General features: G+C 68.9%; 57 protein-coding genes and 1 pseudogene (1 of these 58 only partly in view). 33 read left to right on the top strand and 25 right to left on the bottom strand.

The features are described from left to right. Positions 1–131, top strand: the 3' end of a protein-coding gene (locus C471_RS00435) for a DUF2797 domain-containing protein (protein WP_004045762.1). The gene continues 622 nt to the left of window position 1, outside the view; only the last 131 of its 753 coding nucleotides appear in the window; its start codon lies beyond the left edge, outside the window; it ends in the stop codon at positions 129–131. 22 nt (positions 132–153) lie between these two features. Here the strand turns inward: C471_RS00435 and C471_RS00430 are convergent, their stop codons facing one another. Then, complete coding sequence (locus tag C471_RS00430; protein WP_004045760.1) at positions 154–495, bottom strand: ASCH domain-containing protein; 342 nt, start codon at positions 493–495, stop codon at positions 154–156. A 198-nt stretch (positions 496–693) separates the two neighbouring features. Between C471_RS00430 and pyrB the strand changes: the two genes are divergently transcribed. The 3 genes from pyrB (at position 694) to C471_RS00415 (ending at position 3213) form a co-directional block, all read left to right on the top strand. After that, complete coding sequence (gene pyrB / locus C471_RS00425; protein ID WP_004045758.1) at positions 694–1635, top strand: aspartate carbamoyltransferase; 942 nt, start codon at positions 694–696, stop codon at positions 1633–1635. Continuing rightward, positions 1632–2090 (top strand): aspartate carbamoyltransferase regulatory subunit, encoded by a 459-nt coding sequence (pyrI, locus tag C471_RS00420; RefSeq protein ID WP_004045756.1) that lies wholly within the window; start codon positions 1632–1634, stop codon positions 2088–2090. The genes pyrB and pyrI overlap by 4 nt, the downstream gene beginning before the upstream one ends. 262 nt (positions 2091–2352) lie before the next feature. Further along, complete coding sequence (locus C471_RS00415) at positions 2353–3213, top strand: hypothetical protein (protein ID WP_004045755.1); 861 nt, start codon at positions 2353–2355, stop codon at positions 3211–3213. Between the two features lie 262 nt (positions 3214–3475). Here the strand turns inward: C471_RS00415 and C471_RS00410 are convergent, their stop codons facing one another. Continuing rightward, positions 3476–4522 carry a threonine aldolase family protein gene (locus C471_RS00410; RefSeq protein WP_004045753.1) on the bottom strand — a complete coding sequence of 349 codons (1047 nt, stop codon included), beginning with the start codon at positions 4520–4522 and terminating at the stop codon, positions 3476–3478. Positions 4523–4672: 150 nt separating this feature from the next. Between C471_RS00410 and C471_RS00405 the strand changes: the two genes are divergently transcribed. Both C471_RS00405 and C471_RS00400 read left to right on the top strand, forming a co-directional pair. Then, positions 4673–6208, top strand: a complete 1536-nt coding sequence (locus C471_RS00405; RefSeq protein WP_004045751.1) for a carboxypeptidase M32 — start codon at positions 4673–4675, stop codon at positions 6206–6208. A gap of 181 nt (positions 6209–6389) precedes the next feature. Next, positions 6390–7304 (top strand): hypothetical protein, encoded by a 915-nt coding sequence (locus tag C471_RS00400; protein ID WP_193366101.1) that lies wholly within the window; start codon positions 6390–6392, stop codon positions 7302–7304. A gap of 82 nt (positions 7305–7386) precedes the next feature. On the opposite strand, the gene C471_RS00395 is transcribed toward C471_RS00400, so the two are convergent. Together C471_RS00395 and C471_RS00390 are read right to left on the bottom strand one after the other, a co-directional pair. Beyond that, on the bottom strand, positions 7387–8001 hold the full coding sequence (locus tag C471_RS00395; RefSeq protein WP_004045748.1) for a hypothetical protein: 615 nt from the start codon (positions 7999–8001) through the stop codon (positions 7387–7389). Positions 8002–8089: 88 nt separating this feature from the next. Next, on the bottom strand, positions 8090–8758 hold the full coding sequence (locus C471_RS00390) for a DUF7509 family protein (protein WP_004045746.1): 669 nt from the start codon (positions 8756–8758) through the stop codon (positions 8090–8092). 107 nt (positions 8759–8865) lie between these two features. On the opposite strand from C471_RS00390, the gene C471_RS00385 reads away from it, so the two are divergent. Beyond that, positions 8866–9258: a winged helix-turn-helix domain-containing protein gene (locus tag C471_RS00385; protein ID WP_004045744.1), complete on the top strand. Its 393-nt coding sequence runs from the start codon at positions 8866–8868 to the stop codon at positions 9256–9258. 135 nt (positions 9259–9393) lie between these two features. Here C471_RS00385 and C471_RS00380 read toward each other — a convergent pair. Continuing rightward, a pseudogene (locus tag C471_RS00380) lies at positions 9394–10577 on the bottom strand (3-dehydroquinate synthase II). Positions 10578–10698: 121 nt separating this feature from the next. Here C471_RS00380 and C471_RS00375 point away from each other — a divergent pair. Continuing rightward, positions 10699–12375: an HTTM domain-containing protein gene (locus tag C471_RS00375; RefSeq protein ID WP_049908891.1), complete on the top strand. Its 1677-nt coding sequence runs from the start codon at positions 10699–10701 to the stop codon at positions 12373–12375. Positions 12376–12399: 24 nt separating this feature from the next. Here the strand turns inward: C471_RS00375 and C471_RS00370 are convergent, their stop codons facing one another. The 4 genes from C471_RS00370 to trpC all read right to left on the bottom strand — a co-directional run bounded on the left by C471_RS00370 (position 12400) and on the right by trpC (position 16303). After that, positions 12400–13191, bottom strand: a complete 792-nt coding sequence (locus tag C471_RS00370) for a 2-amino-3,7-dideoxy-D-threo-hept-6-ulosonate synthase (RefSeq protein ID WP_004045740.1) — start codon at positions 13189–13191, stop codon at positions 12400–12402. Between the two features lie 83 nt (positions 13192–13274). Then, positions 13275–14150, bottom strand: coding sequence for a tryptophan synthase subunit alpha (trpA, locus tag C471_RS00365; protein WP_004045738.1), 876 nt, complete (start codon positions 14148–14150; stop codon positions 13275–13277). After that, positions 14151–15455 carry a tryptophan synthase subunit beta gene (trpB, locus tag C471_RS00360; protein ID WP_004045736.1) on the bottom strand — a complete coding sequence of 435 codons (1305 nt, stop codon included), beginning with the start codon at positions 15453–15455 and terminating at the stop codon, positions 14151–14153. It lies immediately after the preceding gene. Then, positions 15452–16303: an indole-3-glycerol phosphate synthase gene (trpC, locus tag C471_RS00355; protein WP_004045734.1), complete on the bottom strand. Its 852-nt coding sequence runs from the start codon at positions 16301–16303 to the stop codon at positions 15452–15454. Before trpC ends, trpB begins: the two co-directional genes overlap by 4 nt. A gap of 135 nt (positions 16304–16438) precedes the next feature. Here trpC and C471_RS00350 point away from each other — a divergent pair, with 135 nt between their 5' ends. Continuing rightward, positions 16439–16903 (top strand): MGMT family protein, encoded by a 465-nt coding sequence (locus C471_RS00350; protein WP_004045732.1) that lies wholly within the window; start codon positions 16439–16441, stop codon positions 16901–16903. Between the two features lie 108 nt (positions 16904–17011). On the opposite strand, the gene C471_RS00345 is transcribed toward C471_RS00350, so the two are convergent. After that, complete coding sequence (locus C471_RS00345) at positions 17012–17476, bottom strand: DUF302 domain-containing protein (protein ID WP_004045730.1); 465 nt, start codon at positions 17474–17476, stop codon at positions 17012–17014. 125 nt (positions 17477–17601) lie between these two features. Here C471_RS00345 and C471_RS00340 point away from each other — a divergent pair, with 125 nt between their 5' ends. Together C471_RS00340 and C471_RS16750 are read left to right on the top strand one after the other, a co-directional pair. Then, positions 17602–18030: a desampylase gene (locus tag C471_RS00340; protein WP_004045726.1), complete on the top strand. Its 429-nt coding sequence runs from the start codon at positions 17602–17604 to the stop codon at positions 18028–18030. An 89-nt stretch (positions 18031–18119) separates the two neighbouring features. Continuing rightward, a complete protein-coding gene (locus tag C471_RS16750) occupies positions 18120–18848 on the top strand; it encodes a hypothetical protein (RefSeq protein ID WP_152421787.1) in 729 nt (242 codons plus the stop codon). Positions 18849–18897: 49 nt separating this feature from the next. Here the strand turns inward: C471_RS16750 and ubaA are convergent, their stop codons facing one another. Beyond that, positions 18898–19761, bottom strand: coding sequence for an SAMP-activating enzyme E1 (ubaA, locus tag C471_RS00335; RefSeq protein WP_004045723.1), 864 nt, complete (start codon positions 19759–19761; stop codon positions 18898–18900). 250 nt (positions 19762–20011) lie between these two features. On the opposite strand from ubaA, the gene C471_RS00330 reads away from it, so the two are divergent. After that, positions 20012–20275: a MoaD/ThiS family protein gene (locus C471_RS00330; RefSeq protein ID WP_004045721.1), complete on the top strand. Its 264-nt coding sequence runs from the start codon at positions 20012–20014 to the stop codon at positions 20273–20275. Between the two features lie 106 nt (positions 20276–20381). Here the strand turns inward: C471_RS00330 and C471_RS00325 are convergent, their stop codons facing one another. Continuing rightward, a complete protein-coding gene (locus C471_RS00325) occupies positions 20382–21401 on the bottom strand; it encodes a PLP-dependent cysteine synthase family protein (protein ID WP_004045720.1) in 1020 nt (339 codons plus the stop codon). A 150-nt stretch (positions 21402–21551) separates the two neighbouring features. Here C471_RS00325 and C471_RS00320 point away from each other — a divergent pair, with 150 nt between their 5' ends. The 5 genes from C471_RS00320 (at position 21552) to C471_RS17320 (ending at position 23571) form a co-directional block, all read left to right on the top strand. Next, complete coding sequence (locus tag C471_RS00320) at positions 21552–21851, top strand: sulfurtransferase TusA family protein (RefSeq protein ID WP_004045718.1); 300 nt, start codon at positions 21552–21554, stop codon at positions 21849–21851. A 2-nt stretch (positions 21852–21853) separates the two neighbouring features. Continuing rightward, on the top strand, positions 21854–22189 hold the full coding sequence (locus tag C471_RS00315) for a rhodanese-like domain-containing protein (RefSeq protein ID WP_004045716.1): 336 nt from the start codon (positions 21854–21856) through the stop codon (positions 22187–22189). A gap of 149 nt (positions 22190–22338) precedes the next feature. After that, on the top strand, positions 22339–22614 hold the full coding sequence (locus C471_RS00310; RefSeq protein WP_004045714.1) for a DUF433 domain-containing protein: 276 nt from the start codon (positions 22339–22341) through the stop codon (positions 22612–22614). After that, on the top strand, positions 22611–22979 hold the full coding sequence (locus tag C471_RS00305) for a DUF5615 family PIN-like protein (protein WP_004045712.1): 369 nt from the start codon (positions 22611–22613) through the stop codon (positions 22977–22979). Before C471_RS00310 ends, C471_RS00305 begins: the two co-directional genes overlap by 4 nt. A gap of 292 nt (positions 22980–23271) precedes the next feature. Further along, complete coding sequence (locus C471_RS17320; protein ID WP_160163117.1) at positions 23272–23571, top strand: hypothetical protein; 300 nt, start codon at positions 23272–23274, stop codon at positions 23569–23571. A 54-nt stretch (positions 23572–23625) separates the two neighbouring features. On the opposite strand, the gene C471_RS00295 is transcribed toward C471_RS17320, so the two are convergent. Then, positions 23626–24834 carry a YeeE/YedE family protein gene (locus tag C471_RS00295; protein WP_004045708.1) on the bottom strand — a complete coding sequence of 403 codons (1209 nt, stop codon included), beginning with the start codon at positions 24832–24834 and terminating at the stop codon, positions 23626–23628. 154 nt (positions 24835–24988) lie between these two features. On the opposite strand from C471_RS00295, the gene C471_RS00290 reads away from it, so the two are divergent. The 4 genes from C471_RS00290 (at position 24989) to C471_RS00275 (ending at position 28923) form a co-directional block, all read left to right on the top strand. Beyond that, the gene (locus C471_RS00290; protein ID WP_004045706.1) at positions 24989–26344 is read left to right on the top strand and encodes a twin-arginine translocation signal domain-containing protein; all 1356 of its coding nucleotides are present in this window, start codon (positions 24989–24991) and stop codon (positions 26342–26344) included. After that, positions 26341–27441, top strand: a complete 1101-nt coding sequence (locus tag C471_RS00285) for a sulfurtransferase (RefSeq protein WP_004045704.1) — start codon at positions 26341–26343, stop codon at positions 27439–27441. Before C471_RS00290 ends, C471_RS00285 begins: the two co-directional genes overlap by 4 nt. A gap of 4 nt (positions 27442–27445) precedes the next feature. Then, positions 27446–28471 carry a YncE family protein gene (locus C471_RS00280; protein ID WP_004045702.1) on the top strand — a complete coding sequence of 342 codons (1026 nt, stop codon included), beginning with the start codon at positions 27446–27448 and terminating at the stop codon, positions 28469–28471. A 68-nt stretch (positions 28472–28539) separates the two neighbouring features. Beyond that, complete coding sequence (locus C471_RS00275; protein WP_004045700.1) at positions 28540–28923, top strand: SaoD/DsrE family protein; 384 nt, start codon at positions 28540–28542, stop codon at positions 28921–28923. Positions 28924–28946: 23 nt separating this feature from the next. On the opposite strand, the gene cmk is transcribed toward C471_RS00275, so the two are convergent. Further along, positions 28947–29561, bottom strand: coding sequence for a (d)CMP kinase (gene cmk / locus C471_RS00270; protein WP_004045698.1), 615 nt, complete (start codon positions 29559–29561; stop codon positions 28947–28949). 153 nt (positions 29562–29714) lie between these two features. On the opposite strand from cmk, the gene C471_RS00265 reads away from it, so the two are divergent. Then, entirely contained in the window at positions 29715–32606 is a 2892-nt protein-coding gene (locus C471_RS00265; RefSeq protein WP_004045696.1) for an ATP-dependent helicase, read from the top strand. Here the strand turns inward: C471_RS00265 and C471_RS00260 are convergent. Further along, complete coding sequence (locus tag C471_RS00260) at positions 32603–32800, bottom strand: hypothetical protein (protein WP_004045694.1); 198 nt, start codon at positions 32798–32800, stop codon at positions 32603–32605. The genes C471_RS00265 and C471_RS00260 overlap by 4 nt on opposite strands. 72 nt (positions 32801–32872) lie before the next feature. After that, complete coding sequence (locus tag C471_RS00255) at positions 32873–33856, bottom strand: formyltetrahydrofolate deformylase (protein ID WP_004045692.1); 984 nt, start codon at positions 33854–33856, stop codon at positions 32873–32875. Positions 33857–34036: 180 nt separating this feature from the next. On the opposite strand from C471_RS00255, the gene purS reads away from it, so the two are divergent. Continuing rightward, positions 34037–34288 (top strand): phosphoribosylformylglycinamidine synthase subunit PurS, encoded by a 252-nt coding sequence (purS, locus tag C471_RS00250; protein WP_004045690.1) that lies wholly within the window; start codon positions 34037–34039, stop codon positions 34286–34288. Between the two features lie 88 nt (positions 34289–34376). Beyond that, complete coding sequence (gene purQ / locus C471_RS00245) at positions 34377–35054, top strand: phosphoribosylformylglycinamidine synthase I (RefSeq protein WP_004045682.1); 678 nt, start codon at positions 34377–34379, stop codon at positions 35052–35054. Between the two features lie 25 nt (positions 35055–35079). Here purQ and C471_RS00240 read toward each other — a convergent pair whose 3' ends face one another. Beyond that, positions 35080–35520: an SHOCT domain-containing protein gene (locus C471_RS00240; protein ID WP_004045680.1), complete on the bottom strand. Its 441-nt coding sequence runs from the start codon at positions 35518–35520 to the stop codon at positions 35080–35082. Between the two features lie 97 nt (positions 35521–35617). Between C471_RS00240 and C471_RS00235 the strand changes: the two genes are divergently transcribed. The 3 genes from C471_RS00235 (at position 35618) to ilvD (ending at position 38251) form a co-directional block, all read left to right on the top strand. Further along, positions 35618–36010 carry a VOC family protein gene (locus C471_RS00235; RefSeq protein WP_004045678.1) on the top strand — a complete coding sequence of 131 codons (393 nt, stop codon included), beginning with the start codon at positions 35618–35620 and terminating at the stop codon, positions 36008–36010. 8 nt (positions 36011–36018) lie between these two features. Next, on the top strand, positions 36019–36327 hold the full coding sequence (locus C471_RS00230) for a hypothetical protein (RefSeq protein ID WP_049908889.1): 309 nt from the start codon (positions 36019–36021) through the stop codon (positions 36325–36327). Between the two features lie 136 nt (positions 36328–36463). After that, entirely contained in the window at positions 36464–38251 is a 1788-nt protein-coding gene (ilvD, locus tag C471_RS00225; protein WP_004045673.1) for a dihydroxy-acid dehydratase, read from the top strand. A 69-nt stretch (positions 38252–38320) separates the two neighbouring features. Here ilvD and C471_RS00220 read toward each other — a convergent pair whose 3' ends face one another. Beyond that, entirely contained in the window at positions 38321–38575 is a 255-nt protein-coding gene (locus C471_RS00220) for a hypothetical protein (protein WP_004045672.1), read from the bottom strand. 150 nt (positions 38576–38725) lie between these two features. Continuing rightward, positions 38726–39145: a universal stress protein gene (locus C471_RS00215; protein ID WP_004045670.1), complete on the bottom strand. Its 420-nt coding sequence runs from the start codon at positions 39143–39145 to the stop codon at positions 38726–38728. Between the two features lie 163 nt (positions 39146–39308). On the opposite strand from C471_RS00215, the gene C471_RS00210 reads away from it, so the two are divergent. Beyond that, on the top strand, positions 39309–39779 hold the full coding sequence (locus C471_RS00210) for an NYN domain-containing protein (protein WP_004045667.1): 471 nt from the start codon (positions 39309–39311) through the stop codon (positions 39777–39779). A 49-nt stretch (positions 39780–39828) separates the two neighbouring features. Here the strand turns inward: C471_RS00210 and C471_RS00205 are convergent, their stop codons facing one another. Next, on the bottom strand, positions 39829–40500 hold the full coding sequence (locus C471_RS00205) for a S26 family signal peptidase (RefSeq protein ID WP_004045665.1): 672 nt from the start codon (positions 40498–40500) through the stop codon (positions 39829–39831). A gap of 186 nt (positions 40501–40686) precedes the next feature. On the opposite strand from C471_RS00205, the gene gcvT reads away from it, so the two are divergent. Further along, positions 40687–41859 (top strand): glycine cleavage system aminomethyltransferase GcvT, encoded by a 1173-nt coding sequence (gene gcvT, locus C471_RS00200; protein WP_004045662.1) that lies wholly within the window; start codon positions 40687–40689, stop codon positions 41857–41859. 28 nt (positions 41860–41887) lie between these two features. On the opposite strand, the gene C471_RS00195 is transcribed toward gcvT, so the two are convergent. Next, on the bottom strand, positions 41888–42532 hold the full coding sequence (locus tag C471_RS00195) for a hypothetical protein (protein WP_004045661.1): 645 nt from the start codon (positions 42530–42532) through the stop codon (positions 41888–41890). A gap of 129 nt (positions 42533–42661) precedes the next feature. On the opposite strand from C471_RS00195, the gene fdhF reads away from it, so the two are divergent. Then, positions 42662–44827, top strand: a complete 2166-nt coding sequence (gene fdhF, locus C471_RS00190; protein WP_004045659.1) for a formate dehydrogenase subunit alpha — start codon at positions 42662–42664, stop codon at positions 44825–44827. 84 nt (positions 44828–44911) lie between these two features. Further along, positions 44912–46636, top strand: coding sequence for a formate--tetrahydrofolate ligase (locus tag C471_RS00185; protein ID WP_004045657.1), 1725 nt, complete (start codon positions 44912–44914; stop codon positions 46634–46636). A 60-nt stretch (positions 46637–46696) separates the two neighbouring features. Here C471_RS00185 and moaC read toward each other — a convergent pair whose 3' ends face one another. Further along, on the bottom strand, positions 46697–47233 hold the full coding sequence (moaC, locus tag C471_RS00180) for a cyclic pyranopterin monophosphate synthase MoaC (protein ID WP_004045655.1): 537 nt from the start codon (positions 47231–47233) through the stop codon (positions 46697–46699). Then, positions 47226–48698, bottom strand: a complete 1473-nt coding sequence (locus C471_RS00175) for a bifunctional ADP-dependent NAD(P)H-hydrate dehydratase/NAD(P)H-hydrate epimerase (protein ID WP_004045653.1) — start codon at positions 48696–48698, stop codon at positions 47226–47228. The genes moaC and C471_RS00175 overlap by 8 nt, the downstream gene beginning before the upstream one ends. Positions 48699–49039: 341 nt before the next feature. Between C471_RS00175 and C471_RS00170 the strand changes: the two genes are divergently transcribed. Then, positions 49040–50071 carry a glycosyltransferase gene (locus C471_RS00170; RefSeq protein ID WP_004045652.1) on the top strand — a complete coding sequence of 344 codons (1032 nt, stop codon included), beginning with the start codon at positions 49040–49042 and terminating at the stop codon, positions 50069–50071. Continuing rightward, the gene (locus C471_RS00165) at positions 50072–51727 is read left to right on the top strand and encodes a DUF2070 family protein (protein ID WP_004045650.1); all 1656 of its coding nucleotides are present in this window, start codon (positions 50072–50074) and stop codon (positions 51725–51727) included. A 508-nt stretch (positions 51728–52235) separates the two neighbouring features. Here C471_RS00165 and C471_RS00155 read toward each other — a convergent pair. Beyond that, positions 52236–53417, bottom strand: coding sequence for a GAF domain-containing sensor histidine kinase (locus C471_RS00155; protein WP_004045644.1), 1182 nt, complete (start codon positions 53415–53417; stop codon positions 52236–52238). A 128-nt stretch (positions 53418–53545) separates the two neighbouring features. Further along, a complete protein-coding gene (locus C471_RS00150; protein ID WP_004045642.1) occupies positions 53546–54559 on the bottom strand; it encodes a lysylphosphatidylglycerol synthase transmembrane domain-containing protein in 1014 nt (337 codons plus the stop codon). Between the last annotated feature and the right edge of the window lie 73 nt (positions 54560–54632).

The following is a 54632-nucleotide window of genomic DNA, read 5'->3' as shown; positions in this document are numbered from 1 at the left end:
GGCGCGTGCTCGTGCTCGACCGCGGCGGGTCGACGTACGCGGTCGACGCCCGCGATCTCGTCGGCTACGAACTCACCGAGGAGGTTCCGGACCGCGAGCTGCAGTCGAGCCTGGGCGCGTTCGGGGGCTGACTCTCGACGGGACGGCCGGTCCTCACTTCGTCCGCCGGAACCGGTGTCGAACCACGTCGGCGTCGTCGTCCCAGTCGAAGCTCCCGCCGTGCGCGCGCACCATCCGCTCTCTGTACGCCTCCAGCGACGGCGACCCCTCCCGCTTCGCGTCCTCGTCGGTCATGTCGCCGAGGGTGCGCTCGGTCACCTCGGTGAGTTCGAACGTCACGCCGTCGATCTCGAAGGTGTCGCCTTCCTTGCCGTACCGGTTCCCGCGGTGGAGCTGGGTCACGTCGCCGTCGAGCGCGCTCTGCTTCACGCGGTCGTTCGGAAGCAGGCCGGCCGGGTCGTTGACGGTTTCGTCCGCCGGGTCGTTCTCTGACATATCGATCCGTTAGGCCCGGATCGGGTTATAAGCGCGGCCGACATCGACCGCCGGTCCCCGCGGGCACGGACCGTGCTGACGCGCCCCGCACTCTGCGAATCTCGAAGCCGCCGATCGCGACCGTATCCACGGACGTGAACACCCTCGTCGAGGGCCGAGCCGAGGGATTCAAGATACTGCCGGTCCCCTTCTCCGACGATGCGTCAGGACCACCTCATCACCGCGACCCAGCTCTCGCGGGATGACATCGAGGCGGTGCTCGACCGGGCCCGCGAGGTCGCCGACGACCCCGCCGCCTACGCGGACCGGCACACCGGGCGCGTGCTCGCACTCTGTTTCTTCGAGCCGAGCACGCGCACCCGGATGAGCTTCGACAGCGCGGCAAAACGCCTCGGGATCGACACGATCGACATGGGCGACGTCGACTCGTCGTCGGTCTCGAAGGGGGAGTCGCTCTCTGACACCGTCCGCGTCATCGAGGGCTACGCGGACGCGCTCGTGCTCCGCCACCCGAGCGAGGGCGCGGCGACGCTGGCCGCGGAGCAGGTCTCCGTCCCCGTCGTCAACGCGGGCGACGGCGCCGGCCAGCACCCCTCGCAGACCCTCCTGGACCTCCACACTATCCGGGAGAACCACGGGCTCGACGACCTCACGGTCGGGATCATGGGCGATCTGAAGTACGGACGCACCGTGCACTCGCTGGCCGCGGCGCTCACGGAGTTCGACGCCAACCAGCACTTCATCAGCCCGGAGTCGCTGCGGCTCCCTCGCTCGGTCCGCTTCGACCTCCACGAGACCGGCGCGCAGATCCGCGAACACGAGGAGCTCGAACCGGTCCTCGACGAGCTCGACGTGCTGTACGTCACCCGGATCCAGAAGGAGCGGTTCCCGGACGAGAACGAGTACCATCGCGTCGCGGGCGAGTATCAGATCGACGCCGAGACGCTCGACGCCGCCCCCGACGACCTCACCGTGATGCACCCGCTCCCGCGCGTCGACGAGATCGCACCCGACGTCGACGAGACCGACCACGCGACGTACTTCGAGCAGGCGCACAACGGGATCCCAGTGCGGATGGCGCTGCTCGACACCTTACTGGAGAACGCCGAGGCCGCCGAGGGGATGGAGGTGGGTCGATGAGCGACCACGAGCTTCGCGTCTCGAAGATCCGCGACGGGACCGTGATCGACCACGTCGAGGGCGGGCAGGCGCTCAACGTGCTCGCGATCCTCGGTATCGACGGCTCCGAGGGACACGGCGTCTCCGTCGGGATGAACGTCCCCTCGGACCGGCTCGGCCGCAAGGACATCGTGAAGGTGGAGGAGCGCGAGCTCTCGCAGTCGGAGGTCGACGTACTCTCGCTCATCGCGCCCGAGGCGACGATCAACATCGTCCGCGACTTCGAGGTCGTCGAGAAGAACCGCGTCACCCGCCCCGACAGCGTGACGGGCGTGCTCTCGTGCCCGAACCGCAACTGCATCACGAACGCCGACGAGCCGGTCGACACCCGGTTCGACGTGGTCGCCGACGGCGTCCGCTGCGACTACTGCTCGACGATCCTCCGCGCGGACATCGCCGATCACATCGACGTGTGACGGCGGGAGGTCATCCGCAATCGACGAGGGCTCCGGTAGATTTTAGCGCCCGCCGCTCAACACGTCAAGTATGAGCAAGAAACTGAAGCTCGTCTTGGTCCTGTCGTTGGTCGCGCTCGCCTACTTCCTGTTCGCCGGCGACAAGGAGCCGGTCGAAGTCGAATAACCGGGGCGCAACGCGCTCCCTCTGCCGGATCGTTCGCCAATCACCTCCGCGGGCGGATGCCCGCCGTTTTTACCCGTCGATCTCGTAGCGGCGCGCATGTACGGGGTCGTCACGCGCAACGCCGACGAGGTCGAGATGGAGCCGTTCGACCTCGGCTTCTACGAGGTGAAAGACGTCACGGGACGGGCGGCCGCGCCCCTACCGAACGCCGTGAACATGGTGTCGTGTTTCGGCGACAACGCCGCGGCGAGCGAGAATCCCGACCTCGTTCCGGTCGACGAGCGCGGCGAGCCGGCGACCCGCGACCGCGACTACTTCGACTGGGCGTACATCTGTCCGACCCACTCGGAGTACCGCGAGGGGTTACTGGAGATCATCGAGGACTGCGCCGCCGAGAACGAGGACGTGCGCCTCGACGACGTGGGGTTCCCGCGGGAGGGGTTCTGTCACTGTGACCGCTGTGAGCGACTGTTCGCCGAGAGCGACCGCGAGGACTGGGACGACTGGCGCGCCGACGTGATCACCGAGTTCGTCGCCGACGCGGCCGACCGGATCCCCGGACGGGTGTTGCTCACGCTGTACCCCGATCCCTACCCCGGCCACCTGCGGGCGCGGGCCGGACTCGACCTCGACCGGCTCGCCGAGCACGTCGACGAGTTCGTGGTCCCCCTGTACGACACCGAGTACGCCACGACCTACTGGCTGGAGACCGTCGCCCGGGGGTTCCGCTCGCGGCTCGGCGGCGACTACGACGTGCACGGCGCGCCGCCGGAGACGCCGTTCTCGCTGGAGCTGTACGCGGTCGAGGTCGACGTGGACGACTTGATCCACGCCGCGGAGGTCGCGGAGCGGTACGCGAAGGACGTGTTCTTCGGCTACGACGCCAACAACGCGGCCGCTGCCCTCCGCCGGAAGGACGCCGACACGCGCGAGGGCGAGGTCCACCGGCCCGACTGACTCGACCGGCACGTCCGGCACGGGTCGTCTCGACCGACGCGATCGGAGCCGCACGAACGAGGGTTTAAGTACCGGAGCGGCCGACACCTATTCGACCGGCCGCCGGTGTGCGACACAACTGGTCGTCTCGCGTTCGCGTGGGGCGGTCACCTTTCAACGTCCGCACCGTAGCGGCGGTCGCCCTACACGCTGAGCCGGTGGCTCGTCGATCGGTTCTCCGAGATGACTCGTGAACGACCCCAGTGACGCTCATAAACCGTAACTACGCCAGCGTCCCGATCACGCCGCCGATCCGTTCGATCGCGGCGTCCACGTCCTCGCGGTCGACATCGAGGTGGGTGGTGAACCGCGTCGTGTACTCGTCGAACTCCACGCACCCCACGCCGGCGTCCTCGCAGGCCGCCACGAGGTCTGCTGCGGGAATCCCCGACGCCTCGGTGTGCGCGACGACGATGTTGGTGTCCGGCTCCGGCGCGCTGACCCCGTCGAGGGCGTCGAGGCCGGCCGCGAGCCGCTCCGCGTTGGCGTGGTCGTCCGCGAGGCGGTCGACGTTCTCCAGCGCGAGCAGGCCCGGCGCGGCGATCATCCCGGCCTGTCGCATCCCGCCGCCGAACAGCTTGCGGACGCGTCGGGCCGCCTCGACGAACGCCTCGTCGCCGGCGACGATCGAGCCGACCGGCGCGCCGAGCCCCTTCGAGAGGCAGAACGAGACGGTGTCGACCGGCGCGACGATCTCGCTCGCGTCGACCCCCAGCGCGACCGCGGCGTTGAACACGCGCGCGCCGTCGAGGTGGACCGGCACGTCGGCCTCGCGGGCGACCTCGGCGGCCGCCGCGATCCGGTCGACCGGGAGCGCCGTCCCGCCGCGGTAGTTGTGGGTGTTCTCCAGCGAGAGGAGCCCGGTGCCGGGGCGGTGGAGGTCCTCGTCGACGAGCCCCTCGCGGACGGCCTCGGGCGCGGGGACGCAGCGCTCGCCCGCGTCGATCGTCCGGGTCTGGGTGCCGGAGAGCTTCGCCGCGCCCGCGAGCTCCCACCGGTAGACGTGGGACTCACGCTCCAGGAGGAGCTCCTGTCCGGGATCGGTGTGGACGTGGACGGCGATCTGGTTGGCCATCGTCCCCGAGGGGACGTACAGCGCGGCCTCGGTGCCGACCGCGTCGGCGGCGCGGCGCTCCAGCTCGTTGACGGTGGGGTCGTCGCGGTACACGTCGTCGCCGACCTCGGCGTCGCGGGCGGCCTCGCGCATCGCCTCGGACGGCGTCGTAACGGTGTCGGATCGCAGGTCGAGGAACTCGTCGGCTTCGGGCATCTGTTGGCGGCGGTTCGTCGGCCGAGCGGAAATAGGTCGCGTTCCGGGCGGGCTCGACCGCCGTTACGCGGCGAGACACCGTTACGCGGCGGGAGAGTGTCGGCTTCCGCGTTCGGTCCCTTCTTAACCGCCGCGGCCGATCTCCGGCGTATGGCAACGGAAGCCGCACCCGACGACGAAGCCGACGCAGCCGACGCTCCCGCCGCGTACGACGCCCTCCTCGACCGCGTTCGGCGCTGGAACACGGTCGGGAGTGCCGCCGGCGTCCTCGGGTGGGACCAGCAGGTGATGATGCCCGAGGGCGGCACCCCCGCCCGGTCGAAGCAGCTCTCGACGCTCTCGTCGATCCGACACGACATGGTGACCGACGAGGAGACGGGCGAGCTGCTCGACGAGCTCGACGACGCCGACCTCACCGACGAGCGGGCGGCGGTCGTCCGCGAGGTCCGCCGCGAGTACGAGCGCGCCGACGCCGTCCCCGTCGAGCTGGTCGAGGAGATCTCCGAGACCGGGACGGAGGCCCTGCAGGCGTGGGAGGAGGCGAAGGCCGAGGACGACTTCGAGACGTTCGCGCCGCACCTGGAGAAGCACGTCGAGCTGAAACGCGAGTACGCCGAGCACATCGACCCCGACCGCGACCCCTACGAGGTCCTCTTCGAGGAGTTCGAGCCGTGCCTCTCGATGGAGCGCGCGGAGGCGATCCTGACCGAACTCCGCGAGACGCTCGTCCCCATGATCGACGCGATCCGCGAGTCCGACGCCGACCTCGCCGTCGACACCTTCGAAGGGAGCTTCCCCGAAGAGGAGCAGGAGGCGCTCGCGCGCGAGACCCTCGAACTGGTCGGCTACGACTTCGACCGCGGTCGGCTCGACGTCTCATCGCACCCGTTCACCGCGGGCAACCAGTTCGACTGCCGGGTGACCACCCGGTTCGACGAGTCCGACCCGCTCGGCGCGATCGGCTCGACGATCCACGAGTTCGGCCACGCGCAGTACAACCTCGGCCTCCCGCAGGAACACTTCGGGACCCCGCTCGGTGAGTCCCGCGACCTCTCCGTCCACGAGTCGCAGTCGCGGCTCTGGGAGAACCACGTCGGTCGCAGCCGGGCGTTCTGGGAGCTCTTCTTACCGACCTTCCAGGAGCACTTCCCGGAGACCGACGACGCCACCGTCGAGGACGCGTATCAGGCGTTCAACCAGGTCCACGAGGACAACCTCATCCGCGTCGAGGCGGACGAGCTCACCTACCATCTCCACATCGTCGTCCGGTTCGAGATCGAGCGCGACCTGGTCCGCGGCGACCTCGCGGTCGAGGACGTGCCCGAGGTCTGGAACGACAAGTACGAGGAGTACCTCGGGATCCGCCCCGACACCGACGCCGAGGGCTGTCTGCAGGACATCCACTGGAGCCACGGCAACTTCGGCTACTTCCCGACCTACTCGCTCGGCTCCGTGATGGCCGCCCAGCTGTTCGAGGCCGCCGAAAGCGAGATCGACGACCTCGACGACAAAATCGCCGCGGGCGAGTTCGACGACCTCCGCGAGTGGCTCGGCGAGAACGTCCACCGGCACGGCTCCCGCTACGAGACGAACGAACTGGTCGAGCGCGCCACCGGCGAGGAGTTCTCGGCGGACGCCTTCACTGACTACGTCGAGGAGAAGTACGGCGAGCTGTACGGGATTTGACACACACTCCGAGTTAAGCGGCGAGCTGGTAGCCTTGTGCTCTCTCAATATTTTCCTCAATTAACTGTTAAATAAGACGGTTGTTCTCCTCAGAAATATCAAATCTTATTAATATTATGGCCCGCTCAATACTGTGTAACTCATTAAGTTTCAATATGTCAACCCGTCGTTATCGAGGTGAATGCGAGACGGCTCTCGTCGCTCTTTGCTACAGAGCATCGGTTCGGTCGCTTTCGGAGGTATCGCACTCAGTGGCACCACCACGGCAGCCCCGGGGAACGGAAAGGGGTCCAATTCGGGGAAGTCCAATTCGGGGAATGGCCGCGGCGGTGGGTTCCCGCCGAAGGGTATCACCGAGTGGGGCGATTCGATCGAGATCGGCAACGGCGAGATCTCGACGTTCTCCTCGGTCACTCCCTCCGGCAAACCGAAGGCCGTCGGCGTTCACTTCGCCGACGGAACCTTCGATGCCCTCCCGTACGCCGAGGACTTCGAGAGCGGTGACGCAACGGGAATGAAGATCCACGGCGGTTTCTGGTCGAAGCCGTTCAACCTCGACTTCCCGGAGAACACGCCGGAGCCGATCAGCTACGCCGGTTGCGGTTGGAACCCGGGAGGTCACACACCCCGCGGAGTCTACGACAAACCGCACTTCGACCTCCACTATCACTTCTACGAGCCCGACCCCGTCAGTCAGATTGCCCCGGGTGTCATCGAAGACCTTCCGGATGAGAAGATTCCTGACGGGTACCAGCTCATTGAGGGCGGCGCCATCGTCCCCAAGATGGGCGCACACCTCGCTCCGGAAGACGCACCCGAGTTCGACGACCGGAACGAGGCCAGCGACTGGCAGGAGACCCTGATCTGGGGTGTCGCCGACGTGGACGACGACGGCGAGTACGAGAACAACTACGTCGAGCCGATGATCACGCTGGACTACTTCGAGAACCACCTCGACGGCGTCGAGAAACAGGATATCCCCCAGCCCGATGTCTACCCGAAGGAGGGACATTACCCAACGACCTACACGGTGCGCGATCTGGGCGACGGCGGCTACGCCGTCGTGATGGAGGGATTCGAAGAGCGATCGGCCTGACTTCGACGTCGAATCGTCTGCCGTCTTCGGTGGTCCGGGACGCTACGAGGGCGTATTTTTAAACGGCGACGCCGACACCTCGTTAAATTCCCAGCCTGAAGCCGGTCATCAGGACGATCAGCCCGAGCATGACGGCCGCCTCGAACAGGCCGACGACGAGGTTCTTCTTCTCGATCGATTCGAGCCGCGAGGCGTCCGGGTTCGGCGAGAGCGTCTCGTAGTACGCGCTGAGCTGCAGCCGGTGCGGGACCGCGAGCCCGAACGCGAACAGCCCCCAGCCGACGCCGAGCGCGAGTCCCGACCACGTTCCGGCGAAGCCGTAGCCGAGCCCGAGGTCGGGCGTCAGGAGCACCGTCCCCGAGAGCACCGTCGTCAGCGAGAAGCCGACGAGGAAGAACACGGCCTTCGGAATGAGCGCGGTGTTCACCGCGGCCGTCGCCTCCTCGTCGAGCCCGCCGAGCGTCGGGCCGATGAGCGCCGGGAAGATCAGCGCGAACCCGAACCACACCGCACCCGCGGCGACGTGCGTGTAGAAGAGCAGTTCGGTGCTCGAAAGCAGGAGGCTCGCGGCGAGGAACGCCAGCGGAACGAGGAAGCACCCGGCCGCAAACGCCGGGTTCGCGGCCGCTGCGAGGTGTTGAACGCGTTCGACGACGTTTTCCTCTGCGACGCGACTGGTCTCGTGACTGACAGCCATGTGACGACGATCATTCATTTATCTGATAGTAGTTGTGATCGACGCAATCACCGAAACGCAACGCCCGGCGTAAACGAGACGCCCGAGATCAGTCTTTCTTCGGAAGCGAACCGTACAGTTCCTCGTTCAGAATGTGCGTGCTGAACTGTGCACAGAGACGGCAGCAGTCGGCCGCGTCGGAGAACGTTCGCACGCTGGCGTCCCACCGAGCGTGAACCGATCCGAGCATCGCGCTCCGCACGGACGGTTCGGTTGCGACCATCATTCGACGCGCTCGCTCCGGCGGCGTCGCCTGGGCCGCAGGTCGCTCCATCTCCTCGGTGGCCAGCAGATCTTCGAACACGCTTCCGATCTCGATCCCGACGCCGAGGTTGTCGCCCACCTGCGGGGCGATGAAGACGGTCACGTTGCTCGCTCGCGCGAACGCGATGCTCTGTGTCGCCGCGTCCATCTCCTCCAGATCGATACCGACGTCGATAGCGAGGAAGGCGTTGAACCCCCGATCGCGAAGGCACTCACGGGTTTCTTGGAGGAGTCGCAAAACCTCGTCTTCCGCGTACTCGCCACTGTCCTCGTCCCACATCGCGAACGAGGGGACCGAGGGTTCCACGTCGGCGTCGTCCGGCAACGCCGCGTCGACGTCGAAGGTCCGATACGGACCCATCAGATAGACGAGGAACCGATCGCGGCGAACCGGAGAGAGGGCCTCCGAATCCCCGTCTGACCGCGGAAGCGCATCGACGATTCGATCCCGCATCTCTGTAGTCGTGCCGTACGGATAGTATATAAATATCGGGTTTTTCAAAATTATTCTACTAGAGAACGATTAAGTGAACCGCGGCCTATCGCCTTCATGAGAAACGTATGGGTGACACAGATCGTCGGTCTCCGGGCGAGATTCACCGTCCCGAGCCGCCGCTCCCGGAGGAGAGCGGGCTGACGCTCGACGAGTACCTCGCGATGCAGCAGGCGATCGGGCATCCGACCCGATTCCGTATCCTCCGAACGCTCGTCGCGAACGACGAGCTGAGCGCGACCGACCTGAAACGGGTCGTCGACGCCGACCCGCCTAACTTCCACTACCACCTCAGCGAACTGGTCGATGTCGGGCTCGTAGAGAAGCGTCAGCGACGGACCGCCGACAGTCAGGGATTTTACACGTACTACCGGCCGACCGGAATGGGACGCGGGATCCTCGAACACGGCGTCGAGGAGCTGATGCGACGCGAGCGCGAGTTCGACGACGCGTATTCGTGAACGCGCTCTCGATCACGGGATAGCGGCGCTCGCAGTTCCGCCGTTCGCCTACGGGACTTCCCGTGCGGTCGGTCTCGCTGCTCGCCGGCCGAGGGCCGGCTCGCTATAGTGGGGTCGAGCGTATGGGCGACCCCGCTACTTCTCGATGATGCTCTCCTCGACCGCCTCGCCGAAGTGGCGCGCCACGTCCTCGTAGTAGACGAGGGCCTCGTCGCCCTCCTCCAGGTCGGTGACCGCCTTCTTCCCGTCCGCAGTCGCGACCTTCACGGTCTCGGCGTTCTGGATGAGCGTCTCAACGCGGTCGACGCCCTCCTCGGTCTCGACTTCCGCCTGAATCCGGAACATCGGGCGCTTCTCGATCTTCACGCGCCCGACGATCGCCTCGCGGGTGTGGCCCGCGGTGTCGACGACCTGCACCTCGTCGCCGCTCGTCAGCTCAGCGAGGTAGTTGGTGCCGCCCTCGGCGTTGCGGACGTACGCGTGGACGGCGCCGGCGTTCACGCGAAACGGGCGCGACTCGACGTACGGCGACTCGGCGGTCTCGGCGTGGACGAAGAACAGCCCGCGCGACATCGACCCGACTAACATCCCCTCGTCGTCGTCCATCAGCGACCCGGTGTCGATGCAGACGCGGTCGGCCATCCCGGTGCGCTCGACCGCGGTCACCTCGGCGTGTCGGAGGTCCAGCGTCTCGCGGTCGGCGGCGTCGCGGGCGTCGACCGCGCCGCGGATCTCGTCGGGCGAGTCGGCGTCGAGGAGAACGCCGTCGGCGCCGATCTCCAGCGTCTCGAAGGCGGTCTTCGCCTCCGCGGCGGTGGTCGCGCCGGCGACGAGGTGCGTCTCCTCGCCGACCCGCGCGATCAGGTTCTCCAGCGGGATGATCGACCAGTCTTCGCCGACGACCACCGTGAACTCGGCGTCGGTGGCGGCCTCCTCGGCGANATCAGAGATGTGTATAAGAGACAGGTGCCGAGCACTCGGACGTACACGCCCTGGGCGCGGTCGTCGCGCCGGCGGACGGTCGTGAGGTCCGCGGAGCCCGACAGGTCCTCGGGCATGTCGATGGTGCCGTCGCCCTCGCCGCCTTTCCCGACGAAGTAGGCGTCGGCCTCGGCGTCGCTCTCGGCGTCGTCGATCACGTCGGCGTCCGACCGGAACGCGGCGACCGAGATGTCGCCCAGGTCGCGGACGCGCCCCACGTCGCTCTCGTCGACGAGCACCCAGTCCGCGCCGGCCTCGATGGCGGCCGTGATCCGTCGCTTGCGCGCCTCCCAGTCGCCGACGTCGCCGTCGGCTTTCACCCAGACCGTGCGTGTCATTGTCGGAACCTCACGGCGGGCGGGCTTGAAAACTGCGAAAGGGTCGGGCGTTGCGCGTGACGGCGCGGAGGACGACAAAGCACTTATCACTGAGATCACATCGTTCCATTCACACCACCGAATGACGCAACCAGGCCAGCGCCTCTCGAAAGCGCGCTCCCGATACGCCGCGGTGCGCGAGTCCCTCCGCGAGCGCGCCACGCCGCATCTCGGGATCGACCCGAGAGCCCTCGGCGCCTTCCGAATCGCGGTGGCGCTCTTCCTTCTCGCGGACCTGCTGGTCTATCGGATTCCCGCGGTAAGCGCGTTCTACACGGACGACGGCGTCCTTCCCCGCTCGACGCTCGCCGAGATATACCCGCTGTTAGAGACCGTCTCGATCCACGCGATGTCCGGTTCGGCGCGGGTGCAAACGGGACTGCTCGCGGTCGGGGCTTGCGCCGCAGTCTGCCTGCTCGTCGGCTATCGAACGCGGGCGTCGACGGTCCTCTCCCTCGTCCTGCTCGCGTCGCTGTACGCTCGGAACCCGTACGTGATCAACGGCGGGAACACGATCCTTGTCGTGGTCCTGTTTTTGAGCCTCTTTCTCCCGCTCGACGCTCGCTGGTCGGTCAGTGCGGGCCGCCGGAGCGGCCGTACCGATCGGGACGACGCCGACGAACGAGGAGCCGACGAACGAGGGGCCGACGAGCGTGGGGCCGACGAACGAGGGGCCGACGAACGAGGAGCCGACGAGCGTGGGGCCGACGAGCGTGGGACCGACGAGCGAGCGGGCGGCGTCGCTCCGCGAGTTTGTTCTATCGGAACGGCCGTCACGCTCCTGACGCTCGTGTCGATCTACGCGGCGAACGCGGTCTCAAAGTTCCGGAGCGACGCGTGGATGTCGGGTATCGCCGTCCCTCGGATCTTCCAGTTAGAGGAGTTCACCGTGGGACTGGGACCGTTCGTCTCGGAACACGCCGCGGTTCTCGCGACGGTGAACTGGCTCTGGGTCGCGCTCCTTTCGGCGTCCGTGCTGCTGATCGCCGCGACCGGGCGGCTCAGGGTCGGCGTCGCCCTCGCGTTCGTCTCCGCACACATCGGCATGGCCGCGACGATGCGGCTCGGCGTGTTCCCGTTCGTCATGATCTCGGTCCTCCTCCTGTTTTTCCCGCCAGGGGCCTGGGACCGCGTTGAGGCGGTCGCGTCGAAGCGGCGCGGATCCGATCGACCCGCGGAGGCGGACCGTCCGTACCGAAGTGACGGCGGAGACGAGACCGGAGTCGACCGAAGTGGCGGCGACGGCGCGGCCGACACCGCCCCGCCGGATCCGTCGCGGGTTCGCCGCGGGGTCCGGGTGGGAGCTACCCTGGTGCTCGTGAGCTTCTTCCTCGCGCTCGTGTGGTGGCAGGCCGCGGGAGTCGGGCTCGTCGACCTCCCGGCGTCGGAATCAGCCGGCGAACTGTCGGAGGTGAGCTGGTCGTTCTTCGCGCCGAACCCGCCGGACGCCTCCAGCTGGTACGTCGTCCGAGGAACGCTCGAATCGGGCGAATCGATCGACGTTCGCGACGGGCGGGCGGTCACGTACGACCGACCGCCGGACGCGGCCGAGACGTACCCGACGACCCTCTGGCACCAGTTCGGATTCCGGATGAAGAACGCCGGAGAGGCGCGATATCGGCCGGTGGCGGCGTACGTCTGTGAGCGATCGGACCGCAGCCTCGCGTCCGTGACCGTCTTCCACGTCGAGCAGGCGGTCGGTCCGAGCGGGCCGGTCGGGGAGCCGGAGCCGCAAAGGCAGGTGCGCGTCGCCTGCTGATCCGAGACCTCGGGGCGGAGCGGGTTACGCCTCCACGAACCCGCCCGCGCGCAGCGCCTCCTCCACGCCCGCGTCGTCGTGGACGACCGCCGACACCGCGCGGGCGATCCCCTCGGGGTCCCCGTGCTGGAAGATCGACCGCCCCATCGACACGCCGGCCGCGTCGCCGTCCATCGCGCCGCGTACCATCTCCACGGTGTCGCGGTCGGTCCCCTTCGAGCCGCCGGCGATGACGACCGGGAGCCGGGTCGACTCCGTGACGCGCTCGAACGAGTCGCCGTCGCCGGAGTACCCCGTTTTCACCACGTCGGCGCCGACCTCCTCGGCGAGCCGCACCGCGTGCCCGAGCGACTCGGGGTCGGTCTCGTCGACGCCGGGGCCGCGCGCGTACGCCATCGCGAGCACCGGGAGGCCGAGACGGTCGGCGTCGGCGGTCAGCTCCGCGAGCTCCTCGATCTGCTTCGGCTCGTGGTCCGACCCGACGTTGATGTGGAACGAGACGGCGTCGGCGCCCGCGCGCACCGCGTCCTCGACGGTGCCCGTGACGCGCTTGTCGCTCTCGTCGGGGCCGATCGTCGTCGACCCGTTGAGGTGAACGATGTAGCCCGCGTCGTTCTTGTTCTCGTGGACGCGCGGCGCGATCCCCTTCTGGGTGAGCACCGCGTCCGCGCCGCCGCTCGTCACGCCGTCGATCGTCGATTCGATGTCGACGAGGCCGTCGACGGCGCCCATCGTGAGCCCGTGGTCCATGGGGACGATGAGGTACCGGTCGTTCGTAGATATGCGGTCGAGTCGTGCCGAGAGTCCTGCTGTCATGATGGTGTCGGTCGTTGTGTGAGTGTGTGGCAATCGTAGGTAAGTCGGTTTCGTTCGGGGACGTTATTGGCTCGAAGCCGCGGTCACCGCGACTCCGCCGTCTCGGCGCGCGCGTCGTAGCCGCGCTCCGCGCCCGCCTTCAGCTCCCGCGAGAGCGCCTCCAGACGGTCGGCGACCTCCGCGGTCGACAGGTCGTTCTCGACGCCCTCGGCGACGATGTCGACGAGCGCCGAGCCGACGATGATCCCGTCGGCGCCGCCGGCGACGATGCGCTCGGCGTGCTCGCCCGCCGAGATGCCGAACCCGACGGCCTTCGGCACGTCGTACTCGCGGAGCCGGTCGAGGCTCTGGGTGGTCTGATCGGAGACGTCGCTTCGAGCGCCGGTGGTGCCGAGCCGCGCCTGCACGTAGACGTACCCCGACACCCGGCTCATGATCCGGTCGAGCCGGTCGCCGACCGTGGTGGGCGCGACGATGAAGACGAGGTCCAGCCCGAACTCGTCGCAGGCCTCCCGCAGCGGGTCGGCCTCCTCGGCCGGGAGGTCGGGGACGACGAGCCCCTCGATGCCGGCCGCGGCGGCGCGCTCGACGAACGGCCTCGGACCTGACTCCGAGCCGTATTGGTAGATCAAGTTGTAGTACGTCATGCAGACGAGCGGCGCCTCGACGTCTACCTCCTCCGCGAACGCGAAGAACCGGTCGGGCGTCATCCCGGCGTCGAGCGCGCGGACCAGCGCCCCCTGAATGGTCGACCCCTCCGCGATCGGCTCCGAGAAGGGGAGCCCGAGTTCGATCACGTCCGCGCCGCCGCGGTCGAGCGCCTCGACGTACGCCTTCGAGGAGTCGTAGTCCGGGTCGCCGACGGCGAGGTACGGGATGTAGGCCGGGCCGTCGGCGAACGCCTCGGCGATGGCCTCCGAGTTGCCGGTCTCCGCCGACTCCGCGCTCGGGTCCGCCATTCAGATCCCCCCCGTGAACATCGACATGTCCGGCGCCTCGTCGATGTCGCGCTTGTCCGTCTCCTCGATGGCGGCGTCGAGGTCCTTGTCGCCGCGCCCGGAGACGTTCACGACGACGCGCTCGCCCAGCTCCTCGTGGTGCTCCTCTAAGAAGCCGAACGCGTGCGCCGTCTCCAGGGCGGGGATGATCCCCTCCGTGCGCGAGAGCCGGTGGAACCCCTCCAGCGCGGCGTCGTCGTCGACGGCGACCGGACTCACCCGCCCCTCGTCGACGAGGTACGCGAGCTCGGGGCCGACGCCGGCGTAGTCGAGCCCGGAGGAGATCGAGTGGCTCTCCATGATCTGCCCGTCGGAGTCCTGCAGGAGCTTCGTGCGGGCCCCGTGGAGAACCCCCTCGTCGCCCGCGCACAGCGACGCGGAGTTCGGCGCGACGCCCGCCTCCTCGTCGACCTCCAGCGTCGAGCCGCCGGCCTCGACCGCGTGCAGGGCGACCGCCTCGTCGTCGACGAAGTCGGCGAACGCGCCCATCGTGTTCGAGCCGCCGCCCGCGCAGGCGACCACGTCGGTCGGGAGGCCGCCGGTCTTCTCGATCGCCTGCTCGCGCGCCTCCTCGGAGATGACCGCCTGGAAGTCGCGGACCATCACCGGGAAGGGGTGCGGGCCGACGATCGAGCCGATGACGTAGTGGGTGTTCTCGACGGTGGTCGCCCAGTCGCGCATCGTCTCCGAGATGGCCTCCTTCAGCGTGCCGCGGCCCGCGGTGACGGGGTTCACCTCGGCGCCGTTGAGCTTCATCCGGAAGACGTTGGGGCGCTGGCGGTTGATGTCCCGCTCGCCCATGTATATCTCACAGGGCATGTCGAGGTGGGCGGCCGCCATCGCGGTCGCGGTGCCGTGCTGGCCGGCGCCCGTCTCCGCCACGATCCGCTCTTTGCCCATGTACTTCGCCAGCAGAACCTGTCCGAGCGCGTTGTTCAGTTTGTGCGCGCCGCCGTGGACGAGGTCCTCGCGCTTGAGGAACACGTCCGTGTCGTAGCGCTCCGAGAGCCGGTCGGCGCGCTGGAGCGGCGTCGGCCGGCCGCCGAAGTCCGCGAGGCGCTCGCGGAACTCGTCCATGAACCCGTCCTCGTTACCGAGAACGTAGCGCTCGTAGGCGTCCGTCAGCTCCTCGATCGCCGGCATCAGCGCCTCGGGGACGTACTGGCCGCCGTAGCGGCCGAACTTCCCGTCGTCGCGGCCGCGCTCGCGGCCGGGTCGTCGCGCCCGTTCCGTCTCGTCCGTCGTCCGCGTGTCGGTCTCGCTCATGTGGATGTCTCCGTGGTGTCTCGGGTGTCGCTCTCGTCGTTCGCGCCGTCTCCGTCGGCGTCCGAACCGACCGCACCGCCCCTCGCCTCCGCCCGCACCAACTCGCGCGTGTTCGCCTCTACGTCGCCGTCCATGATCGCGCTCCCGACGAGGAGGGCGTCGGCGCCCGCCGCGCGCATCCGGCGCACGTCGGCGGGCGAGCCGATCCCGCTCTCGGCTATCAGGGTCACGTCGTCGGGGACGCGGGGCGCCACCGACTCGAAGGTTCCGAGGTCGACGACCAGCTCGGCCAGATCGCGGTTGTTCACGCCGACGAGCGTCGCGCCCGCGTCGAGCGCGCGCTCCAGTTCGTCCCGGTCGTGGACCTCGACGAGCACCTGGAAGCCGCGGTCGCGCGCGGCGGCGAGCAGGTCCGGGAGGTCGTCGCCGACGAACCGGGCGATAAGCAGGACCACGTCGCTCTCGACGGCGTCGAGCTGCGCCTCGGCGACGACGAAGTCCTTCCGGAGGACGGGCACGTCGACCGCCTCGCGCACGCGTTCGAGGGTGTCGGTGCTCCCGCCGAAGTGCGCCGGCTCGGTGAGCACGCTGAGCGCGGCCGCGCCGCCGGCGACCATCCCCTCCGCGAGCGCGACCGGGTCGTCCTCGCGGGTGCCCTCCGTCGTCGGGCTCGTGGGCTTCACCTCGGCGATCACGGGGACGCGCCCGTCCGCCTCGGCGCGGTCGAACGCCGCCCGCAGGCCGCGCGGCTCGACGGCGACCTCGCCGGATCGGCCCTCGGCCGCCCGGTCCCGGGCCGCCGACAGGATCGATCTGACCGCGGGAGCCAGCTCGGTTTGATCCTCCATTAGTGTACACTAATGCACGTATCTGTTCATAAGGCTTGCGGGCGCGGTCGTCTCGGCGCCGGGTACGCTCGCGACGCCGACCTCCGGGTCGGGCGTCTCCCGTCGATTTAACCGTCGCGGTCACGGATTACGGGTATGGACACGACGGGAACGTCGGGCGTTTTCGCCCGCGAGTTCGACGGGATCGGACGGGCGATCGAGGTCGGTTTCGCCGGCGGCCGCGTCATCTCGGTGTCGTTCCCGGCGACGGCGCCGGCGGACGCGGCCGCGGACCACGACCTGCTCGACCGCATCGAGGCGCACCTCGGCGGCGAGCGCGACGCGTTCGACGACGTGGCGACCGGGCTCACGGTTCCCACCGACCGGCGGGCGGTCCTCGAAGCGCTCGAAACGATCCCCTACGGCGAGGAGGTCTCGGTCAGTCGCCTGACGCGACTGGCCGCGCTCGACGCGGACGACCCGGAGGATTTGGAGTTGGTGACGAGCGCGCTCCGCGAGAACCCGATCCCGATTCTCTTCCCGGACCACCGCGTGCAGGGCGGCCCGTACGCCACGCCGGGCGACGTGCGCGAGAAACTGCGGCGCGTCGAAGGGCTGTAACGCGCGCCGAAGGGTTGTAACGCGTCACCGCGCGGATCGCGGCCTGAATGGCGACGGCGGCCTCGGCCACGACCGACTCGCTACTTTCGGCCCGCTACTTCCGGCCCGCTACTTCCGGCCGTGCTCCTCGATGTTGTCCCAGACGACGGCCATCAGCTCGCCCGTCTTCTCGACGAGGTCGTCGACGGCGTCGCCGCAGTCGCCCGGCGCGCAGCCGAGGTCGCGGATCGCCTTCGTCGCCGACACGTGGTGGACGTGAACCAGGTCGTCGCCCTCACGCTCGTACACGAGCGTGGTGCACGGGAGCATCCCGGCGAGCGTCGGGTCGATCGAGAGCGCGTCGTACGCGATCTCCGGGTGGCAGACCACGATCAGCGCGGTGCGCTCCACGTCGTCGTGGCCGAGCATTCCCCCGATCATCTCGTCGAGTCGAGTGACGCGGACCGTCTCGAAGTCGGCCAGTTCGTGTTCGATCTGTACGAACGGGACCGCGTCGTCGAACGGCACGTCGAGGGTCGTGTGGAGCGCCTCGTCGGCGGTCGGCGCGGGCGATTCGGCCGCAGTGTCGCTCATACGGGCGCTTCCGGAGGCGGCTGTAAAAAGTCACCGCGCCGACCAACCCCTGCCGCTACCTCGGACGGGACGCGTCGCTTGCCGGACGGGACGGACTTATCCGGCGGAGCGGCCTGGCATCACCCATGATCGAGCTCTCACGGGCGGCGTACGACGACATCGTCTACCACGCGTACGGCGGCGGCGAGGCGGAGATCTGCGGCGTGCTCGCCGGCACCCACGGCGACGACGGGGAGCCGAGCGTCGTCACTGACACGTATCAGGCCGAGAACGTGGCCGAGACGCCCCAGATCCGGTACCTGATCGATCCCGAGGAGCAGTTCGAACTCATCGAGGCGATCGAGGACGACGGGCTCGACGTGGTGGGGTTCTATCACTCGCACCCGACCGGGCCGACCCACCCGAGCGAGACCGACGCCGCGCGAGCGACGTGGCCCGGCCACTCGTACGTCATCTGCGCGCTGGACGGCTACCCGTTCGTCGGCTCGTGGCGCTGGCGCGGCGACGACGAGGGGTTCGAACAGGAGACCGTTTCCGTGCGGAGCGAGCGCTAAGAGATAATATACCACGCACAATAGCGACAGCAGATCTGATTCGGATTATCTATTTACACTAACCACTCATATGTCTGTACAAATTATAGATGGATTACGACTCATCTAACCCCGGTGGACCCGATTTAGACACCTCCGCTCTCCATGAGGAGTACAATAACGCGAAAGAGCGACTGAATCAGCAGAGAAACGTTCTAACAGCATTCGCAAAAGAAGCACGGCAGACATTACGTATAATTCTAGTTCTCGCCGGCTTACTTGTCTCTTCTATCACGGTGTATTCTACACGAACTGGTACAGATAATTGTAGTGTGTACGTAATACCCGATTATTGTCTAAGTCAATTCGGGATATTGACCCTCTCTGGGCTTGCGCTTGCGATTAGTGCGATATGTAACGGCATGATCGGTACAGAAGCGAGGGCGATTGGTTCGATTGGCACGGTTACAGATATTGAGGGCGTTCTCACTGGAGACACCAAGTCGGAACAAGATTATCTGAGAGAACGTTTGAGACGCTATCGAGATAGGATTGAGCGCAATAACGGCGTGATCCAGTCACTTGAGACACTACTTGCGATTGGGAAGTTAAACATCTTCGTTGGAATCCTCGGCCTAACAACGGCCGGAATTGCCACAATAACCGATCCAATTGAGTGGTATGTGACCTTCCTGGGCCTGGCGATCAGCGGCCTTTTCTTTCTAATTCTCGGACGTGCGATGCCTGATGAATATATAAAACGAGACTCCGCTGTTGATGGCGACAGCTATCTCAGAAGTCTACTTCTGACTGAGAAAGATGCAGAGGATAAAGAATAGACCGCGCAAATCTGTCCGTTCTGCTGTCGAATTTTGATTCTTTTGCCGGTCAGTCGCTCGCTTCGATCTCGGGCTCCGCCTCGTCGTCGCCGCCGACGTCGATCGCGCAGGAGGCGGTGTACTCCACGTCGTGGACCGACTCGATGGCGGGGTCGTCGCCGCAGACGGGGCAGTCGTCGCGCTTGGGGATCTCGACCTTGTCGAACTCCATGTCGAGCGCGTCGAAGAAGAGCATCGAGCCGTCGAGCGTCTCGCCCTCGCCGATGATGTGTTTGACCGTCTCGGTCGCCTGCAGGCAGCCGACGGTGCCGGGGAGGACGCCGAGCACGCCCGCGGTCGCGCAGTTCGGGACCATCCCTTCCGGCGGCGCCTCGGGGAACAGACACCGGTAACACGGCGAGTCGTCGTCGCCCGCGAACGTGGTCACCTGCCCTTCGAACTTGAAGATCGAGCCGTGCGAGAAGGGGATCCCGGCGAGCGTGCAGGCGTCGTTGACGAGGTACCGCGTCGCGAAGTTGTCCGTCCCGTCGACGACGAAGTCGTAGCCGTCGATGAGCTCCTCGATGTTGTCGGGCCGGACGCGCAGTTCGTGTTTCCGCACGTCGATGTCCGGGTTGAGCTGTTCGACGAAGTCGGCGGCGGAGTCGACCTTCTTGCGTCCCACGTCGTCGTTTCCGTGAATCACCTGGCGCTGGAGATTCGACAGCTCCACCTCGTCGTCGTCGGCGATCCCGAGCGTGCCGACGCCGGCGGCCGCGAGGTACTGGATGATCGGCGCGCCGAGCCCGCCCGCCCCGAGCACGAGCACCTCGGCGTCGAGCAGGGCCTTCTGCCCCTCGGGACCCACGTCGTCCATGATGATGTGTCTGGAGTACCGGTCGAGCTGGGTGGGATCGAGATCGAGATCGCTCATTCGGTACCCCTTGGCGCCGGAAACCCATAAGCCGGCCGCCCGCCTGAGGAACTGCCGCCTTCTCGGAGATGCGATCGCGACGAACGACCGATCCGTGGCGTCCCGCCGCGAACTGAGCGGGTCGCGTCTCGACGGCGATCGACGGAGACGACCGGCACTCTCCGTTTTTTCGTCCGACGAGCCGTGTTAGACCGGGGTGTACATTGCCGTCGGCGGGTCCCTTTTTGAGGAGGACGGCGAACCGGGGGGTATGGCAACGATCAAACTGCCGGCCGTGCTGGTCGGGGGATCCTCGACCTCCGAGGTCGAAGTCGCCGGCGAGACGGTCCGCGAGCTGTTCGAGAACCACGCGGACGAACACGGGCCGGAGCTCAGAGACAGCGTCGTCGAGGACGGCGAGATCAAGGAGTTCATCAACGTCTACGTCGAGGGAACGCCCGTCGACGGCCTCGATGCGGACGTGCCCGACGACGCGCAGGTCCGGGTCATCCCGGCGGCCAGCGGCGGGCGATAGGACCCCGACGGCCAGCGGCAGGCGATTTGACCACGACGGCCAGCGGCGGGCGATTCGACCCCGACGGCGACGCCGGGCAGACACCGGCGGCGACGCGGTCGTTTTCTCAGAGATACTCCTCCCACAGCGGGATGTCCGCGTACTTGTCGCCGCGGTCGCACAGCATGAACACGACCACGTCGTCGTCCGCGATCGCGCCGGCCTCGTCGAGCCCCGCGACCGCCGCCGCGCCGCCGCCCGCGGAGGTGCCGACGACGAACTGGTCGTCGACCCGGAGGTGCTCGCGGATCGTCGCCTCGTCGTGTTGGCCGGGGTCCGCGATCGGGATCTCGCTGTCCAGGTAGCGCTCGCGGAGCGCCCGAGCGCGGTCGTAGGCGTCGGAAGTCGTGACGTACTCCGTCCGGTCGAGGACCGACTCGTCGTACGTGTCGGGGTGGTAGTGGTCGCCCGACTTGAGGTATTTCAGCCCGTCGATGGCGTGGAGCTGCTCGTCCGGCTCGAAGCCGACGATCTCGGCCGCGCCGTCGGTCAGGTCGGTCAGCCCTCGGCCGGTTCCGGTGACCGTCCCGCCCGTGCCGACGCCCGCGACGAAGTGGGTCACCTCGCCGTCGGTCGCCTCGTAGATCTCTCGGGCGGTCGTTCGCTCGTGTGTGCCGGGGTTGTCGGGATTCTCGTACTGGTTCGGCCGGTAGTAGGCGCCTGGATCCGCGTCTATGATCTCCTCGCAGCGCTCGATGACGGCGTCGTAGCCGAGGTTGGCGTCGACGAAGTGGATCTCCGCGCCGGCGTCGCGGACGGCGTCGACCTTCCCGCCCGCGGCGTTGTCCGGCATGACGATCTCCACGTCGTAGCCGCGGGCGTTCGCGAGGCGCGCGACCTCGCTGCCGGTGTTGCCCGAGGTGGGCTCGATCACGGTGACGCCGGGGTCGAGGTCGCCGCGCTCCTCGGCGCCGTCTAACATTCCCTTCGCGATCCGCGACTTGACCGAGCCGCCGCCGTGCGGGGCGTCGTAGAGGTTGAACCACTCGGCTTTCGCGTACACGTCCGCGTCGGACTCGATGTCGAGATCGAGCTCCAGAAGCGGCGTCTCGAAGATCGCCGACTCGTCGACGACGTATTCGCTCATGGGTCCCGTAGATCGCTCCCCGATAAGAGTCCGACGGAAACGGCGTTCTCGACGGTCACCGCGGTCGTACGCGGCGATCATCCGTCAGAGATACGGGAGAAGCCTGCCGGTCACGAAAGGGGTTACCGGGGCAGACGCGTACGACTCGCCATGAGTCAACCATCGTGGGACGACGTCGTCGAGATGCCCGACGAGCTCGACGACGCGACCGCCGAGTCGCTCTTGGACGACGCGACCGAGGTACAGGACATGACCGGCGAGGTCTGTCCGTACCCGCAGGTCGAGGCGAAGAAGGCCATCGCGGGGCTCGACGCCGGCGACGTGCTGGTCCAGAAGACCGACCACGTCCCGAGCACGGAGAACGTCCCGAAGGCGGTCGGCGACGACGCGACCGCCAAGGTGTGGAAGTCGGGCGACGGTCGCTACCGGATCTTCATGCGGAAGGAGTAATCATGGTCGAGGAACTCACCCCCGAGGAAGTCAACGAGCGAGTCCAGAAGGGCGACGTCCGCGTCATCGACACGCGCCCGCCGGCGGAGTACGAGCGGGGCCACATCCCCGGCGCGATCAACGTCCCGCTGGGCGATCTCCCCTCCCGCGTCCCCGACATCGACTGGGACGACACCGACGTGGTCTGCGCGTGTCCGGTCGGCCAGTCGTCGAAGCAGGCCGCAATGTTAATCCAGAGCTACGAGGGCGTCGAGGACGGCGTGCTCGTCGCCAGCATGTCCGGCGGCTACGAGGAGTGGGACTTCGACCTGGAGACCGGCGCGGCGGCGGACGCCTGAGCGACGGTCGGCGACCCTTTTAAGCGGTTTTACCGCCCCAAGCGGCCTTAATAGTCCTCGACACGGGCAGTGGGTATCGTCGATCGGGACCCGTTGCGACGGGCCGTCAGCCGGAAAAATATAACCGATGAGGGAACTAACCTGACCGTATGAGTATCATCCGCGACGACGACGTACTTGGCGGCGAACCCCGAATCGACGGAACGCGGGTCGGCGTGCGCCACGTCGCCGCGCGGGTGATCGGTGGCGGACAGTCCCCCGCTCAGGTCGCGGATCAGTTCGACGTGTCCCTCGCAGAGGTGTACGAGTCCCTCTCTCACTATTACGCTCACATCGAAGAGATGCGGGAACTCGAACAGGAGAACGAGGCGGCGTTCGAGCGTCTCCGAGAATCGTCGCTGAAGCCGAAAGAGACCGTGCAGTGACGGGGCCTCAGATCCTCCTCGACGAACACGTCGGTCGCGTCTTCGAACGGACACTCCGAGAACGCGGGTACGACATCGAGCAGGCGAAAGACAGGTTCGGTGAACGTACAACCGACGCCGAACTGGTCTCGTGGTGCGGCGAGTCCGGCACGGTCCTGCTGACGAACAACGCGAAGGATTTCGAGTCGCTACACGACGAACACGACCACGCGGGGATCTTACTCTACCACGACCAGAAGCTCCCCGACGCTGATCCGGAGGGACTCGCTCGAACGGTCGACGAGGTGTTCTCCCAGTACGGGTCAGAGGGGGTCGAAAACCACCTCGTCGATCTCGGTGAGTGGTACGAATGGCTCCACGAGTGATCTCCTGCCTTCAACGATGAGACGGAGAACAGTTCTAGCGATCGTCGGCTCTGGATCGGCGCTCACGGCTATTTCGGGGTGTCTCGGCGGCTCCAAGGGAAACGTTAGACCAGAGGCGAACCCGGACGACGTTCCGACGGAGTTCGCGTGCGATGACGACGCGCTCGAACGATATCCCACTGGGTACGAATCGGCAAATCTGCGGTGGGGCGACGCGGGGAGCGCCTCGCTACGGGTGGACGCTCTCTCGTACGAATACGGTGATACGACCGAAATCACACTGACGGCGCCCGTGAGGGGCAACGCGGACAAGTGGAACGTCGAGATATACACGGAACAGGGGTGGACCGAAGTGCGCGCCGCCGAGGAGGGCCGTCCCTTGAGCAACACCGACGAGGATGTCGAGGGCGGACACACGTGGCATCTTGAACTGACCGAGGCCGGAATCGTCGAGGCGAGCCGGCATCCGGATCGGGTTCGGGTCTGTCCGGATCTCGTTTCGGGGCGGTACCGGTTCGTCTACCACGGCCTGATCGACGGAGAAACCGGAGAAGTCAGGTCCGTATCCGTCGCCTTCGACGTCGAGGTCTGACGAAGGCTCGCGGCGGTTCGAGACGGCCCCACGAATCCGATACTGCTGTATGCCTCAGATCGCGCAGCCGACCTCCCGGTACATGTAGTGGGTCATCACGTAGACGCCGAGGATGATCCCCGCGCCGGCGATGAAGGAGTGGACCGACAGCAGCGCGACGCCGGAGAAGAGGTTCGCGATGTTGCAGCCGGCGGCGAGCCGCGAGCCGACGCCCATCAGGAGGCCCCCCGCGGCGTAGTTCGGCACCCGATTCAGCTTCGGCTTGCGGATCCGGAAGTCGCCGGAGGCGTACGCGGCGACGAAGGAGCCGACGATCAGCGACGCGATCATCACCATGTCGATGGTCAGCGAGATGTTGCCGTCGCGGAACAGGATCGAGCCCCAGTACTCGACGCTGGCCACGTCGAAGCCGGCGCCCGCCAGCAGGTAGCCCGCCCAGCGCGCCTCGCTGCCGGTGATCGCCCAGTGGCCGTGGACGTAGAACCAGAGGCTCGCGACGAGCGCCATCGCCACGCCCGCGGTCCGCGCGTCCCACGAGTCGCGGAGTCGGACTTTCAGCGGGCGGTCGTCGTCGCGCAGCGCGCGGACGTACGCGACCGTGCCGTCGGCGATGCCGCGCAGGCCGACCGAGACGGCCGAGAGCGTTCGGGAGGCGCCGACCGCCGCCTGCGCGCGGGTGTCGGCGCCCACGCCGGCCCCGCCGGAGGGGTCGTCGGGGAGCTGGCTCTTCCCCTTCACGAACGCGTACGCGACGGTACCGAGCGACACCGCCAACACCCCCGTCACGGCGGGCGAGAACGGTAAGGAGAGGTACAGCGTCTGCCCCTCGAACGGGTTCAGCGTCGCGAAGTAGTACGTCTCGGCGACGGGGAACGCGAACGCGAAGAGGACGTAGCCGACGAACATGAAGAGGAGGACGAGCCAGAACTGGAGGTACCCCTGTCCGGCGCGGTAGAGGGTGCCGGAGGCGCAGCCGCCGGCGAGCGTCATGCCGAGCCCGAAGACGAACCCGCCGAACAGCGAGCCGAGCCCCCACGCGGGCGTCCAGAAGCCGCGGAAGTAGCCAAACGTGGCCTGCACGCTCCAAAACACGGTCATCACGGCGATCCCCGCGAGCAGCCCCTTCAGCACGCGGGTGTCTTTGAACGCGACGAAGTCGCGGAAGGCGCTGACGAAGCAGAACCGCGCCTTCTGTAGCAGGATCCCGAACGACAACCCGACCGCGATAGAGACGCCGACGTAGGCGACGGGCGACAGCAACATTACCGGAACACACGCTCCCGCACGTAAAGCGTCGCTGGAGACGGTAACGGCTCCCTCGGATCGGAGGAAAAAGCAATAGTTGCCGATACGTGACACACGGGGCAACGAACGGGGCGTCCGGGGAGCCTTTAGCCGTGAGACGCGTCGCTGGGGTATGAGCGACGACTGCGGCTGCGGGACGACCGACCCGGCTTCGGGTCCCTCGGAGGGGGACGCGCCCCCGCGCCCCGCGAAGGGGAGCGACCTGGCGAACGACGACCGCCGGAACCCCTTCGCGGAGGGGATCGACCGGCGTCGGCTGCTCCGAACGTCCGGCGCCGTCGGGGCGACGGCCGCGCTCGCGGGCTGTTCCGGCGGGGGAGGCGGGGGCGGCGACGACCCCGCGCCGACGATGTTCGTGTTCAACAACGGGGACCGGACCGTCAGTGTCATCGACGCCGAGTCCGACGAGCTGCTCACCTCCGCGTTCCTCGGGACGACCGCCTCGTTCCCGGCCAACCAGTACTCCACCGGGACCGACGCCGACCACGACGTGCTCTGGCTCAACGTCTCCGGCGGCGTCCGCGGCATCGACCAGCGCACGTTAGAGGAGGTCGCCTTCGTCGAGACCGGCTACGGCCCGAACTACCCGAACGTCACGCCCGACGGTGATCACCTGCTGATCGCGTCGGGCGGCACCACCGGGATGGCGCCCGAGGGCGACGAGAACCACGCGATCTTCCGCGTCGACGCCGACCGCGACAGCGAGGCGTTCGGCGAGGTGACCGCGGAGATCGAGACGGGCTACGTCGGCCCCTGCGACATGACGCTCGGGCCCGACGGCGACTACGCGTTCGTCGTCGACGTGGCCGACGAGGCGATCCGCGTGCTGAGCGTCGACCCGTTCGAGACGGTCGCCCGCGTCGACGCGGGCGAGCCGGTCACCGAGGGGAACGTCCTCCCGTTCATGTGTACCGCCGCGTTCGACGGGGAGTACCTCCTCGTCGAGAACGGGGAGGGGACGCTCGGCGGCGAGCCCGAGGTTCCCCGCGAGGGCTCCGAGAGCCTCTGGGACATTTCCGACCCGGAGAGCCCCGAGGAGATTGGGAAGATCACCCGCGACGACGGGCTCCCGGGCGCGCCGATCACGAGCGAGGTGTCCCCGGACAACGAGGCCGCGTACCTCCTCATCCCCGGCGAGGGCGTCGGCGTGATCGATCTGGAGAGCTTCGAGTACGAGACGACGCTGGACGTGGGGGGAAGCGCCATCTCCGCCTCGTGGGGGCCGACCCGCGAGAAGTTGTACGTCCCCGTACAGGACGCCAACCAGGTCGCCGTGATCGACCACGCGAGCCGCGAGGTCGTCGAGACGATCGGGGTGGGCGAGGCGCCCACGGGGGCCGCCGGCGGGACCGTCCGCCCGGAGGGCGACGCCGTCGCGAGGGTACAGGCGTCGCTCGCCTCGCTCGGGGTCACGTTCGGCGAGATGGAGGCGTCGTGGTGTATGGACGACCACTGCTACTGCGGATGACACGAGAACGTTCGACAGACGACGGCGAGGCCGGAGACGACTCCGACGCCTCTGGCGCCTCGGAGAACGCGACTCGCCGCGGCCTCCTGCGCGCGGCGGCCGGTGCGACCGTCGCGGGCGCGGCGAGCACGGCGGGCTGTCTCGGCGTGACGACCCCCGCCGACGTGGCGGCGCGGAGCGAGGTGTCGGGGAACGTCGGCCACTTCGTCGGGCCGAGCTGGCTCGCCGACAACCGCGAGGACACGGTCGTTCTCGACGCACGCGACGCGGATCGGTTCCGCGAGGAGCGCGTCTACCGCGCCCGACGCGTCCCCTTCGACGCGATCACGGCCCGCGAGTCGACCGAGGCGGGCGACGCGCCCGACACCGACGCGATCGCGACCGCGTTCGGCGAGATCGGCGTGAGCCCGGAGGACGACGTGCTCGTCTACGGCGCGAGCGTCGGCTCCCGGGTCACCCGCGTCGCGTTCGCGCTCGCCGCGGTCGGCCACGAGGGGGAGATTCGGGTCCTCAACGGCGGGCTCTCGGCCTGGAACGGCCGCCTCGGGACGGGGTCGCGGGACGGTGTCTCGTCGACCGACTACGAGCCGGACCCCGCGTCGTCGACGTGGGTCACCCGCGAGTGGCTCGCCGACCGGGTCGGGACGTTCAACGGGGACGGCCCCGGGCTGGTGGACGTGCGCGTGCCCGAGGCGTACCTCGCCGCCGCGGGCTCCGACGCACTGAACGACGACCACGACCGGCACGGGCACCTCCCCGGCGCGGTCGACGTCCACTGGGTCGGGAACGTCGCGGGGCGGCAGATGACGGAGCCGGGACGGCTCGTCCGGCTGTACGAGGTCGAGGCCGAACTCGACCGAGGCGGGACCGTCGTCGTCTACGGCGACGACAACGTGGACCCGACCTCGACGTGGCTGACGCTGAAGGCGATCGGGTTCGAGGACGTGCGGCTCTACGACGGCGGCTTCGGCGAGTGGGCGAACGTCGATAGCGACCGCGGGCGGTACCCCGTCGAGACGGCGACGAACGTCGTGATCGAGACGGAGGGGAGCGTCGGCGGCGACGACGACGGCGGCGACTTCTCCTGTACGGGATGAGCTCATGACCGCGGACGGCCACGGGAGCGGCGCCGGCACGTCCGCCGACCGCGTCCTCGCGGTCCCCTGCGAGGGGGACGACCTCTTGGCGCTGTTCGCGCTCGATACGGGAGCGCGGCTCGGCGAGGTCCCGGTCGGGAGCCACCCGGTCCACGCGACGACCTGTCGCGGGCGGACCGTCGTCGCGACCATGGGCGAGCGGGCCGTCACCGCGGTCGACCCGGACGGCGAGGTGACTCGGATCGAGACCGGCGTGTTGGGACCGTCCCATTTCGCGACCGCGAACGGGGAGCTGTACGTCTCCTGTTCCGCCGGCGACGCGCTCGCCGTCATCGACCCCGAGGGCCTGACGCTCGTCGACCGCGTCGCCGTCGGCGCGGAGCCGCACGAGATCGCGGTCGCTCCCGACGGCGACCGGCTCTACTCCGGGAGCCGCCGCGAGGGCGTCGTCGACGTCGTCGACACCGAGCGCCGCGAGCGGATCGGCGCGATCGACGCCGGGCCGGGCGTCCGCGTCCAGGGCGTCGCGCTCTCGCCGGACGGGGACCGCGGGTACGCGGTCGACCAGCGCGGCGCCCGCGTGATCGCCTTCGATCCCGGCGGCGATGTCGGGGGAGACGCCGCCTCAGCCGAGCCGGTCCACACGGAAGCCGCGGTCGGCGCCGATCCCTACGACCTCGTCGCGACCGAGGACCGCGTATTCGTTCCCGGCCGCGGCGACGGCGTCGTCCACGAGCTCGGCCGGAACCTGGAGCCGATCGTGGTCCACGAGGGGTTCTCCCGGCCCGTCGAGCTCTTCGAAATCGCCGGCGATTGGTGGGTGCTCGACGCCGGTGCCGCCCGGCTCCGATCGCTCGACGGGGCGGTCGTCGAGACGCCGGCGCCCGGGCTGGTCGCGACTCCCGTCGGCGGCGGGCGGCTCGCCGTCTCGCACTACGACGACGACCGGGTGTCCCTCGTCGACGTCGAGTCGGGGACCGTCTGGACGGCTGACACGCCGGCGTACCCGTTCGGATCGGTCGTGGTCTGACTGTCACCGATGGCGGGGAAAGCCGCCGGAGTCGCGCGAGCCATTCCCCCGCTCGCCGTGGTCGATCTATGAAGGTAGCGTACGTCTTCGCGACGGCCGGACAGACCATCGACTACGTGCTTGGAGACATGATCCTCCCGCAGTTGGAGGCCGAGGCCCACGGCGTCGACGTGGTCGGAATGTTCTTCTTCCACGACAACACCTACGCGCTCCGCGAGGACGACCCGCTGGGACAGCGGCTCGCGGACGTGGCCGCCGAGCAGGAGATCCTCCTCATGCTGTGCGACCAGTGCGCGACCCGCCGCGGGCTCGCGGAGTTCGATCACACCGACGAGCACGGTCGCGACCACTACGAGCCGACGGACACGGTCGAGGGCGCGACGGTCGGCTGCTTCCCGGACCTCTACGCGGCGCTCGGCGAGGTCGGCGTCGACCACGTGATCACGCTGTAGCCCGCCTGGACCCGCGAGCCGCCTCAGATATCGAAGTCGGGCGTGTCGAACGCCCCCTCGTCGGCCTCCACGTCGTACCCCTCGATCGCCGTGAGCGCCAGGTCTAGCGTCGCCTCGGCGTCCCAGCGCCCGGTGTTGATCGCCAGGTCGTAGATCGAGCGGTCGGACAGGTCGATCCCGTAGTACGACTGGTAGCGCTGCTCTTCGATCACCTCGCGGACCTGCATCTCCGAGGTCATCTCCTCGCGGTCGAGGGTGCGGTCGGCGCGCACCTCGTCGGGGGCGTCGAGCCAGATCCGGATGTCGGCGCGGTTGCCGGCGATCCAGCCGGCGAGCCGCGATTCGAGGACGAACGCCTTGTTCGCGGCCCCCCACTTCTCGGCGATACGGCGGAGTCGCTTGTCGAGCGCGCGGTCGATCTCCTCGGACTCGCCGGCCTTCGCGATCAGCTGTGAGAGGCTCATGTCGCGCTCGGCGGCGATCTCGCGGAACAGCTCGCCGCCGGAGACGTAGCCGCAGTCGAGCGCGTCCGCGATCCCTTCCACCAGCGTCGTCGCGCCGCAGCCCGGCGGCCCCGAGACGGTGATGAAGAGGTTCCGGTCGATCTCCCGTTCCGCCGTCGCCGAGGTTCCACTCATACGTGCGCCGCCACGGGCGGATCGCGGATAAACGGGCCGGTTCGCGCGAGATCGAGTCGACCCGCGCGAGATCGAGTCGACCCGCGCGGCCGCCCGGCGACGCGGACCGCTCCCGACGCAACCGCTTTCCGGCGCCGCGCCCAGAGGCCGACAGTGAGCGAACGCAGGGACGCCGCCCCGAACGCGAGCGCGGACGCGACCGAGCGGTCCGCCTCCGCGCGAGCGCTCCTCCGAGAGGCGCTCGCGGACGACGACGCGCCCGCCGTCGAGTTCGACCCGGAGACGATCCCGCTCCCCGACGCCGACGTGCTCGACCGGCTCTCCCCGCCGGCTCGGCGCTGGTGGGTCTCGGAGTTCGCGGCGCACGTCGGGGAGAACGGCGGCCTGTTCACCCCGCCGCAGCGCGGGGCGATCCCCCGCGTCGACGACGGGGAGAACTGCCTCGTCGCCGCGCCGACGGGCAGCGGGAAGACGCTCGCCGCCTTCACCGCGGTCCTCGACGACCTCTTCGCGCGGGAGCGGGCCGGCGATCTGGACAACTCCGTCTACTGCCTGTACGTCTCCCCGTTGAAGTCGCTCGCGAACGACATCGATCGGAACCTGGAAGCGCCGCTCGCGGGGATCGCGGCGGAGATGCGGTCCGAAGGCGGACGAGGCGACGTGGACGAAGAGGGCGACGTGGACGAAGAGGGCGACGTGGACGAAGAGGGCGACGGGGAGACCGCCCCCGACCCCGGCGTCCGCCAGGCGATCCGGCACGGCGACACGAGCGAGGCCGACCGGCGGGCGATGCTCGAGGAGGCACCGCACGTGCTCAACACCACGCCGGAGACGCTGGCGATCCTCCTCAACGCCCCGCGGTTCAGGGAGAAGCTCCGCACCGTCGAGTACGTCGTCGTCGACGAGATCCACGCGCTGGCGGACAACAAGCGCGGGACGCATCTCTCGGCCTCGCTGGAGCGTCTGACGGAGATCTCCGACGGCTCCCCGACGCGGATCGGCTGTTCCGCGACGGTCGAACCGCTGGACGAGGTCGCCGACTTCCTCGTCGGCCGGGAGCGCGTCGCCGGCGAGGTGGGTGACGCGGAGGGGTTCGCCCCGCGCGACTGCGAGGTCGTGGACGCCCGCTTCGGGCGCGAGTTCGACCTGCGGCTCCGGACGCCGGCCGCCGACCTCGTTCACGCGGACGATTCGGTGGTCACGGACAGGTTCTACGACGCGCTCGACGAGCTGATCGAGAGCCACGAGAACACGCTGGTGTTCGCGAACTCGCGGTCGGGCGCCGAGCGCACCCTCCGGGAGCTCCGCGAGCGGTTCGACTACGACGAGTCGGACTCGGGCTGTCACCACGGGAGCCTCGGCGAGGGCCGGCGCGCCCGGATCGAGGAGGGGCTGAAGGGAGGCACGCTGGACGTGGTGACCACCTCGACGAGCCTCGAACTCGGCATCGACATGCCCCACCTCGATCTGGTGGTGCAGGTGGGGTCGCCGAAGTCGGTCGCGGCGCTGCTCCAGCGCGTCGGGCGGGCGGGCCACAGCCCCGGCGAGACCGTCGAGGGGCGGGTGTTCGCGCTCGACCGCGACGAGCTGGTCGAGTGCGCGGCGATGCTCGCCCGCGCCGAGTCGGGGTTCGTCGACGGCGTCTCGATCCCGGAGGGCGCGGCCGACGTGGCCGCTCAACACGTCTACGGGATGGCGATCAACCGAGTCCGCCCCGACCGGGAGATTCGGGAGGTCCTCCGGCGCGCGCACCCCTACCGCGAGTTCGGAACCGACGCCTACGAGCGGCTCATGCGGTACCTCACCGGCGACCACGAGGGGCTCGCGGAGCGGAACGTCTACCCGAAGGTGTGGCGCGACGCCAACGACCCGCCGGACGGCGAGCACCACCGCGAGGAGCACCCGGTCGGCGAGACGCTCGTCGGGAAGCGCGGGCGGCTCGCGCGGGTGATCTACATGACGAACGTCGGGACCATTCCGGACTCGTTCGGCTGCGACGTGGTCACCCGCGACGGCGACGCCGTCGGGACGCTCGACGAGAACTACCTCGACACGCTCGCGCCGGGCGACGTGTTCGCGCTGGGCGGCGAGCGGTTCGCGTTCCGCTACCGCCGCGGCTCGAAGGTGTACGTCGACCGGACCGACGAGCGCCCGACGGTCCCCACGTGGTACGCCGAGCGGCTCCCGCTGTCGGCCGACCTCGCGGCGGAGGTGCTCGCGTTTCAGGCCGACCTGCTCGACCGGCTGAAACGCGGCGGTCCCCCCGCGGTCCGCGCGTGGCTTCGGGAGCTCCCGATCGACGGGAACTCGGTGCGAGCGATCACCCGCATGTACGACGAACAGGTCGCGTACGCGGGCGTCGAGAGCGTGTCGACTCCGTCGCGGCTCGCCGTCGAAGAGGTGCTCGACCGCGACGCGTACAAGCGGCGGTTCCACGTCCACGCGACGTACGGTCGGCGGTTCAACGAGGGGCTCTCGCGGCTGGTCGCCGCCGAGTGCAGGGCCCGCACCGACGCCGAGCCGACGGTCGCGGTCGCCGACCGGGGGTTCAGTCTCGCGCTCCCGCTGAACCGGAAGGTCGACGTGGCCGGGATTCTCCGCGATCTTGACCCCGAGACGGTGCGAGAGGACCTCAGAGCCGCGCTGCGGGGGACCGATCTCCTCCAGCGCTACTTCCGGATCGACGCGACGCGCTCGCTCATGATCCTCAAGCGGTACAAGGGCCACGAGAAGTCGGCCGCCGAACAGCAGGTGTCCGCGGAGACGCTGCTCTCGCTCGCCGAGGGGCTCGACGACTTCGCGGTGATCGAGGAGACGTACCGCGAACTCTTAGACGACCGGCTCGACGCGCCCCGGATCCGCGCGGTCGCCGAGCGGATCGCCGGCGGGGACCTCGCGGTGGTCGATCGGACGGTCGACTCGCCGACCCCCCTCGCGTTCGGGCTCGCGACGCTCGTCGACTCGGACGCGGTGCTCGCGGGCGACGAGTCCGCGGCGCTCCGCGAGTTCCACGACCGGGTGCGGACGGCGATAGACGATTCTTAAGCGCTCCCCGGCCGCGGCAGCTCCGGCGGGAGCACGTCCGGAAGCCAGTCGAGGAGGGACACGGTGTAGTGCAGGAACACGGCGAGCGCGACGACCGACAGGAGGACCAGGAAGAGCAGGATAAGCCGCTCGTCGCTGCGCACGACCGCGCAGGCGTCGGCGACGAACCGGTGGGGGGACCGCTGCGGTCGCATTGGCGAGGATACGCCTCGCGGGGAGTTAAAAAGGCGGGGCGCTCCCCGTCGCAGCGCCCGATACGACCCGGATCAGTCGCTCCCGGCGGTCGGCGCCTCCGAGCGAGACAGGGGCTCGCCGTCGACCGGCTCGTCCGGGTTCGCGCCGATCGCGGCCTCGCTGAGCCCCAGTTGAGCGTCGACGTCGGCGTCCTCGCGCACGTGGACCGTGCCGCGGTGGATCGCGATCGCGTCCGCGAGGTGGAGCCGGACCGCGTCGAGCAGCACGTCGGCCTCGAGGGGTTGCCCGCGGCGCTTGATCTCGTCGACGCCGGCGCCCGCGGGGATGTCGAACGCGCGCTGGGCGATCACGGGCCCCTGATCGAGGTCGGTGGTCACGTAGTGGGCGGTGACGCCGGCGACGCGGACGCCCGCGTCCTTCGCCTGCCGGTACGCCTCCGCGCCGGGGAACGCTGGAAGCAGGGAGGGGTGGACGTTGATGATCCGACCCTCGTAGCGGAAGACGACCTCGGGCGAGAGGATGCGCATGTAGCGGGCCAAGGCGATCAGGTCCACGTCGTACTCGGCCAGCAGGTCGAGCAGGCGCTCCTCGTCGGTGTTGCCGTTTCCGTCGCCCACGTCGTAGAACGGCTTGTCGTAGCGCTCCGCGAGCGACCGGAGGTCGCCCCGGTTGCCGATGACGACCGGGATATCGGCGTCCTCGCCGTCGTCGGCCAAGTCGCCGTTGGCCTCGGCCTCCAAGAGGGCCTCGGGCGCGTGCGTCTCCTTGGTGACGAGAAGCGCGATCCGGCGGGCGTCGCGGTCGCTCGGGAACCGCACCTGGATGTCCACGTCGAGCTCGCGACCGAGCTCGGCGAGCGCGCGCCGGAGCTCGCCCCGAGAGGTCTCCATCTCGGAGGCGTCCACGCGGGTCGTCATCCGGAAGACGCCCTCGCGGACCGCCTGGTCGAGGTCCTCGATGTTGATTCCCCGCTCGAACAGCAGGGAGGTGACCCGCGCGATGAGTCCGGTCTTGTCTCCTCCGACGACCGTGATTTCGGTCAGTTCGCGGGTCATGCGACGATCACCTCCGCGGGTTCGAGCGGCTGCATACACCCCATCGAAGGCGCGGAGGGGTTTGCCCCTTTCGCTCCGCGCCGTCCCTGCCGCTCACACGATCGACCGGTGTATATCCACGAACGTGGATATAAAAGTCGTTCCAAAACGGTTTTTACACACGACTTCGCACTACCGGACATGACGGCATACACCGCGACGGTGACGGTCCGCCTGAAGCGGGGCGTCCTCGACCCGGAGGCCGAGACGACCCAGCAGGCCCTCGAACGCCTCGGGTTCGAGCTGTCGGACCTCCGGTCGGCCGATCGGTTCGAGGTCGACCTCGACGCCGCCGACGCCGACGAGGCGGCCGACCGCGCCGACGAGATGGCCGAGCGGCTGCTCGCGAACCCGACGATCCACGACTACGAGGTCGCGGTCGCGGAGCGATGACGGTCGCCGTCGTCGAGACGACGCCGATCGTCACCGGTGCGACGGGGGCCTCCGCCACCGTCGCGGCCGCCCACGCGAGGTGGTCGGCGTGACGGTCGCCGTCGTCCAGTTCGGCGGCTCGAACTGCGACCGCGACGCGGTCCGCGCGCTCGACCACCTCGGCGTCGACGCCGAGCGCGTCTGGCACGAGGACGGGCTCCCGGCCGACATCGAGGGGATCGTCCTCCCCGGCGGGTTCTCCTACGGCGACTACCTCCGCGCCGGTGCGATGGCCGCCCGCGCTCCGATCATGGCGGAGGTCCGGGCCGCGGCCGAGGAGGGCGTCCCCGTGATCGGCGTCTGCAACGGCGCCCAGATCGGCTCCGAGTCCGGGCTCACCCCCGGCGCGTTCACCACTAACGCCTCCGCGCGCTTCCAGTGCGAGCCGGTCCACCTGCGCGTCGAGCGCGCGGACACGCCGTGGACCGCCGCCTACGACGAGGGCGACGTGATCGAGGTCCCCATCGCGCACGGCGAGGGGCGCTTCGAGATAAGCGAGGCGGCCCACGCCGACCTCGTCGCCGACGACCGCGTGCTCTTCCGCTACTGCGACGCCGACGGAAACGTCACCGACGCGGCCAACCCCAACGGCTCCACCGACAACGTCGCCGGCGTCCTCGGCGAGCGCGAGACGGTCGCCGTCCTGATGCCCCACCCCGAGCGCGCAACGCTCCCGGACCTCGGCCGGAGCACGGACGGCGCGGGGATCCTCGACGCGTTCGCCTGACTGGTCGCACCCCGATCGCGGTTCGTTACCGCTCTCGCAGGGGCGCCGAGCGCTCCGTCCCGTTGCGTTCCTCGTCCCCGTCGAGCGCCTTGTCGGCGAATTCGCGATCCAGCGCCCGCTCGAACTCCTCCTCTGTGAGTTCCCCCTCGGTGTACCGCCGCTGGAGTCGGGCGATCGGATCGGACTCTTCCGAATCGTCGGTTGGGGCGTCGTCGCTTGCGCTCGCGACTGCACGGACTCCGGCGTAGCCGAACGCGAGGAGGGCCGTGAACGCGAGGAGCACGAGCGGGTACAGGACGACCGGGAACCCCGGTCCGCCCATCATCCCGCCGCCGCCCATCGTGCCCATGCCGCCGGACGCGGTCGAGGCCGGGAGGCCGATCACGAGCGCGAGGAACGCGACGCCTCCGAGCGCGACGAGCCCGATACCGGCGGCGACGCGTGTGGCCCGATCAAAATTGGTCATGTGGAGTGTATCCACTGCTACGCATATATCTCACACGACCGATCTCAGACCCGAAGATCCCCATTGACTTTTGCGCTTCGGCTCCGAACCGCGTTCCATGCAAGCGCGCCACATCGACCACGTCAACCTCCGGATCCCCGCCGACGGCGTCGGCGACGCCCGGGAGTTCTACGGCGAGCGGCTCGGGTTCGGGATCGAGGACGCGCTGTACGCGGCCGGGGAGAAGCCCTTCTTCGACGTGCGGCTGTCGACGACGGCGGTCGTCCACCTGTGGCCGACCGACGAGTTCGAGCCGCCGACCGCGACGAACTACGACCACGTCGCCGTCGTCGTCGAGGGGTCGGCCGACCAGATCGAGGCCGAACTGGACGCGGCGGGCGTCGAGATCGAGAAGTCGCTCGACGAGCCGCTCGGTGCGGTCGGCGAGTCGCCCGCGGTGTACGTCCGCGACCCGTTCGGGTACCGGATCGAGCTCAAAGCGCGGGTTTGAGCGCATCTATGCTTGAAACACAAAATGACACAGAACAGGCCCTGTTGTTCCTCGATCGGAACGACGACCGCGCGTGGAAGGCGGCGACGATCGCCGAGCGACTCGGGCTGGAGACGGACGCCGTCAGCGCGATCCTCTCCCGACCGAAGGAACGAGATCTCGTGCGTCACAAGAGCCCGTACTGGGCGATCACGGACGATACGGACCGGCTCCGAGCCGCGTACCGGTTCCACCGACACCACGAGGGTGCAGACGAACAGTACGGAGAGGAACGCCTCGAAGAGCTACGGACCGACGAGATGGAACAGGTCCAGTGACTGCGTTCGAGGAGTTAGAACGCGGTGACATCTCCTTCGACGGCGAGTGGTAGCCTTCACCCCGAACCGGTTCGCCACACGGAGCAACCCTCGCCCCGTTGCGGCCGTTTAAGACCCCCGAGCGACAGGGGCAGGTATGAGCGAACAGCAGCCGCGGTCGGCAGAAGAGACCTCCCGAGGCCGCGACGACGCGGACCGGTTCGCGGGCGAGAAGGACGAGGACCTGCGGAGCAGAGACGTGACGGAGGGGGCGGACAAGGCCCCGCACCGCGCGATGTTCCGGGCGATGGGGTTCGACGACGAGGACCTCTCGTCGCCCATCATCGGCGTGCCGAACCCGGCGGCGGACATCACGCCGTGTAACGTCCACCTCGACGACGTGGCGGACGCCGCGATCGACGGGATCGACGCGGCGGGCGGGATGCCGATCGAGTTCGGGACGATCACGATCTCCGACGCCATCTCGATGGGGACGGAGGGGATGAAGGCGAGCCTCATCTCCCGCGAGGTGATCGCCGACTCCGTCGAACTCGTCTCCTTCGGCGAGCGGATGGACGCGCTGGTGACGGTCGCCGGCTGTGACAAGAACCTCCCCGGCATGCTGATGGCGTCGATCCGCACCGACCTCCCCTCGGTGTTCCTCTACGGCGGCTCGATCATGCCCGGCCAACACGACGGGCGCGACGTGACCATCGTGCAGGTGTTCGAGGGCGTCGGCGCCTACGCCGAGGGCGACATGAGCGGCGAGGAGCTCGACGACTTAGAGCGCCACGCCTGCCCCGGCGCGGGCTCCTGCGGCGGGATGTTCACCGCGAACACGATGGCCTCCATCTCCGAGGCGCTCGGGATGGCGCCGCTCGGCTCGGCCTCCGCGCCCGCCGAGGACCCGGAGCGCTACGAGGTCGCCGAGCGCGCCGGCGAGCTCGCCCTGGAGTGTATCGAGGAGGACCGCCGCCCCTCGGACATCCTCTCGCGGGAGTCGTTCGAGAACGCGATCGCCTTACAGACCGCCATCGGCGGCTCCACGAACGGCGTGCTCCACCTGCTCGCTTTGGCCGCCGAGGCCGACGTGGACCTGTCGATCGAGGACTTCGACGAGATCTCGCGGCGCACCCCGAAGATCGCGGACCTCCAGCCCGGCGGGAACAGCGTCATGAACGACCTCCACGAGATCGGCGGCGTCCCGGTCGTGCTCCGGCGCCTGCTTGAGGCCGACTTACTCCACGGCGACGCGATGACCGTCACCGGCCGCACCCTCGTCGAGGAGCTGGCGGAGCTGGAGGCGCGCGGCGAGCTTCCCGACGACGACGAGGTCGAGGCGGACTTCCTCTACACCGTCGACGACCCCAAGGAGGAGGAGGGCGCCATCAAGATACTCAAGGGGAACCTCGCGCCCGACGGCTCGGTGCTGAAGGTGACCGGCGACGACGAGTTCTACCACGAGGGGCCGGCGCGGATCTTCGAGAACGAGGAGGACGCGATGGAGTACGTCCAGTCGGGCCGGGTCGACTCCGGCGACGTGATCGTGATCCGCAACGAGGGACCGACCGGCGGCCCGGGAATGCGCGAGATGCTCGGCGTCACCGCCGCCGTCGTCGGCGCGGGCCACGAGGACGACGTGGCGCTGCTCACCGACGGCCGCTTCTCCGGCGCGACCCGCGGCCCGATGATCGGCCACGTCGCGCCTGAGGCGGCCGACGGCGGCCCGATCGGACTTATCGAGGACGGCGACCACGTCACCGTCGACATCCCGGAGCGCGACCTCAGCGTCGATCTCAGCGATGAAGAGCTGGCCGAGCGCCGCGAGGAGTGGGAGGCGCCGGAACCGCAGTACGAGGGCGGCATCCTCGCGAAGTACGCCCGCGACTTCGCCGGCGCGTCCGACGGCGCCGTGACGAACCCGCGGCTGACCCGCGATTTATAAGGACGCGAACGACGGTCTCCGAGCGGTCATAAGCGGCTCCGAGCCGCTCTTCGCTTCGTTTCCCGCTACCTACTCCTCCGCCGTCCCGCCGTCGGTGTGGGCCGTCCGGACGGACTCGGCGCGCCAGACGTTGCTCCGGCGCCCGGCGCGCGACAGTTCCATCTTGACCACCGAGCCGACCGGGAGGTCCGCGACGCGGTCGCGCGCGTCCTCGTCGGCGTACTCGACGACGTGGAACGTCTCGTTGCGCGGATGTGCACGAACTGTGGTGCAATCGTGATCGTTCTGCTCAGAAATGACGGTGTATGAGTTGGGTTCCGACATCTTACTCCGTTATTCTTGGACATCCTACTTCAATACTTCGTATATTCACTACAGTCGTCGATCAGGTGGTAATACGAATATAAGGTGTTCAAAAGCCGCACCGAGCGCGGCGCGTCGCCCTCGCGGCTGCCATCGCCGGCCCCTGGCGCCTCACCGAACGACGGTCACGGGCGCCGCGGAGCCGCGAACGATCTTCTCGGCGACGTTGCCGACGAGCAGTCGGTCCGCGATGCTCCCGCTGTGGCTGCCGATGACGACGACGTCGAACCCCTCGCTCGCGTCGGCGACCGCCCGCGCCGGGTGACCGGCCATCACCTCGGTCTCGATCTCGACCCCGCTTTCGGCGGCGATCTCGCGTGCACGCTCGAACAGGTCGCTCGCCTGCTCTTCCGCCTCCTCTTCCGTGTCGTCGGCGAGTGCGAGCCCGGCCGCACTGCCCATCATCGAGGAGGGTTGGCCCACCACGTGGACCACGATTATCTCCGCGTCCGGGTGCGCTTCCAGCGCGAATCGGAGCGCCCGCTCCGCCATCTCCGACTCGTCCATCGGTACCAGCACGCGGGATATCATGGTTCACCTACATCCGACGCACAGATAAGTGATATGTTCTCACGAACCAACCGGGTTCCCGTCTGATCATCCCGTCGCTCCGCCACTTTGTCCCGGTCGCGGATCGCGGGCGCCGCCGCGCCAGACCAGCACGCATATCTCCGCGGATCACGCACCAAGAGGCATGGAATCCAGTCGGGCGGACGACGAGCCCGTCGGCGTGGCGCTGTTCGTCGACGGACCGAACGTGTTGCGAGAGGAGTTCGACGTCGACCTCGACGACGTGCGGGTGGCGGCGGAGGCGGAGGGGCAGCTCGTGACGACGCGGCTCTACCTCGACGAGCACGCGACGCCGGGACTCATTCAGGCCGCGGAGGCCCGCGGCTTCGAGGTCGTCGTCACGAGCGGCGACGTCGACGTGAAGCTCGCGGTCGACGCCGCGCGCTTCGCGGCCGAGGGACGGATGTCGACGCTCGCGATCGCCTCGCGGGACACCGACTTCAAGCCGGTCGTCGAGACCGCGAACGGCTACGGGATCCGGACGCTCGCGATCGCGCCCGGCGAGTTCGGGCGGTCCGACGCCCTCCGAAACGCCACGACCGACTCGGTGACGCTCGACGGCAGCGAGGGCGACGCGGACGGCGACAACTCGTGACTGCCGACGCGCCCGCGGCGAAGCGCCCCCGCCGTTCCTACGCTCGTCGCTAGCGGTCGCGCTCGTCGCGGCCCCTCCGACGCGCCGCGATCCGACCGAGGAAGAGCGCACCGAATCCACCGGTAGCGGCGGCGAGGCCCCCGAAACCGACCGCCGCCGGGAAGACGCCAACCCGCGCTATCGCGGCGTCGACGCCGACCCGGAACCAGCCGAGGTTCGGGACGGCGAACAGTGCCTTGGCCGTGATCCACTCCTCGCGGACGATCGGGGCGATCCCGGCGCTCTGGTCGTACTCGCCGTTTGCGTCGCCGTAGGTGACGTACCCGTCGTAGGGTGCGGGACAGGCCGTGATCGTCAGGCAGTCGCCCTCCAGCAGGGCGGGATCCGCCCGATCGGTCCAGTCCTCGCCGGCGGACACCCGAAAGGCGATCCGGTGCATTATCGGCCGCTGCCCGTCGCTCGGCGGGTCGAACACGACCACGTCGCCGGCGCTCCCGAACGTGGCCGGGGCCCCGGTCTCCGCTGCGCCGACCAGCCCGCCCCAGGGGAACCGGTCGGTAGACGTGACCACGACGAGGTCGCCGCGCTCGACCTCCGGGGCCATGCTCCCGCTCTCGACGGCGACGAACGGGGGCCACGCGCCCGCGACCGCGGCGACGACGACCGCGACCAGCAGGACCGCGACGGCGGGCGCGAGCAGCCCGGAGAGGTTCCGCGTCACGTACGGTACCGGGGGTGGAAACGGCTTGAGACTGTCGGCGGAACGGGCGGAGTCGCGGCGGTGTCCCGGCAGCGAGACGGGGCCCGATATCCCGGCAAGGGGGCAGGACCCGGTATCCCGGCGGCGGGGCGGGACCAAGTGCGAGGGATGGCAAGACCTTAGGTCGGGCCGAGAGACGGATGAGGTATGCCAGACCGACGCACTCCCCTCCGCGAGATCCACGAGGAACGCGGCGCGAAGTTCACCGACTTCGGCGGGTGGCAGATGCCAGTCGAGTTCGACTCGATCAGCGAGGAGCACGCCGCGGTCCGCGACTCGCTCGGCGTCTTCGACGTGTCGCACATGGGCGAGATCGAGGTCTCGGGGCCGGACGCGACGGCGCTGATGAACCGGCTCACGACCAACGACGTGACGGCGCTCGACCCTGGCGACTCCCAGTACGCCGCGGTCACGAACGCGGACGGCGTCATGCTCGACGACACGGTGGTCTACCGCCTCCCGGATGGGATCGAAGCGGGAGAGGGCGCCGACGCGCTCGCCGGGCTCGACCGCGACCTCGACGCCAGCTCCGGCGACCCCGCCTACCTCTTCGTCCCCAACGCGGGCCACGACGAGGAGATGTACGACCGGTGGGTCGACTACCGGGACGAGGAGGGGCTCGACGCCGCGGTCGTGAACGCCACCGACGACTGGGCCATGCTCGCGGTGCAGGGGCCGGACGCGGCCGACGCGCTCGGCGAGGCGACCCCCGACGACCGAGTCGTCGATCTCTCGAAGTTCGAGGCGACGGTCGCCGCCGTCGATGAAGTCGACAGCTGGGTCGCCCGGACCGGCTACACCGGCGAGGACGGCTTCGAAGTGATGTGCCCCGCGGGCGACGCCGAGAGCGTCTGGGAGGCGTTCGCCGACGCGCCGCGGGGCGCCCAGCCCTGCGGGCTCGGCGCGCGCGACACCCTCCGCACGGAGATGGGGTTCCTGCTCTCGGGACAGGACTTCGACCCGGACACCGAGCCGCGGACCCCCTACGAGGCCCGGATCGGCTTCGTCGTGAAGCTCGACACGGAGTTCGTCGGCCGCGACGCCCTCGAAGCGCAGACGGAGGAGGGCGTCGACGAGACGTTCGTCGGGGTCCGCCTGCTCGAACGCGGCGTTCCCCGGAACGGGTACGCCGTCACCGACGGCGACCTCACGCGGGTCGGTCAGCTGACCTCCGGCACGATGAGCCCCACGCTCGGCGAGCCGATCGGGCTGGGGTATCTCGACGAGCGCTACGCCGACCCGGGCACCGAGGTGAGCGTCGTCGTGCGCGGCGACGAGAAGCGTGCCGAGGTCGTCGTTCCGCCGTTCCTCGACCGGTAGGATCGGTCACTGCCCTCTTCTCCGCCGGTCACGCCTCGCCCTCGAACGCCTCCGCGTGGACGCTCCGGAGCACCATGTACAGGTGCCAGTGGTCGACGCCGAGCCGGTCCGCGATGTCTCGTACCGCGTCGAGATACCGGTCGTACGCGTCGATCGTCATTGGCTCCGGATACGCGTCGTCGAGGTCGCCGGCGGCGGGGGAGTCGTCGGTCAGCGCGGCGACGACCGCCCACTCGCGCTCGCCGACGACGAGGTGCTCGTCCGGATCGAGGAACCACAGCAGCGCGGAGGCGACTTCCACGTCCACTCCCGGAATCTGCGTCAGCGCGTCGAGGGCGCGGCGGTGCGCGGGGCCTCGGGCGTCGTCAGCCGCGTCCGCCTCGTCCAGCGCGTCGATCGCGTCCCACAGCGCGCCGCGGAGGTCTCGCGGCTCCGTGTCGGAGACGGCCTCCTCGGCCGCACGCCGCTCGTCGTGGTCGATGTCGGTCACGGCCCGCCGGAAGTACCAGCGAACCACCCACTCGACGTCCCGCTTCCCGTACTCGCCGGCTCGGAACGCGTCCGAGAGCGACCCGATCGCCTCCGCCTCCACGGGGTGGAAAGGAGCGGACTCCCGATACGTCTCGACGTGGTCGTCGACGCGGTCCTCGACGTCGGCGAGCGACGGGTCCATACCCGTCGAACGGCCCCGGTCGACAAAACGGTTCGGCGACCGGCTGCGTCTCCTTCGCAAGGGCCACCGATACACTCATGCGAGTGGATCATAGATCGTAAATCATGATCGTACGTCAGGGTGAGAACTATGTCTGCTGAGGACGACGAACCGGTGAACACGATCTGTCCGTACTGCGGCGTCGGCTGCGGGATCAAGGTGAATCAAGGCGACGACCCCGGCGACGTGAACTTCATGCCGTGGGGAGAGGCGCCCGTCAACGAGGGGCGAGTGTGCATCAAAGGCGGCGCGGCGACGCAGGTCGTCGACCACGAGGACCGACTGACGGAGCCGCTGATCAGAGAGGACGGAGAGTTCCGCGAGGCGACGTGGGAGGAGGCCTACTCGCGGATCGTCTCGGAGATGGAGGGAATCCGCGACGAGCACGGCCCCGACGCGATGGGATTCTTCGGCTCCTCGAAGACGATGAACGAGGAGAACTACCTCCTTCAGAAGATCGCGCGCCGCTACGGCACGAACAACGTCGACAACTGCACCCGGATGTGCCACGCCTCGACGGTGTGGGCGCTCCGGACCAGCCTCGGCGCGGGCGCGATGACGAACAGCATGGCCGACTTGGAGGAGTCGGCCGACGTGCTCTGGATCCAGGGCGCGAACCCCGGCGAGCAGCACCCGATCGCCAACAGCCAGTACTTCCGACAGGCCGTGTTGGAGGGCGCGACCGTCATCCAGGTCGACCCGCACGCCAACAAGACCACCCGGTCGTTCGAGATCGACGAGACCGAGCGGCACATGCACCTCCAGCTCAACCCCGGCGCCGACATCCCGCTTCTCAACGTCGTCCTGAAGACGATCCTCGAACGCCACGAAGAGGAGCCGGACGCGGGCTGGATCGACGAGGGGTTCATCGAGGAGCGCACGGAGGGGTTCGAGGACCTGAAGGAGACGCTCGAAGACTTCGACAAGGAGGCGGCCGCCGAGGAGGCCGGCGTCCCGCTCGAAGACATCGAGCTCGCCGCCGAGAAGTACGCGATGGCGAACAACGCCGCCATCTTCACCGGGATGGGGATGAGCCAGCACACCTGCGGCGTCGACAACGTTCAAAACGAGATCAACCTCGCGCTGATCACGGGGAACCTCGGGAAGCCCGGTACCGGCGTCAACCCCCTCCGCGGACAGAACAACGTCCAGGGGACGAGCGACGTGGGCGCGATGCCGAACGTCCTCCCCGGGTACCAGCTCGTCGACGACGACGAGGCCCGCGAGAGCGTCGAGGACGTGTGGGGGTTCGAGGTGCCCGACGAGCCCGGCCTCACCAACGTGGAGATCTCCCACGAGGCGGGCCGCTCGGTGAAGGGGCTGTACGTGATGGGCGAGAACCCGATCATGAGCGAGCCCGACGGCAACGAGGTCGAAGAGCGCCTTCGGTCGCTCGATTTCATGGTCGCACAGGACATCTTCATGACCGAGACCGCGGAGCTCGCGGACGTGGTCCTCCCGGCGACGACGTGGGCCGAGCGCGGCGGCACCGTCACCAACACCGACCGGCGGGTCCAGCGCATGCGCGGCGCCGAGAAGGTCCACGAGAACACGAAGCACGACCTCGACATCCTGATGGAGGTCGGTAGTCGCCTCTTCAGCGAGGACGAGTTCCGGTTCGACGACGTGGAGGCCGTCTTCGAGGAGCTCCGAGAGGTGTGTCCGATCTACCACGGGATGACCTACGACGCGCTCGGCGAGACCGGGATCCAGTGGCCCTGTTACGAGGAGGGCGACGAGGGCGACCAGTACCTCTACGCCGACTCGTTCGACACCGAGAGCGGCCTCGGGCAGATCGAGGGCGTCCGCCACCAGCCGCCAGCGGAGGTGCCCGACGAGGAGTACCCGCTGATCCTCACCACCGCTCGGCTCGAAGAGCACTACAACACGGGGACGATGAGCCGGCGGTCGCCGACGCTCTCGCGCCAGCACCCGGAGAACTTCGTCGACGTGCATCCGAACGACGCCGAGGAGTACGGCATCGAGGACGGGGACATGGTGACGCTCCGGTCTCGACGCGGCGAGATCGAGGTGAAAGCGCAGGTGACCGAGGACATCAAGGAGGGCGTCGTCTGGACGACCCCGCACTTCGCGGCTTCCTCCGCGAACCGGCTCACGAACGACGTGCTCGACGAACGGGCGAAGATCCCCGAGTACAAGGCCGCCGCGGCGGACATCGCGGTCACCGTCACCGACGGTGGAGAGAGCGCGAGCGACGGGGCGGAATCGGGCGACGCGAAACCGGCGGACGACTGATCGCCAGCCCGCCGTCTCGCGGCCGGTTTTTTATCCGACGGGAACGCGTCCAAGACTGATTACCCCTCCGACGGAAGCGCCTGTATGGTGCACCAAAATCCGGCGGCCGATGGAGCCGACGCGAGGGAGGTACCGGAGTCGGACCTCGCGGTCGCTCGCGCCGCGACGCCCCGACCCATCGAGGATGTCGCGGCCGACCTCGGACTGGGCCCCGACGAGATCGAACGCCGCGGCGACGGGGTCGCGAAGCTCACCCAGTCCGCCGTCCGCTCGGCGACCGCGGGCGAGCCCGACGGGACGACCGTCCTCGTCACGGGGATGACCCCGACGCCGAAGGGGGAGGGGAAGACCGTGACCTCGGTGGGGCTCGGGCAGGCGCTCGCGGGGCTCGGGGAGTCCGCGGCGGTCGCGGTCCGTGAGCCCTCGCTCGGTCCCGTCTTCGGGATCAAAGGCGGCGCCGCGGGCGGCGGGTACTCGCAGGTGCTCCCGATGGAGGCGATCAACCTCCACTTCACCGGCGACATTCACGCGCTCACGGCCGCGCACAACCTGATCGCCGCGGCGCTCGACAACCACCTGCATCAGGGGAACGACGAGGGGATCGACGTGCGCCGCGTCGACTGGCCGCGCGCGCTCGACGTCAACGACCGCGCGCTCCGCGAGACCGTCGTGGGACTGGGCGGACCCGCTCGCGGCGTCCCCCGGGAGAACGAGTTCGTCATCACCGCGGCCTCGGAGCTGATGGCCGTCCTCGGACTCGCCGAGGACCTCGCGGATCTGAAAGACCGGATCGGGCGGATCGCGCTGGCAGAGGACGCCGACGGTGACCCGGTCACGCCCGACGACCTCGGCGTCACCGGGGCCGCGGCAGCACTCTTACGCGACGCGTTCCGTCCGAACCTCGTCCAGACGGTCGAGGGGGTCCCCGCCTTGGTCCACGGCGGCCCGTTCGCCAACATCGCGCACGGGACCAACACGCTCGTGGCCGACCGGGTCGGCGCCTCGCTCGCGGACTACCTCGTCACCGAGGCCGGCTTCGGCGCGGACCTCGGCGCCGAGAAGTTCGCGCACATCGTCGCCCGCGAGGGGATCGTCCCGGACGTGGCGGTCGTCGTCGCGACGGTCCGCGGCGCGAAACGGCACGGGCTGGAGATGTGGCCGACCGACTTCGAGGCGCTGGAGGAGACGGCCCCCGAGGCGGTGCGGGCCGGCGTCGAGAACGTGAAACGGCACGTCGAGATCGTTGAGTCGTTCGGGATCCCGGCGGTCGTCGCAGTCAACGTCTTCCCGGACGACGCGGAGTCGGAGCTCGCGGCCTTGGAGTCGACGCTTTCCGAGGCGGGGATTCCGGTCGCGCGGTCGACCGCCTACCGCGACGGCGGCGAGGGGGCGACGTCCCTGGCGGAGCTGGTCCGCGAGCGCGCCGGAACCGGCGAGTTCGCGCCGCTGTACGACCTCGACGCGCCCCTCCGAGAGAAGATCGAAACCGTCGCCAGAGAGGTGTACGGCGCCGACGGCGTGGAGTACGTCGACGGCGCCGACGACGATATCGACCGCGTCGAGTCGTGGGGGTACGGCGATCTCCCCGTCTGCGTCTCGAAGACGCCGTACTCCTTCGCGGACGACGCCTCGCTGACGGGCGTGCCGGAGGGGTGGACGCTCACCGTCCGCGAGGTGTCGGCCTCGGCGGGCGCCGGCTTCGTCGTCGTCAAGACCGCGGACGTGATGACGATGCCGGGGCTCCCCGCCGAGCCGGCCGCGGAGGACATCGACGTGGACGCCGACGGGGACGTGAGCGGGCTGTTCTGAGGTGCAGTCCGCAGTTCGGCGCTCGGGCGCCGCGGGCGCTCTCAGTCGCCGATTGCGCTCTCAGTCGTCGCCGCCGAGCGCCCGCTTCTCCTTCGCGACGACCTCGACGCCCGAGATTCCGGTGTCGGGATAGCCGCCGTCGTCGTCCTTCTCCGCGGCCTTCACCATGTCCCAGACCACGTTGAGTCCGGTGGTCACGCCCTCCAGCGCCTCCATCTCGCAGCCGGTCTTCCCGGTCGTCTCCACCGCCACCGTCAGCTCGATCCGGTCGTCGCAGACCGCGAAGTCGGTGTCGACGTTCGTGATCGGGATCTGGTGGCACATCGGGATCGCCTCCCAAGTGTGTTTGACGGCCTGCACCGCACCCACGCGGGCGGTCGCGAGCACGTCGCCCTTCCCGACCTCGTCGGCCTCGACGGCCGCGATCGTCGAGGGCGTCAGCCGGATCTCGCCGCGCGCGACCGCGCGGCGGCTCGTGTCGGGCTTGTCGCCCACGTCGACCATCCGGACCTCGCCGGACGCGTCGGTGTGGGTCAGGTCGTCGGCGGGGCGGTCGGTCGGCTCGCCGGGGGGGTCGTCCGCGCGCTCGTCACTCATCACGCATCGCCTCGGGAATCCGGTCGATTAAGTCCGTCGCCACGAGGCCGTACCCCATGTCGTCGGCCGCCGCGTCGCCGGCCAGCCCGTTGACGTACGTCCCGACCGCGGCCGCGTGGAACGGGTCGGTCACGGCCGCGAGCGCGCCCACCGCGCCGGCGAGCACGTCGCCGGTCCCGCCGACGGTCATCCCCGGGTTGCCCGTGCGGTTCAGCCGGACCGAGTCGCCGTCCGTGACCACGTCCTTCGCGCCCTTCACGAGGAGGGTGTGACCGATCTCGGCTGCGAACGACCGCACGAGCGCCGCGCGTTCGTCGGGGTCGTCCGCCGTTTCGCCGCCCATCCCGACCAGCTCGCCCTGGTGCGGCGTACAGATCAGCTCGGCGTCGGTGTCGACCTCCGGGACGACCCGCAGCGCGTCGGCGTCGACGACCGCGCGCCCGTCGTACCGCGACAGGAACCGCCGGACGAACTCGCGCGTCCCGTCGCCGTCGCCGAGCCCCGGACCGAGCACGACCACGTCGTTGCCGGCGGCGAGCTCCAGCGCGCGGTCGACGTGGGCGGGGCCGATCCGGTCGCCCGGGAGCCCGCGGACGATCAGGTCGGCGGAGTACCCCTGCACCGTCCGCGCGACCGTCTCCGGGCACGCGACGCGCACGAGGTCGGCCCCGGTTCTGAGCGCCGACCGGGCCGAAAGCGAGGGCGCGCCGGTGTACGGGCCGCCGCCGATCACCAGCACCTCGCCGTTCTCGCCCTTGTGCGAGGTCGGATCGCGCGCGATCCCGAGCAGGTCGCCGGGGCCGGTGAACCGCTCCGCCGCGGTCGGGATCCCGATGTCCGCGACGGTCACGTCCGCGTCGAGCGCCGCCAGTCCGGGCTTCTCGTCGTGGAAGGTGACGACGCGGTCGGCGTCGACCGCGACCGGGTCGGCGGCCCCCGCCTCGCCCGCGACTCCCGCCTCGCCAGCGGCCGGCTTTCCGGTGTCGGCGTCGACCCCGGAGGGCACGTCGACGGCGACGACCGCGGCGTCGCTCTCGTTCGTCAGTCTCGCGGCGGTCCGCTCCGGCTCCCGGAGCGCGCCGGTGACCCCGCTCCCGAGCATCGCGTCGACGATCACGTCCGGGTCGTCGAGCGCGAGGTCGACGGCGTCGGTGACGGTCTCGGCCGGAATCTCGCTGTTCTCGAGGGCGTCCCAGTTCTCGCGCGCGATCTCGGTCCGGATCGACTCGGGACGCCCGAGCAGGCTGACGGTCGCGTCGTACGCGGAGAGGAAGCGCGCCGCGACGAACGCGTCCCCGCCGTTGTTCCCGCGTCCGCAGAGGAGCTCGACGCTCGCGCCGGGGTCGGCGAGCGCTCGGACCTCGCGGGCGACCGCGTTACCCGACGACTCCATCAGCTGCTTCCGCGGGACGCCGAGGGCGGCGGCGTTGGCGTCGACGGCCGCCATCCGATCGGTGGTGATCATGGGCGGGCGTTCGCGCGCCGGGTGATTAATTGTGGGGCCGTGGGTCGGCGACACCGACGTCGACACCGACGCCCGTCGACGAGCGGGTGCGCCGCTGCGCGCGACCGCGACGGAAGCGGGCGCGTCGCGCGCGACACGGAATGAAAATGTTGATGCACGTCCGAGGAAAACCGCGGCGTAGCAACCGTGGCACAGTCAGTACACGACGGCGCTGCGGAACGGCCCGGGCGCGGCGGCGTTTCCGCGGCCTTCACACCGGTCGACGACCGATCGGCCCGTCCGTCCGACGGAGACGAGTGCCCCGACGGCGACGCGCGACAGACGACACGGTCAGCCCTCGCATGAACATCGGATTCTTCACTGACAGCTACTTCCCCGGCATCGACGGCGTGACGTACACGATCCGCGCGTGGCGGGACCGGCTCGAAGACCGGGGTCACGACGTGTACGTCGTCTACCCGGCGAGCAGCCACGAGCCCGACGAGCGCGAGGTCCCCGTGCCGTCGCTTCCGAACCCCTTCTACCGTCAGTACCGCGTCCCGCTGTACCGGCGCCTCTCGACGCTGCCCGACTTGGACGTGGTTCACTGTCACGGACCGGCCTCCACCGGGCTGATGGGGCGCCGCTACGCGAAGAAGCGCGGCGTCAAATCCGTGTACACCCACCACACTCCCGTGGAGGACTACTTCGTGCAGGGGCTGAAACTGGAGTCGCTGGCGGGGATCGCCGGGCGGGCGTACGTGACCTACGAGAACCGCTTTCTCCGGTCGTTCGACTGCGTCACCGCGTCCACCTCTCGGATCCGCCGAGACGTGACGCCGCGGAAGCTCCCGGTCGGCATCGAGACGGACACGTTCCGCCCCGTGAGCGACTCGCGGTTCGAGAGCGACGAGCCGACGGTGGGGTACAGCGGCCGGATGACCCGGAAGAAACACGTCGACGAGATTCTCCGGCTGGCCGACCGGCGGCCGGACCTCCGGTTCGAACTGGTCGGCGAGGGACCGGTCCGGGACGACCTCGAAGCGGGGGCGCCGGAGAACGTCCGATTCCGCGATTTCCTCCCGCGAGAGGACCTCCCGGCGTTCTACTCCGCGCTCGACGTCTTCGTCACCGCCTCGACCTGCGACACGCTCGGGCTTTCGACGCTGGAGGCGAACGCCTGCGGGACCCCGGTCGCCGCCGCCGACGTGCCCCCGTTCGACCGCACCATCGGCGACGACAACGGTGCTCGGTTCGAACACGGCGATATCGACGACATGGAGCGCGCCGTCGTCGACTGCCTGGACGGCGACAGGCCGACGCGCGCGGCGGTCGAGGGCTACTCGGTCGAGCGCACGATAGACGAGTTGGAGGAGATCTACGGGGTGTCGTAGATGGGCGCGGACAACGTCGACGTCTTCCAACGGCTGGTGTTCAGCGTCCCGCCGCTTTCGCGACAGCTCCCCGCGATGGCGGTCCTCGGGGTCGTCTACAGCGTCGTCGCGTTCGTCGCCGTCTCGGAGTTCACGCCGCTATCCCCGGAGCCGTCGACCCTCCTCCCGGTCGTGGTGGTGCTCTTCCTGCTTCCCTTCCTGTTCGCGGGGGAGCTGTTCCACCGCGTCCTCCCGCGGTATCCGCGGACGTGGAGCTTCTTCCTGGCCCTGACGAACCAGTTCGTCACCTTCGTCTACGCGTTGGTCCTCTCCGGCGCCAACGACGTGGGGAACGCGTGGAGCATCGTCTGGCTCCTCTTCATCACGGTCTACCTGATCAACATCCTCGTGCTCGTCGTCTCGACGGGTATCGACCGCTACAAGCGGATCCTCGTCGTCGCGCTCGCGGAGCCGGCAGCGCTGATCGTCGCGTTCTACGCGTTGGCCGGCGGTGATCTCGGGTTCTCGACGTACCGCCACGTGTTCGCGTTCGCCTCGCTGCTCATCGCGGCGGCGTTCCTCGTGTTGGTGCTCGGGATCGTCGACTACCTCATCCGGAGCAACACCGACGTCTCCGCGTTCGAACTCACCTCCGGCATCCTGCGGAACGACCGCGCCTCGCTCGATCTGGGCGTCGAGGCCGAGCCCGCCGTCGAGACGCTCGCGATCGACAACGGCGACCGGCTGACGCTCGCCGCGCCGTGGGTCCACCCCGGCCCGCTCGGCGGGTTCGGGGGAGGCCAGCTGAGCGGGAACGTCATCGACGCCCTGAACGACGGCAGCGAGGGCGAGAACGGGTTCTTCCTCCACGTTCCCTGCACGCACAAGGAGGACCTCTCGAACCCGGACGACGCCGCGAAGATCCTCGACGCCGTCGCCGATCCCGAGCGCGTCGCTCGCGCGTCGCGGCTGATACACCACGACTACGGCGAGATCGAGTTTTACGGCCGACGGATCGGCGACAAGCAGGTTATCTTCCTCCACGGCGAGGGGATCGACGACTACGACACGGGCGTGTTCATGAGCGGCGTCGACGAGTCCGAGGTGCTACTCGTGGACCTCCACAAACACGACCTCCAGAACGGCCCGGAGAAGGAGGTGCTGTACGGTTCCTCCGAGGCGGACCGACTGAAGCGCCACTTCGACGACTTCCGCGACCGGCTCGCCGACGCGCCGCTTTCCGACTACGCGGCGGGCTTCGCGGTCCGCCGCGCGGACCAAGACGTCACCGCGGTCGTCGAGTCGGTCGGCGGCCAAGAAGTCCTTTTCATGGGGATCGACACGAACGGGGTCACGCCGGACGTGCGGGAGCTGGCGGCCGACTACCGCGAGTCGTTCGACGAGGTCCTGATCTTCTCGACTGACACCCACGCCTCCATCCACGAGCTCGCGAACACGACGCGGTCCGACATCGACGCCCTGACCGAGGCGGTCGAGCGCGCGACCGACGAGGTGGCCCCCGCGACGGTCGGTCTGGCCAGCCGGCGGACTCAGCCGCTCAAGCTCCTGAAAAATGACTACAACGGGCTCGTGTTCAGCGTCAACATCCTGATCCGGCTGACGATCATCGCGCTCGTGGTGCTGTACGCGCTGCTCGTCATCTGGCTGTTCTTCTGACCGATGAAACGGGGGCGTTGATTCGCCCCCTATGGAACCCTCGACGAGTAACGCAGACGATCCCGAACGCGGCTGTACAGACGATCCCGAACGCGGCTGTACTGTGGTTTATCTCACTCGCAAGTAGACACACATATCGGCCAATGAACCCGGACACGGGCTTCATCGCTTGTTGCTGTCGCGGGCGGGCGGTTCACCGAGAGACCGGCTCTTCGCGGGACAGGTAAAACCCGTAGAGTCCGACGATCGCCGCGATCCACATTAGAGCTCGATACGGCCAGACGAGGCCGAACCCCTGTCCGTAGGTGCGGATCGCCCCGAAGCAAGCGATCACGCCCAACAGGATAGCAAGTCGTTGAACAGACGCACCAATCATCGAATGACAGTTTGGACGCCACAATTGTATAATACTTATCCGTGACATCGCTCCTCGTGGTCGACGGAACACTCCGCAGTTAACGCGCGCTCGTCGCCGACCGGCACCGACCGGAGACCCCGCCGCTGACACTCAGCCCGGCGGAACGACCACACCGGACACCTCGAACCGCGCGCCGCCGTCGGCGCTTTCTCCGGCCGTGATCGTCCACCCGTGTGCGTCGACGACGCCCTCGACGATCGCGAGTCCGAGTCCGATTCCCTCCGTTCCGGTCGTGTACCCCGTCTCGAACACTCGCTCCCGATCGGACGCCGGGATTCCGGGGCCGTCGTCTTCGACGTAGAACCCGTCTCCGTCGCCGAGCGCTCCGACGCGGACCGACACGTCGGATCCCCCGTGTTCCACGCTGTCGCCGGGCCCCGCCCGGCTGCCAGTGGAGCCATGCTCCACACTGTTCCGGAACAGGTTCTCGAAGAGCTGTCGGAGGCGGTCGGGGTCCGCCTTGAAGCGTAGATCCTCCCCGACGGTCAGGGTCGCGTCGCCGGTCCGGACCGCGTCCCAGCACCCCTCGGCGATCGCGTCGAGCGAGACGAGCCCCGTCTCCTCGATCTCGTGTCCCTGTCTGGCCACCGTGAGGACGTCGGCGATCAGGTCCTCCATCCGGTCTAACGACCGCGCGGCGATCTCCAGGTTGTCGCTGTCGCGGGTCGAGCGTTCGATGTCGACGCGTCCCTGCGCGACGTTCAGCGGGCTTCTGAGGTCGTGAGAGACGACGCTAGCGAACTGGTCGAGCCGGTCGATCTTCGCCTCCGTCCGCTCCTCTTGAAGCTCCGTTTCCAACATCCTCGCGATCAGCTCCGCGAACAGCGTTTCCCCGTCGGAAAATGGCTCCGCGCGCGGCTCCGGGGAGACGAAACACAGCGTTCCGAAGAGCTCGTCGTCGACGGTGAGCGTGCTGCCGTGGTAACAGCGCAGTCCGTGTCGCTCGAACGCGGGGTCGTCGTCCCATCCCTGATTCGGCGCGTCGTGCAGCCTGACGGGGCTCTCGCCGCCGACGGTGCGGCGACAGTAGGTGGTCCCGAGGTCCAACTTGAGCCCGGACGGAAACCGCCCGTCCGCCGAGTCCGTGCTGGCGATCGCCTTCCAGTAGTCGCTTTCGCTGTCGATCCGCGTCAGGTGCCCGTTCTCCACGCGCAAGTACTCCTCCCCGACGGAGAGCGCCAGCGTCGCCTTCTCCTCGAACGGCAGGTCCCGGTCCATCACCTCGTAGAGTCGCTCCCGGGCCGCCATCGCGCTGCGAGCCTCGTCGCCCATGATAACGTCCGGGATAGCGACCCCACCGACAAAAGTGACCCTGTCGGACGCTGCTACATTCATTCCGGACGCCAGCTGTCCCCCGCGTCCGGACGGCCGGCGGGGTCACCCGGCCGACCGAGGCGAACTCATCGAACCGTGCGGACGCCGAGCACCGACGCCGACACGCCGCCGATCGCCACCGGCATCCAGTAGACGCCGCCGCGGAAGACGAGCACGGCGGCGGTGACCGCCGACGCCGAGACGCCCGTCGTCGGGACGAGAAGCGCGACGAACGCCGCCTCGATCCCGCCGAGTCCGCCGGGGAGCGGGGTCGCGCCCGCGACGTACGCCAGCGGGACGGCGAACAGCGGTATCACCGGCGAGACCTGGTGGCCGACGGCGGCGAACGCGACCGTGAGCGCGGCCGCCTGAAACAGCCAGCCGGAGAGCGAGAGCCCGACTGCGGCGGCCAGCCGCCCGGGACTCGTACCGACGCGCTCGATGTCGTCGAAGAAGTTCCGCAGCCGGGTGGCGATCCCCGCCGCGACCGTGTCGGCGTCGAACCGGTCCAACCGCCCGGCCAGCCGACCGACCGCGCTCGGGAGGCGGTCGACGACGGCGCTCCGGTACCGCCAGCCGAGGGCGATCGCCGTGACGATCGCCGCGATCAGCGCCACGGCGACCGCGACGGCGACTTCGAGGCGCTCGCCGACCGCCGCGGTGGTCGCGTAGTAGCCGACGCCGAGGAGCACGATCGAAATCGAGGGGACGACGTTGAGCACGTCGACGCTGGCGATTCCGACGAGCCCCGTCTCGTAGCGCGACCCGGAGACCCGAGAGATGAGCGCGGCCGCCACCGGCTCGCCGCCCGCCTGCCCGAACGGGGTCACGTTGTTGGCGAACACGGCCCCGGAGTACACGAGGAACGCTGTGGCGACCGAGAGGGGGACGTCGAGCGAGCCGAGCACGGTCCGGAGCATGAGGCTCCAGGCGACCAGCCAGCAGAGCGCGAACCCGAACGTCGCCGCGACCAGGGCCGGGTCCGCCGAGAGCAGCGTCTCGATCACGCGGTCCGCTCCGACGACGACGAAGAGGACGGCGAGGACCGCGAGCGCCGCGATCCCGCCGATGATCAGTCCCCGCCGCTGGCTCCCGTCCATGGGTGGTATGACGCGCTGGCGGACTTGAAACGTCTGATCGGTTCTCACGCTCCGAGGGCGCCCGAACCCGATC

This window comes from Halorubrum saccharovorum DSM 1137, from assembly GCF_000337915.1.
In the GTDB taxonomy this organism is placed as follows: domain Archaea; phylum Halobacteriota; class Halobacteria; order Halobacteriales; family Haloferacaceae; genus Halorubrum; species Halorubrum saccharovorum.
The sequence above is the reverse complement of the archived record's forward strand: the minus strand, read 5'-3'. Positions and strand labels throughout refer to the sequence as shown.

What these genes read in the sequence shown, in the direction of transcription:
- C471_RS00315 (WP_004045716.1), top strand. Translation starts at nt 21,854, where the DNA reads ATGGTCGAGGAACTCACCCCCGAGGAAGTCAACGAGCGAGTCCAGAAG.
- C471_RS00230 (WP_049908889.1), top strand. Translation starts at nt 36,019, where the DNA reads ATGCTTGAAACACAAAATGACACAGAACAGGCCCTGTTGTTCCTCGAT.
- C471_RS00395 (WP_004045748.1), bottom strand. Translation starts at nt 8,001, where the DNA reads ATGGCTGTCAGTCACGAGACCAGTCGCGTCGCAGAGGAAAACGTCGTC.
- C471_RS00285 (WP_004045704.1), top strand. Translation starts at nt 26,341, where the DNA reads ATGACACGAGAACGTTCGACAGACGACGGCGAGGCCGGAGACGACTCC.
- C471_RS00220 (WP_004045672.1), bottom strand. Translation starts at nt 38,575, where the DNA reads ATGTCGGAACCCAACTCATACACCGTCATTTCTGAGCAGAACGATCAC.
- C471_RS00415 (WP_004045755.1), top strand. Translation starts at nt 2,353, where the DNA reads ATGTACGGGGTCGTCACGCGCAACGCCGACGAGGTCGAGATGGAGCCG.
- C471_RS00195 (WP_004045661.1), bottom strand. Translation starts at nt 42,532, where the DNA reads ATGGACCCGTCGCTCGCCGACGTCGAGGACCGCGTCGACGACCACGTC.
- moaC (WP_004045655.1), bottom strand. Translation starts at nt 47,233, where the DNA reads ATGAGTGACGAGCGCGCGGACGACCCCCCCGGCGAGCCGACCGACCGC.
- ilvD (WP_004045673.1), top strand. Translation starts at nt 36,464, where the DNA reads ATGAGCGAACAGCAGCCGCGGTCGGCAGAAGAGACCTCCCGAGGCCGC.
- trpB (WP_004045736.1), bottom strand. Translation starts at nt 15,455, where the DNA reads ATGAGCGAGACCGACACGCGGACGACGGACGAGACGGAACGGGCGCGA.
- purS (WP_004045690.1), top strand. Translation starts at nt 34,037, where the DNA reads ATGACGGCATACACCGCGACGGTGACGGTCCGCCTGAAGCGGGGCGTC.
- C471_RS00210 (WP_004045667.1), top strand. Translation starts at nt 39,309, where the DNA reads ATGGAATCCAGTCGGGCGGACGACGAGCCCGTCGGCGTGGCGCTGTTC.
- cmk (WP_004045698.1), bottom strand. Translation starts at nt 29,561, where the DNA reads ATGAGTGGAACCTCGGCGACGGCGGAACGGGAGATCGACCGGAACCTC.
- trpA (WP_004045738.1), bottom strand. Translation starts at nt 14,150, where the DNA reads ATGGCGGACCCGAGCGCGGAGTCGGCGGAGACCGGCAACTCGGAGGCC.
- C471_RS00295 (WP_004045708.1), bottom strand. Translation starts at nt 24,834, where the DNA reads ATGTTGCTGTCGCCCGTCGCCTACGTCGGCGTCTCTATCGCGGTCGGG.
- C471_RS00290 (WP_004045706.1), top strand. Translation starts at nt 24,989, where the DNA reads ATGAGCGACGACTGCGGCTGCGGGACGACCGACCCGGCTTCGGGTCCC.
- C471_RS00185 (WP_004045657.1), top strand. Translation starts at nt 44,912, where the DNA reads ATGGTGCACCAAAATCCGGCGGCCGATGGAGCCGACGCGAGGGAGGTA.
- C471_RS00255 (WP_004045692.1), bottom strand. Translation starts at nt 33,856, where the DNA reads ATGACCCGCGAACTGACCGAAATCACGGTCGTCGGAGGAGACAAGACC.
- gcvT (WP_004045662.1), top strand. Translation starts at nt 40,687, where the DNA reads ATGCCAGACCGACGCACTCCCCTCCGCGAGATCCACGAGGAACGCGGC.
- C471_RS00325 (WP_004045720.1), bottom strand. Translation starts at nt 21,401, where the DNA reads ATGAGCGAATACGTCGTCGACGAGTCGGCGATCTTCGAGACGCCGCTT.
- C471_RS00165 (WP_004045650.1), top strand. Translation starts at nt 50,072, where the DNA reads ATGGGCGCGGACAACGTCGACGTCTTCCAACGGCTGGTGTTCAGCGTC.
- C471_RS00350 (WP_004045732.1), top strand. Translation starts at nt 16,439, where the DNA reads ATGGACACGACGGGAACGTCGGGCGTTTTCGCCCGCGAGTTCGACGGG.
- C471_RS00330 (WP_004045721.1), top strand. Translation starts at nt 20,012, where the DNA reads ATGGCAACGATCAAACTGCCGGCCGTGCTGGTCGGGGGATCCTCGACC.
- C471_RS16750 (WP_152421787.1), top strand. Translation starts at nt 18,120, where the DNA reads ATGGATTACGACTCATCTAACCCCGGTGGACCCGATTTAGACACCTCC.
- C471_RS00155 (WP_004045644.1), bottom strand. Translation starts at nt 53,417, where the DNA reads ATGGGCGACGAGGCTCGCAGCGCGATGGCGGCCCGGGAGCGACTCTAC.
- C471_RS00175 (WP_004045653.1), bottom strand. Translation starts at nt 48,698, where the DNA reads ATGATCACCACCGATCGGATGGCGGCCGTCGACGCCAACGCCGCCGCC.
- C471_RS00280 (WP_004045702.1), top strand. Translation starts at nt 27,446, where the DNA reads ATGACCGCGGACGGCCACGGGAGCGGCGCCGGCACGTCCGCCGACCGC.
- C471_RS00170 (WP_004045652.1), top strand. Translation starts at nt 49,040, where the DNA reads ATGAACATCGGATTCTTCACTGACAGCTACTTCCCCGGCATCGACGGC.
- C471_RS00390 (WP_004045746.1), bottom strand. Translation starts at nt 8,758, where the DNA reads ATGCGGGATCGAATCGTCGATGCGCTTCCGCGGTCAGACGGGGATTCG.
- C471_RS00430 (WP_004045760.1), bottom strand. Translation starts at nt 495, where the DNA reads ATGTCAGAGAACGACCCGGCGGACGAAACCGTCAACGACCCGGCCGGC.
- pyrI (WP_004045756.1), top strand. Translation starts at nt 1,632, where the DNA reads ATGAGCGACCACGAGCTTCGCGTCTCGAAGATCCGCGACGGGACCGTG.
- C471_RS00240 (WP_004045680.1), bottom strand. Translation starts at nt 35,520, where the DNA reads ATGACCAATTTTGATCGGGCCACACGCGTCGCCGCCGGTATCGGGCTC.
- C471_RS00385 (WP_004045744.1), top strand. Translation starts at nt 8,866, where the DNA reads ATGGGTGACACAGATCGTCGGTCTCCGGGCGAGATTCACCGTCCCGAG.
- C471_RS00275 (WP_004045700.1), top strand. Translation starts at nt 28,540, where the DNA reads ATGAAGGTAGCGTACGTCTTCGCGACGGCCGGACAGACCATCGACTAC.
- C471_RS00340 (WP_004045726.1), top strand. Translation starts at nt 17,602, where the DNA reads ATGATCGAGCTCTCACGGGCGGCGTACGACGACATCGTCTACCACGCG.
- ubaA (WP_004045723.1), bottom strand. Translation starts at nt 19,761, where the DNA reads ATGAGCGATCTCGATCTCGATCCCACCCAGCTCGACCGGTACTCCAGA.
- C471_RS00320 (WP_004045718.1), top strand. Translation starts at nt 21,552, where the DNA reads ATGAGTCAACCATCGTGGGACGACGTCGTCGAGATGCCCGACGAGCTC.
- C471_RS00345 (WP_004045730.1), bottom strand. Translation starts at nt 17,476, where the DNA reads ATGAGCGACACTGCGGCCGAATCGCCCGCGCCGACCGCCGACGAGGCG.
- fdhF (WP_004045659.1), top strand. Translation starts at nt 42,662, where the DNA reads ATGTCTGCTGAGGACGACGAACCGGTGAACACGATCTGTCCGTACTGC.
- C471_RS00150 (WP_004045642.1), bottom strand. Translation starts at nt 54,559, where the DNA reads ATGGACGGGAGCCAGCGGCGGGGACTGATCATCGGCGGGATCGCGGCG.
- C471_RS00405 (WP_004045751.1), top strand. Translation starts at nt 4,673, where the DNA reads ATGGCAACGGAAGCCGCACCCGACGACGAAGCCGACGCAGCCGACGCT.
- C471_RS00310 (WP_004045714.1), top strand. Translation starts at nt 22,339, where the DNA reads ATGAGTATCATCCGCGACGACGACGTACTTGGCGGCGAACCCCGAATC.
- C471_RS00235 (WP_004045678.1), top strand. Translation starts at nt 35,618, where the DNA reads ATGCAAGCGCGCCACATCGACCACGTCAACCTCCGGATCCCCGCCGAC.
- C471_RS00410 (WP_004045753.1), bottom strand. Translation starts at nt 4,522, where the DNA reads ATGCCCGAAGCCGACGAGTTCCTCGACCTGCGATCCGACACCGTTACG.
- C471_RS00370 (WP_004045740.1), bottom strand. Translation starts at nt 13,191, where the DNA reads ATGACAGCAGGACTCTCGGCACGACTCGACCGCATATCTACGAACGAC.
- trpC (WP_004045734.1), bottom strand. Translation starts at nt 16,303, where the DNA reads ATGGAGGATCAAACCGAGCTGGCTCCCGCGGTCAGATCGATCCTGTCG.
- C471_RS00375 (WP_049908891.1), top strand. Translation starts at nt 10,699, where the DNA reads ATGACGCAACCAGGCCAGCGCCTCTCGAAAGCGCGCTCCCGATACGCC.
- C471_RS00400 (WP_193366101.1), top strand. Translation starts at nt 6,390, where the DNA reads ATGCGAGACGGCTCTCGTCGCTCTTTGCTACAGAGCATCGGTTCGGTC.
- pyrB (WP_004045758.1), top strand. Translation starts at nt 694, where the DNA reads ATGCGTCAGGACCACCTCATCACCGCGACCCAGCTCTCGCGGGATGAC.
- C471_RS00215 (WP_004045670.1), bottom strand. Translation starts at nt 39,145, where the DNA reads ATGATATCCCGCGTGCTGGTACCGATGGACGAGTCGGAGATGGCGGAG.
- C471_RS00260 (WP_004045694.1), bottom strand. Translation starts at nt 32,800, where the DNA reads ATGCGACCGCAGCGGTCCCCCCACCGGTTCGTCGCCGACGCCTGCGCG.